Origin of the sequence: Flavobacterium sp. (assembly GCF_027484205.1) — a bacterium.
Taxonomy (GTDB): Bacteria; Bacteroidota; Bacteroidia; order Flavobacteriales; family Flavobacteriaceae; genus Flavobacterium.
Window position 1 is genome coordinate 1 of sequence record NZ_JAIXUB010000028.1, and the last position, 47,170, is coordinate 47,170.

The window sequence follows — 47,170 nt, forward strand, 5'->3', positions numbered from 1 at the left end:
CTTTTTTCCTCTACTTGTTGGGAATTATAAGTAAAGATACAATTTTGAAAGCAATTCACAACTCTGTTAAACCACGAGCCATTAAATTTATAGTTGGGAATTATAAGTAAAGATACAATTTTGAAAGCAATTCACAACTCTTTAACTGTTGTTGGTGTTACAGGTGCGGTTGGGAATTATAAGTAAAGATACAATTTTGAAAGCAATTCACAACTATAGTCAAATAATATCTATTGACAATCTCGTTGGGAATTATAAGTAAAGATACAATTTTGAAAGCAATTCACAACTTCTGCAGATAGTTTACTCATGTGGATTAGTTGGGAATTATAAGTAAAGATACAATTTTGAAAGCAATTCACAACAGTAGAATAAAACATATCAGTATTTGTTGGGTTGGGAATTATAAGTAAAGATACAATTTTGAAAGCAATTCACAACTTCAACAGGTGTCAATTCATTTATTCTGTAGTTGGGAATTATAAGTAAAGATACAATTTTGAAAGCAATTCACAACTGTTAGTTGCTCGTGAACCTAATTCAGTAAGTTGGGAATTATAAGTAAAGATACAATTTTGAAAGCAATTCACAACTTAATGCTCCAAGCTTTAAAGGAAAATCATGTTGGGAATTATAAGTAAAGATACAATTTTGAAAGCAATTCACAACAGAAATTATTGCCTGCAAATTATCCCTTAAGTTGGGAATTATAAGTAAAGATACAATTTTGAAAGCAATTCACAACTTTGTTCGTTTTCATCTATACCAATTACCGGTTGGGAATTATAAGTAAAGATACAATTTTGAAAGCAATTCACAACGAGAGATATACTGTTAAGTACCAAGATAAAGTTGGGAATTATAAGTAAAGATACAATTTTGAAAGCAATTCACAACGGTTCTCCTATTTATGTTTTCCATGCTGAGTTGGGAATTATAAGTAAAGATACAATTTTGAAAGCAATTCACAACCTTAAGTAATCTATTGGTATATTGGTCCGAGTTGGGAATTATAAGTAAAGATACAATTTTGAAAGCAATTCACAACGAACATATCTAATTGTAATTTGTATCTTCCGTTGGGAATTATAAGTAAAGATACAATTTTGAAAGCAATTCACAACTAATTGAACCTAAGCAACGTTGTATTTTAGGTTGGGAATTATAAGTAAAGATACAATTTTGAAAGCAATTCACAACCTAAACTATAAATATGTTTATTTAGTTCGTGTTGGGAATTATAAGTAAAGATACAATTTTGAAAGCAATTCACAACTAAAGTTCTGACTTTATTTTGGGTTTATATGTTGGGAATTATAAGTAAAGATACAATTTTGAAAGCAATTCACAACGTTGGTCAAACTATAAATAAAGAAAAGGCTGTTGGGAATTATAAGTAAAGATACAATTTTGAAAGCAATTCACAACTATATGTTCCAATATATGAAAGTTTATCTAGTTGGGAATTATAAGTAAAGATACAATTTTGAAAGCAATTCACAACCTTTGCATAGAAGAAACAACAATTCAGCGTGTTGGGAATTATAAGTAAAGATACAATTTTGAAAGCAATTCACAACTGCTTCTAGCTTACTTTTTTCAACAGGTGTGTTGGGAATTATAAGTAAAGATACAATTTTGAAAGCAATTCACAACGCCTTGTTCATAATCAATGTATGCAACCTGGTTGGGAATTATAAGTAAAGATACAATTTTGAAAGCAATTCACAACTCAAAATGATTTCTACATTTATTAAACAACGTTGGGAATTATAAGTAAAGATACAATTTTGAAAGCAATTCACAACATATTTTACAATGCTTAACAAAGGACGAAGGTTGGGAATTATAAGTAAAGATACAATTTTGAAAGCAATTCACAACTAACTTGTGCATAACCTAAATATTTGAGTTGTTGGGAATTATAAGTAAAGATACAATTTTGAAAGCAATTCACAACTCATAGGTTTATTAATGCTTCAGTTAATTGTTGGGAATTATAAGTAAAGATACAATTTTGAAAGCAATTCACAACAGAACGCATTAAAGCAACATCATCAAGCATGTTGGGAATTATAAGTAAAGATACAATTTTGAAAGCAATTCACAACTAGAGTTTGAAACTCTTTTTGTGCCGTTCTGTTGGGAATTATAAGTAAAGATACAATTTTGAAAGCAATTCACAACTAATACTGTTTAGTTGCTTGTGTATTCGCAGTTGGGAATTATAAGTAAAGATACAATTTTGAAAGCAATTCACAACGAATTTATTTAAAAGCCGTTCAATTTAATAGTTGGGAATTATAAGTAAAGATACAATTTTGAAAGCAATTCACAACTGGAGCTGCGCACTTACTTTTAACGTTATTGTTGGGAATTATAAGTAAAGATACAATTTTGAAAGCAATTCACAACAGGTAAATCTGTTGAAATTCCAAGTGCAGCTTTGGGGATTATAAGTAAAGATTTCTAATCACTACAATTTTATTTTAAAAAAATCATTAGATTTGTTTGGTTCGTGCTGTCATCAGCAACATACGGTAAGTAAGAAAACGTATCGGTAATTAAAAATTCTCATTAATGAAAATAATCAAAGTAGTATTTGTTCTTGCTTTCTTAACAAGCTGTAATTTTAATAAAACTTCTGAAGAAAAAGCAATGCTTGACGTTGAATCTTTAAATGCAAAAGAGCAAGAATTCAGTAATGTACAAAATAATCAAGGTGAATTAATTGGAACCATTGAATTTGGAATTCATGCTAATAAAGATGAAGTACAGGATTTTGAGGATGGTATTATTCCATGGATAAGTATTGAAAAAACAAAAGATGAAATAAATCGCCTCATTGATGCAGACAAAGTTGTTATAACCTATTCAGAGATAATATTGATAATTGATTATCCGTTGAATAAACCTGTTGAATTTATAATAAAAAGTTCTGGAAAAGGATTTACAAAAAAGCAACTTGTACTTGAAATCAGTAAAAAATATCACGAAATTTATAAAGTTGAAGAAAGTTCCGCAAAAACTAAAACAATTCCTATTGAAAAAAGAGAAGGTATAATTAATAGAAATGAAACTGATGGAACGTATGGAATTTGGGGTCACGATATTGGTGATTTAGTTTTAAGTTCGGCAGAAGTTTATAAAATGGAAGATGTAAAAATTCAAGTTTTACTTGGAATTGAATCTTGAATCAATACGAACACATCTGATCTCCAAAGCATTTAATACTATCATGACAGGCAACTAAATCTATAATGTCTGTTGATGTTTTAACTTTAATTAAAACCAAAAACTATGATTACAAATTTTGACCACATCATGTCAAATAAATCAGATGGCGAGTTAATAAAAATAGTAACGGTCGATGTACACAAGTATCAAAAGGAAGCTATTGCCAGTGCTCAAAAAGAAATTGAAAAAAGAGATATCGATAGTGCAAAATTTGAAACCATTGCCACAAAAGCTCTAATTGAGAAACGAATTGAAAATAAATTGAATCAAAGTGAAGTTAGCACTGCTTCAAGGATTGTTAACTTTATTGTAGATTTAGTTTCTTTTTGGATAATTTTCTTTGTTATTGCAATGCTGATTAACATTATTTTTACTATTGATTTAAATAATGATTTACTTATTTGGGGTATACTCCTACTCGCTTTCTTCTTGTATTACATTATAATGGAATTCAAGTTTCAAAAAACTATTGGAAAATTTATAACCAAAACCAAAGTAGTTAATTTATATGGTAAAAAACCAAGTCTAAACGATATCATAATTAGAACATGCTGCCGTTTAATTCCACTTGACAGGGTTTCGTTTCTTTTCACCAAAAACGGTTTTCATGATAAAATTTCCAATACAACGGTAATTAAAGACTAATCATCTGCTTTCATCCTTGAGCAGTTTCAATTGTTTATAAAAATTACATTTTTCATTTTATAAATCACTCAAAATGAATTGATTAATTAAAAAAATGATTAAAGTAACACTAACGTCAGTTCGAGTGGTTTTCTGGTTTAAAAACGCTAGCTTTTGAAAAAGAGAATTATATCGAGAACCTTTTACACAAAAATTAATAAATAAATAAAATTAAATAACAAAATACAGTTTATTTTCTTACATGATTAATAAATATTTATTACTATTGTAGGAAAATCAACCTTGATTAAAGTAGTAGTTACAATTAAAAGTAGAATTAATGAACATTGAAATTTCGAATAATTTTAAAAAAATGACAACAAAAGCAATTGTATCAATTGTTTTATTTTTAATAGTTTACATTTTGCTTTTACTCTTAGCAATTGGTCTAACAATAGCTAGTGTTATAGGAGGATTTTATATCATTACATTTAAACTAAATGCAATTACTATAGGTTTTGGAATAGGCTTGGCAAGTTTAGGCTTTTTTATTTTAGCTTTCTTGTTCAAATTTATTTTCAAAAAACATAAAACAGACCTAAGTCATTTAACTGAAATTACAGAAAAAACAGAACCAAAATTGTTTCACTTTATCAATGAAATTGTAAAAGAAGTAGAAACAGATTTTCCGAAAAAAATATATCTTTCCTCTGATGTAAATGCTAGTGTATTTTATGACTCAAGCTTTTGGAGTATGTTTTTTCCAATCAAAAAGAATTTACAAATTGGATTGGGTTTAGTAAATACCTGCACGGAGCAAGAATTTAAAGCAATTATGGCTCATGAGTTTGGTCATTTTTCACAAAAAAGCATGAAAGTGGGTAGCTACGTTTACAATGTAAATCAAGTCATTTTTAACATGCTTTACGACAATGAATCGTTTGATAAAATGATTCAACAATGGGCAAATATTAGTGGTTATTTTTCAATTTTTGTGATTATTGCTGTAAAAATAATTGAAGGAATTCAGTGGATTTTAAAGAAAATGTACGAATTCATAAACATCAACTATTTAGCACTTTCTAGAGAAATGGAATTTCATGCCGATGAAGTTGCTGCAAATGTTGCTGGTTATATACCATTAAAAGAATCCTTATTACGAATGGATTTAGCAAATCATTCCTTCAATTCGGTGCTTGGTTTTTATGAAAACAAATTAATCGAAAATATAAGAAGTAGCAATTTATATAAAGAGCAAAGCTATGTTTTGAAATTTTTAGCAGATAAAAGTTCTTTACCAATTAAAAACGATTTACCAGTAGTTTCTCCACTAGATTTAAGTAAGTTTAATAAATCAAAACTCGTTATCAAAGACCAATGGGCATCGCATCCAAGTACTGAAGAACGTATCGTAAATCTAGAACGATTAAATATTACCAAAAATAGCACAAAGGAGCAATTGGCTAATTTACTATTTAGTGATATAGAAAAACTTCAAGAAAACTTAACCAAAAAGTTGTTTTCGTTTGTAGATAATGCAGATCAACTAACTAGTTTACAAATTGAAGATTTTAAAACACAATACCATACCGATTTTGAAGATAACTCTTTCAACAAAATATACAATGGCTATTACGATCATAAAAATCCGAACTATTTTGACATTGTAACAGCTACAGGAGTAGTAAATCAAAATCACAATTTTGAATACTTTTTCAACAAAGAAAACATCGATATGATTTATGATTATATTGCTCTTGAAAATGATAAAAACATGTTGGTTAACATCGATAACAAAACTTTTGCAATCAAGACATTTGATTATGACGGCAAAAAATATAAAGCACAAGAAAGTAGTTTATTATTACCGAAAATCGAAAAAGAAATAGAAGAATTAAAGGTTAAAATAACCAATAATGATGTAGCAATATTTTCTCATTTTTATCAATTAGCCAAAGATAAAGAAGTAGGATCGGAATTAAAATCGAAATACAATCAATTGTTTGCTAATGATCAGCTACACGATAAAAAAGCCGAGTTATACACTAATTTAATAGAAGCAACTGAGTTTTTAAGAGTAAGTACTCCATTTGAAACAATAGTAACTAATTTAAAAACACTTAAAAAAATAGAAACCGAATTAAAAAAAGAAATAAAACTTATACTAGAAAACCCGCTTTTACAATCGGATATCTCAGCTTCTAGCAGAGAGAATTTTGAAAACTACTTAAAAGAAGATTATGTTTATTTTTCAAATAATGAATACCGAGATAAAGAACTTCATATACTATCTAATGCAATTAATGACTTTAGTTACTATACTTCACGCAATTATTTTTTTCTAAAAAAAGATTTATTGAACTTTCAAGCAGAACTTTTATCAAAATAAAAATTGCATTTCCATTTTATAAAATTACTCGAACTGAAGTTGGGTTTAATAATTTTAATATATTTGTTAGAGTTGATAATAAACATGTAAACCTTATACCGTGTAAAATCAATGTCAAAAAATAACTTTCTTAACTGCGGAAAAGTACTCACAGATAAATTTTGTGGTGGTTGTGGACAAAAAGCCTTTTTAGTTCCTTTATTTTAGAATAGATGTTTCATAAACACTAAAATAACTTCGTTACCATTTATAATTAAATGACAATCAACAACTTCAATCATATTATTTCGTCTAATGATTTTGATATTTTACATCAGGAGAAAACCTATTCAAATGATGTAATAGAAAAATCTACCGAAGTTATTCTTGAATTCAATGGAACAAGTATTAGATTAAAATTTGATTTAACAGAACACAGTCATATTGAAAAAAGTAATTTTTTATTCATTCCTGAAACTAGCATATTATTTTATAGTGGAAGTATCGAATGGTGCGCATTTGACCTGATCAATAAATGTTTAATAAGACATGAAAGAGCAACTCAACTACCTTACATAGAAAGGCGTAACGATATTATTCTGATTTTTGATGATATGTATGTTGAGTGTACCGATTTAAAAGCTGAACAAATTGACAATGTTCTTGTTGATCCACCAACTGAATCTGTGGTTTTTGAAGACAGAATAGAATTCAATAGCTCTATTTTTGGAAAACAAATATTGAAATTACAAAAATAATAGATTACACAAAGTGCAACAAAAATCTAAAGAATATCAAAAAATTGAAGGATATAATTGGTTTTTAGGAGAATTTTAAATGTATTACCGCTTCCCGCTTCCTTCTTCCATCTTCAATCTTCCTTCTTCAATCTTCCTTCTTCCCGCTTCTCTCTTCCATCTTCCCGCTTTCTTCCAAAACCTACTCCTTAAAAATCACTCCATTATCACCAATATAATACCAATCTTTTTTTGAGTTTTCATAAACACCAATGATTTCAAAATCAGGCAAAGGATAATTTTCTATGGATCTTGACCCAATAGAACCGTTATATTTAGCTTCAAAATAGACTTTGTTTTTTGGAAAATAATAGCCATTCAACTCGTCCATACTTAACTTGCATTTTATTCTATCACAATAAATTGCATCATATTTAGCTGGCACTAATACAATTCCTGTTTCATCAATGATTCCAAACTTATCCTCTTTTCTAAACTTCAATATAAAATGTTGGCTTTGTGTTTTTTCATCATAATAATCATCTAAAAATTCCAACTTTGAGTCCAAACCTTTAAACCTATTTCTAGACTTTGAATTTTCAAATCCATATTGGTAGGCATTTTTCTTTTCTTCCTTAAAAATAAAAGCATAATCAAACTTTTTATGCTTTTCAACCCAATCATATTTTGTAGTTAATTCATTTTGCGTTGAAGAATTGGAATCTATCATTTCACCTGTACCCGCTGCTGTAGAATATTGTATTAAATCATCCTCATTAAAAAGTGGTGTAAAAACATATTTCGTTTCTTGCTCATTGACTACTTTCCATTTACATGATTTCTCGTCTTTTGAAACATAATTCAATTGGTCATAAATCATCGGAATTACAATTTTACCATAGTAATCGGCTAAACCTAACTTTCCGTTTTTTTGGATGACATACGATTCATTTCTTACTCCTTTGATACTTTCATACTCAATAGGAAGATAAACGGTATTAAAATCTCTCAAACCCATTTTACCATTGGCATCAATTATCGTAAATCGATCGGAATCGTATTCAAATTTGAAATCAGTATATTGAATAGGAAACAAAAGCTTGTTGTCATCAGTCAACATTCCCACTTTATTATTTTGAAAGACCTTACAATACTTTATAGAAACACTTTTTTGTCTATTAATCACACTTTCAAACAAAGTGACACTATCATAGACAGGTGTAATTACAATTTTGCCATTACTATCACTAAAACCCCAAAGCGATGCTTTTCTGTAGGGTACCAAAACATCTTTCAATTGCGCATTTGAAACCAAACTCGTAAAAACTAATACTATAAAAACGATCTTCTTCATTACTTACTAAAATTGAAAGTGAAAGTACCTTTTTCTATGGTACGCGTTACTGTTTCTTGATTTAAATATTTATCTAAAGAATGGCGTGATTTAACAAATCCATTTTTAAAATTCCAATTGGCAAACTTGGGATAATTTTTTTCATCCAATTCATATTTAATCAAATTGAATTTGCTCGAACTTCCTTTGTAATAAAAATTAGAAATATCAGAAGAGGAAAGTAATTTAAGTTGATTTGCATCACACTCATTAATTTTAATTGTCTGTGAGGTAAGTACTGTTACCTCATTATCCACAAATTTACAATAATATACTTTCTTCAAATTATAATCATAAAATTTTGCATTGCTACCGTTTTCATTAAATTTTGAAAAAAGATGGAGCTGCAATGTTCCATCCTCACTTGAATAGGATGTAGTTGTAAAGTTCTGAGTTTTCTTGTCAAATCGTTCAACATAAACACCGTTTTGCGTGATTTTATAAAAAAAGCTTTTGTAAACTGTGGTATCAAATCCTGAGATTATACTATCGTTTATTTTAGGTAGAGCTTCTAAACAATCGCTAATGGCATCTTCTTTCTCTTTGAAAGTAACTAGAAAATCTTCCAAATCAGCAACAGTTCTACCCTTTTCTGTTGCAATTTTTAAATCTGATAATTCCAATTCCAATCCTTGCATAGATAAAGCGACAATTTTTTTATTATTAGGAATATTTCGCAACAAACCCATATCTTTTAAGAAACTCACAAATTTATCATCCACTTGAACGCCATCAGTAATCCAAATTTTGAAATCTAAAACATCATTATCAAGTGAATACCGTTCTGCTTTTTGTCCGAAAATAGTTTTCAAAGTACCATCTTTATAAAATCCTCCTTTTGGGAACGCTTCTTTGAAAGTGTAATATTTTAAATCAAATGCTTCTCTAACCACATACACATCAAATTCTTTGAAATAAGCCAACGCTTTTGCCTTTTTATTTCCATAGAGCAATCGGTTGATGACAAAATACTTTCCGTCATCTAAACTCGAAAATTTAATTTTAAACTTCTTGTCTTCTTCATTTTGCAAAACTATTTTAGGTGATACTTCCCAATCTTTATCATCTACTTTAAAAATAATATTCTGACCAAAAGAGGAAAAACTTATAAAATAAAAAAACAATAGAATTTTAAACTTCATTTTGATGGTTTTGAGGTTTCAAATATACAATATCAGTACATAACACAAAACAAAGGAAACAAAAAACCACGAGCAACTACTCATGGTTTTCCTTATTTAATTTTGCAAACACCAATGCAAAATCCTCGCAATATTTTTAGCATCGTCAACACCTCGGTGATGCGTTCCTTCAAGGGGAAAGTTCAACATATGCAATGCACCATTCATTCCTGTTGGTTTTTTTAAACCATAAACATCAGCAAATAGAACTTTAACGTTAATATGCTCATCACCCATTGGATATGGAACTCCAAAAGAATTGCATTGTTTTTTAAGCATGTTTAAATCGTACTGACCATAACTCGCCCAAGTATATAAATCGGGTTGATACTCGTCAACTAATTGCTCAATAGCTTCCTCAAATGAAACACCTTTTGAATCCAATAATTCTTGAGTTATCGTTGTCAATTCGGTACAAAACGGACTCACTTTTGATCGTTGCGGACGAATTAAAATACCTTTGTTTTTTGAAATAGTTCCTGTCAGCGTATCTAAAACTGCTAACCCTATTTCGATGATTTCGTTTTCTTGTCCTTGCGGAACTGGACCTTGCCAACATGTGGCTTCAAGGTCAATAATTATAATTTTATCTGTAGTTTTCATTTTTTTTAAATTTAAAATTAATCTTCTCTTTAGCCAAAAGGCGCTTTCCAATCTTTCTTTAAGATAATACTTTTGACTTCTTCATATGAAAGTGGTGCATAATTGTGGCAATCGACACCAACATCAAAAGACCTTGAAGTGGGATCGTCAAATAAATGACCATGTGAATGTCCATATAAATGCCAAGTTCCTCTAAATGAACTTCTCCAAACTTTCATAGCGTAATGAAATAATATGATTTTCTGCTTGCCATTTGGAGCTTCTTCATCGGCTACATTCAATTCGTAGTAGTCTTTTATCCACTGAAATCGCTTAGGATAACTCAACGCCGATTTGTCGTGATTACCTTTTACAAGAAATATGGTGCCATTCAATTGGTCTAAAATTTCTTTAGTTCGTTCTGGTCGCGCCAAAGAAATATCACCTAAATGGTACACAATATCGCTTGCACTTACCTTTACATTCCATCGCTTAATAAGCTCTTCGTCCATTTCTTCTATGGTTTGAAACGGTCGCTCGCTAAACTTAATAATATTCGTATGACCAAAGTGATGATCCGACGTAAAAAATATTTTTTGATTCATTTTTATCATTTATTTTAAAGTGTTCGCCACTTTACTAGTTAAACTTAAACCACGAACAGTTTCCTACTCGTGGTTTTTCTTATTTAACGAAAATTTCTTTCAATTGACCGATGACGTTTCCAGAACCTGAAATGGTGATTTCACCAATTTTATCAGCAATCTTTTCAACGTATTCCATCTCTTTCAATTTCCACAACATTTCGTTTTCTTCCATCAATTTGGCAGTGTTCAACATACTTCTCATGGCCGCAGTTTCTTCACGCCTCATAATGCTGTTGGCTTGGGCTTTTTTCTCAGCAACCAATACTTGATTCATGATTTCTTTCATATCACCAGGCAAGATAACATCTCTGATTCCTGCGTTGAAAACAACCAAACCTAAATTGCTGATTTTATCAGTTACTTGTTCCAAAACTTCTTTTGAAATAGTGTCTTTTCTGTTCAACAATTCATCCAAAGTAAAAGTACCTACAAAAGCTCTTAAAGCCAATTGCATGGTTACATACAACTGTTTGTCAAACTCTTTATTGGTAACCAATGCTTTTATAACATCAACTACTTGATAGTTTACAAAGAAATTAATTCGCAATGCTGCTTTATCTTTAGTCAATAATTCCTGACCTGAAATTTCCATTTGTTGTTGCCTGATGTCTACACCTTTTACTTCAACTGAAATTGCATTATTCCAAAAGTAATAAGTTCCAGCAGTTAATTCTTTCACAAAAGAACCGTTAACAAACAACAACGCTTTTTCATAGTTAAATACTTGAAATTTCCTTGTGAATGGTCTCACTTTCAAATTTTCCAATAAAGTAACTGGAATTTGTTCCGTGATATTTACTTTAGACAAATCGGCTTTCACAAATTTGTTTTCTGCATAACCTTTCCAAAAAGCATACCTTCCAGTTGCCAAAACTTCTTTAAAAATGCCATTGACAAAGTACAAAGCAATTTCATTATCAGCTACCTCAATAACTTCTAACATGGATGCTAACTGCTCATTTTGCAACAAAATGTTCAATTCTATTGGAGCTACAAATGAATTTTTCATTTCATAAATCAATACATTTTTGTTGCCAAAAACCCAAGAAATACCTTCTTGCAATACTTCATTCAACTTTCCGTTTTTGAACACTAAACCTACTTGGTACGCATTCACTTTAATTCTTTTAATCATCATTTCTATTTTTTTTTTGCCACAAAGACTCCAAGGCACAAAGCGACTCAAAAATCTTACAGCCATTATTTTTTTAATAACTTCTATTTGCCTGCATCATACAACTTTGTCACACTGAGCGCAGTCGAAGTGCCATTTTTTTAAAAAAACCTGTTTGTCCTCATCCTCAGATTCCGACGGAAAACAAAGTGTTTGTTTTTCCTTTACCTTGGTTTGCCATTCTATTTTACAAATTCAAAATTGTACGCAATCTTTATTAGTAATCAAATATTAAAGCAATATAAATTCCAATCAAACCATTTCATTTTCAGGTCATCTCTTGAGTGCATCATTTGAACACTTTTTTTCTCCTTTGCCGATAAAGACAAACCTGTTTTCTTTTTTTGTGCATTATTTTAAAGAGCTATGCTACTCTTGACAAGCTACATTTACAGTGTAGTGCTCTTGACCACTTGAGCTATCTCGTTTTTAGACGAGAGCAGGATTCGAACCTGCGTATCCAAATTACTATTGTTCTAACCATACTGAACTATCTCGTTCGCAAACGAGAGTGGGAATCGAACCCACGACCCATAGTGGTGATTATTTTTTGGAAAACAATCAAAACCTCCAAATCAAGTTGAGCAGTACAACATCATTCGCCATTGCGAAAAGAGTACTACAATAGTGCTATACAGAAACACCCAACAAGACTTGTTTGATATTATATAAATCATTGAACTTATTTCTGGAACAAAGATTTCAAAAACACTGCGCAATTATTTTGCGCAGTGAAAATAAATTATAATAAGCCCATTCTTCTTTGATGTTCTTTATCTCTAACTTCTATCGCTCCAAACGGACTTCCTTTGAAATATCCAATATTCACAAAACCGTTTTCTTCGGTAATAAGCGATTCCTTCTTGGTTACAGCTCCAGTATATTTAGAACCATAATCACCTTCTATTTGTCCCGTCGCCGGATTCAAATCACCCCATTTCGGTGTCTTTCCGTTATAAATAGGTTCTACGAAATACGTGATTCCTGTTAACCTTGACTTCATTAAAAACCTTCCCGTTTCGTCGGTATTGGTTAAAAATCTTTTTAGTATATCTTGTCTCATAATTTTAATATTTATTTTGTTTATCAATTAGACTTTCAAAGTCATAAACTCTTCTTTAATCATTTTGATGATTACATTATTCAAGCGTTTTGTAATTCCTTTTTGTTCTTCTTTTTCCAAAATGTTAAAGCTCTCTGCTTGTTCTTTCATAAAATCTGTCAAAATATCTTGAGCAAACAAACCAGTTATCTTTCCCATCATTTTTGGTGTAAACTCACCTTCTTTACTCAATACATTGTATAATCTATTGGTAGTAATATAAGTTTGAATTTCTTCCCAAACAATTTGAGCATTTTCAGTAAAAACAACTTCTTTATGAACTGTTTTATCTCTTTTAACTTTGGTTTTCTCTGACCATTTTTCGTTTTTATTTTTCAAAATTACTCGAGAACCATTACCGAAATACTTCACTTGCGCTGGTCTAATAATTACACCTTCTGTTATATTATCTTCCAATGCTGTCAAACCTAACCAATCTGGAATTTTAGAGTTGAACTCATTTGGATATTTCAAAGCTTCTTTCAAAGTACCTTCAAACAACGTTTTTGCATAAAAGAAATTCATTGTTTCAAAGAAAGTATTTGCAGTAGCTACATCTAAATAATGTGTACCATTCAACTTAATATCGAAGGCATAAAAATCATTTTCTGGACTGTAATCAATACCTTTTTGAACTTTAATAGCCTCTTTTATTGGCACAACATCTTTATGATTGTAATGACCACCAAACAATTCACCGTAAATAACCAAGGTTTCAATATCATCAAATTGTTCTTTTACTTTTTCAAACAATTGCAACACACTATCATGGTATTTTTCAGCCACTTTTTGAGCGTTGTAAAAGGTTTCATCCTCTTGAATAAAGTCAGTTCGTTTAGCAATCTTTACAAGTTTACCATCTGTAAAGAAAGAAAAGTTAGCGCCGTGAACTTTCTCTTGAACTACATAGATTTCTTTTTCAAAACCATGAATAATAATTTGCTCCAAAACTATTTTTTGGTAAGCATTTTCTATAGAATTGTATTTTTTAAATTCCATTGTCTTTTTCTTTTTTAAATTAATTACTCTTTCAAATCAATTATTAATAATTTGTGGAACAGATTCGAGTTGAACGAATACCTTCAGTTCTTCAAACTGACGTGCATACCACATACACCACTATTCCTTTTGTACAGGAAGAGTCCCGAAACTTCGGGATGAACCTTCAAAATTCAGATCCTAAATCTGACGCGTATACCATTCCGTCATTCCCGCATTTTGTCTGAGAAGCAGACCCGAAAATTCGGGAGAACTTGCAACCTATCGCTTCCAAGATTAGTAACCTCTGTTACCTTCCTTTAGGTTACTCAAAGAGGTTGCAGTTTTGAGAGACAGTCAAATCTTCCAACCAACTTTGAGTTTGGTTCCTTTCTAAAAAACCTTATTATTCTGGAAGTCCCGAAACTTCGGGAGAACCTTTAACCTATTGTTTCGCAGGCAATTGCTCTTTCCAATTGAGCTATAGAATCAAACTTATAAGCAAAAAAAAAACACCTCGTAAAAGGTGCTTCATATCATAACATTGGAATACTACTACTCCATTTGCCTGCATTTTTGCACCTGTATATTGTAAAACACAAAGTCTAAACTCGGAGTTCCATTCAGTTTATTATGTTGTATGCGATTTATCATTTTTTTTATTGTATAATTTATATTGTATTGTTGTATATCGTGCTGTTGTTTATTGTATTTTGAGAAAACTGATAACAGAACACTGATTACTAATTTTCCGCTGCAAAGATAAAGTCAAAAAAAACGAACTTCCAAATTTATTTTCATTTTATTTTATTGATTTTCAATTAGTTAAACTAAATTTTAAACATAAAAAATCCTGTCCACTATTTGAGTAGATGTCTAAGAAGTGTCAAATGACTGTCTCTCATTTGGTTACTTTTCAAGGTTTATTTTGTTATATTTTTAATTTGCATCAAACATTTTTTTATTTTTTTTGCCACAAAGACACTAAGTCACTAAGTTTCTTGTTGTTTTTGCTTTTCATTGGTCATTATTTTTCTCTTTTAAACAAAAAAAACGTCCCATTTTCATAGGACGTTATTTATCTTGGTATTTTTTTCTAAAATTAACTTTCAATTTCATAAAAACACTTACAACGTCCACCACATCCAACAGAATATTTTCCTGCTAAACGGTCTATAGTTTGATTAAAAAGTGATTTCATTGTGTGCATTTGTTTTTATTTTCGGTGGCAAATGTAGGAATAAATAGTATTTAAAAAAATCCATAATCATTAAATTAGTGCTATAGCTTATAATTAATAGAAATTTATGCCAAAAATAGATTGTGAAAAATAATATTATTTAAGATATTTACTACTTCTACAAATTATAATTAATAACATTTTCTATGCCCATGAAAAAGCATCTTAAATACATAGACGGAACTTCTGATAAGTTTTGGCAAATTGAAGCTATAAATAATCAATTCACAGTTACTTATGGAAAAAATGGCACTTCAGGAGTATCTCAAATTAAATCATTTGATACTAATGAAGATTGTTTGAAAGCAGCTGAAAAGCTTTTGGCTGAGAAAATTAAGAAAGGATATTCTGAAAATGGTGAAGTTGTTATAATAGATAAAGTAGATCCTAAAACAGGAAAAGTTTCCAATATAAAAGCAATATTGGATGAATATGATTTTATAATTACTCAAAAAAATACTGCTTTACTTCTACCTTTTTTGCAGAAAAATTCAAAAGGTAATTTAGAAATTATTCGCAAACATATAAAAAAGAACAAGCGATATTGGATGACTTTTGTTGACTTAACGCTTGAACCTGGTTATAAAAAAACAAATAACAACTGGAATTGGGGAATAAGAGGTGATGGAAAAATCAAAGAAATTATTACTCTTAGTGCAATAGCAACTTTCGATAAAACTGATATTCTTACGTTTGATGAAGTTCTAGAATATTTAGAACAAACTGAAAATAAATCAGTTTTAGAAGTTTTAAATTGGGCAAAACCCGCTTGGATTGAATTATATCTTTTAGACCGATTTAGAAAAAATGAATGGATTACTTTCGAGTACAAATCATTACGTTTTTTGGAGGACAATGGATATGTAAATTTCAATGCTGAGTTATTTGGTCTATGCTTATCTCGGTTCAACAGTTGGCGTGCTAATACTAATCCACGAGATTTTGTAGAATTCTTAGCCAATGATGAAATTGTCTACACAAGAGATCTTCCACTACTATATGAATATGAAACAAATATTCAGAACAGTACTTTTAATGAAACACCAAATGCTAGTTATAGAGAATTCAATACATGGAATTTAGCTTTCAACCGTTTATTATCAGAAAATAAATTAGATAAAAAAACATTTATTGAAAATGCTATCTTGATTCAAACCAAAGAATGGAATAATAATCTAAAACTTTTTTTTAGAAAATTAATAGAAGATATAAATGTCACATCCGATGATTTAATTCCGTTTCAACAAAACATTTTTACTTTCTTTCATAATCCGAATCCAACCATTACAAATTATGGAGCTGAACTGGTTAAGAAACTTTATGATCATCCAAAATTTAAAACAAAATCATACCTAGAATGGTTAGAAGGTTTGATGATGCGAAATGATTGTAAAGCTGCAATTAAAACTAGCTTAATGATTTTAGAAAAGTTGAGTAAAGCCAATCCAAAACTAAACAAACCAATTGCATCATTAATTGCTGATATTTATATAGTTTCAGATCTTAATATTCAAGAAAGAGCAACCAAATTACTTTTGAAAATTGGAAGCGAAAAAGATACTGTTCTTTCAGAAAAATTAGCTTCTTATGTAAGCTTTATGCAAGGAAGTATTAAATCAAGTTTAAGTAAATTCTTGAGTGAAGAAGATTTAGTAGTTGACGAATCCTTACTTGAGCACTATCATTATAAAAATGAAAAGGTTAGTGTTCTTCTTGAAAAAGTTGAAATTCCAAAAGACTGGAATGATATCCTATTTTTAATTGGACGCTTTATTTCTTCTGATGATGTTGTTGACTCAGAAATTTTAATAAATGTATTTATTTCGCAAACGCATTTATTTCCGCCAAATTATACTAGTCAACTGCAACCCTATTTAAAACAATTAGAAAAAAATTACTTTACGAGTATTTTAAAAAATTATGTAAAAAATTTATTAATAAATAAAATTCCTGACAAAGACATCATTTATAAAATAAATGATAAGGACTTTATAACACTGAATACACTTAAATTAATCAAAACAATCATACAAAAAGCACTTCAAAAAAACAATGAAGGTTCGAAACTCCCGTTACTGTCTTTCCCAACGCACAAACCTTATTGGGTTGAACCAAAAATACTTTTGGAACGAATTATTCAATATCAAATTTCTAAAGAAACTATTGATAAAGTTGATTTGAGCATTGCCATCAGCAGAATGCCACGCGAAAATGTAGAAAAGGCAATTCCGTTGTTAAATAAACTTGACACAGAAATGAAAGAACTGATGTCCTACTGCTTAGGTGTTTCTAATGAAATAAAAATCAATTCGTCATCTGTATTGTCTAAATTATTTCAAAAAGTAACTAATACAAATCAAGATTCCGAAAAAATAGCTTTGTGGGCTGTTGCTGCAAGAACCCATTATCCAAATGAAACTTTTGAAGTATTTGAAAAAACTACATTAAGTGACATTCCATTTGTTACTAAACCATTTGATGCGCCTTTACAATTTAAAGATAAATGGAATGAATGGAAAAACTACAATACCAAAGAAATAGAACGCTCTCCATCATGGACAGAACTTACTTACCAACTTCCTGTAGGGAAAACTGCTCCTCAAAATTTCATTTACAATCTTGATTTACATCCAAAAAAGGAGCGATATACTTGGCATTCTGATTATGTATTAAATTCTGAAGACAATGCCTATTACTGGAATAGTCTTATGCCTCAAAACAACCAACCACTTGCCTATTTACTTTTAGCAAAAAATTGTAAAATAGCCGATGGCACTAATCATGAATTGAAAGGCTTTCTAAATATCACTAACATTCCTGGTTTTAAATTTGATACAACATCACTACTAGTACTCGCTTGTTGCTTCTTCCAAGAGAAAAAAGATATCCGTCTTTTAGCATCCGAAGTAATTATAAATCTTGTTGAAAAACAAAATATTGATATCGTATCATTTTCTGAAAAATTAGCTTATCTCATTACTAATAAATATGGTATATTATTACGTTTAATTGATGGAATTATTGCATTAAAAGACGTTTCTGCTATGCATAATTCGGCTTTATTTTTAATTTTAGATGGGATTTTCAAACAAATAGAATTGGGTGATAAATTGCCAACAAACTTTAAAAAATTAGTTGAAAACTATTTAGATGTTATTGCTAAAACCAATCAAAAACCTTCATCTGAAAGTCTACAATTCTTTGAAAAATACAAAGAAAACAATTCGTTAAAACCACTTATTAAACAACTTCTAATTTCATAAAAAATGAACGATTTACTCTATAAATACCAAAACGTTTCTTCTATAACCAAAGCTAAAGGAATCAATAATTTGATCATGGCGCATCAAACCGAAATAGAAGAAGTTAATAATATTCCATGCTTCTTTTGGGGAAGTTTAACCGAACCATATATCACTGCAAAATGTTGGAGTACAATTGCCAAAGTAGTTCGTTCAAGTTTCGGACCAATTCCACCAAGTTTGAGAGATCCAATAGTTTCGGCTGGAGCAGAATGCATGCGTTTTGAAGGCTTTTCTTCGTGTAATGGCGTTTATGTTCGATTAGATATGAAACCCGAAGCTATTGATGGTGAGTTCATAGCTTCTGGTACTACAAATGTCGATTTTAACGAACCCATGTTGAACGCTCTAAATGCTATTCAAAAAAACGAAAAAGTAACCTTAGCCGTTGGACAACATGATGTTCAAGTCATCACAACTAAAGCGAAAGTGGTTGAAAAGAAAGTAACACTACCGCCACGATGGATTAAAGGTTTAACAAGCGTTCAATTATACCTAGCTGATATGGATAAAAAGTTTGAGCTTAATAAAATTCAAACCATTCAACTTTTTCAAAGTCTTCCAAAAGGAAATGTAAAAGGAGATTTTTACATCACTAAACGTGCAGGGAAATTCATGTTTTCAACGTTAGAAACTCCTGATAGTGTTAGAATTGGAGGTGTACATCGCTTACGTTTGTTAGAAGGTGTTTTGCCAATAGTAGATAAAATCTACCTTTATGAATCATCAGATAAAGAAACTTGTGCAGCTGTTTGCGAATTTGGAAAAATGCAATTACTAATGGCTTTTTCTCCCGATGCTTACAGAGGTTTTTCTGGAGAAGGAAAAGCACTTGAAAACATGACAGAAAATCTTCCCATCGAATGGGTTTATGGATTGAATAGCTTACTCAAATCTAACGAATCATTTGACCCAACTATGCTTTCCATAGAAAATGACATCGATTTTGGAACCATGGAAAATCTAACCGCAAGTTTGTCATCAATGGGATTATTAGGTTATGATGTTGAAGAACGAAATCATTTTTACAGACGATTGCCGTTTAAAACCGAACGTATTTTAAGTCTCAATCCTAGACTAAAAAACGCAAAAAAACTAATTGACAACGAAGACATTCAAATCATAACCAAAAGGCATAACTACATTGAAGCTAATGTAAAAGGAACTGGAGTAACTCACAAAGTAATTTTAGACGGTGAAAACCAACATTGCACTTGCGATTGGTTTACAACTTATCAAGGGAAAAGAGGTATTTGCAAACATATTTTAGGAGTGAAAATGATTTCTTAAACTAGCAGAATTCGTTTTCAAAATGCTTCTTGAAACCGCGGAATGATAAACGAAATTACGACCTTTTGAAGTTGATAAAAACGAAGATTATTTTGACAAACTTGAAACAGAATTGCCTAAAATAATACAAGTCTATCAAATGGTAAAAATTGTGGCAATTTTTTCAAAATATTTTTTTTTGCCACAGATTTTGTGACACTTTTTTTAAAATGAAAATTTTGTCACAACTTTTTATATTTTCATAAAAAATTATAGTAAAATAAATCCATAAAGTTTGTTAAAATGCTAACGGAAACAATTTGAAAATAAGGTATGGCTTAATTTACTTCGTCATTTTGCTCCTGCAAATGAAAGTTTTTAAGAATTAAAAAAGTAATACCTAACAATAGTGCACTAACCACGATCATAGTATCATAAAAGTACATAAGATCCATTAAAGTTACACAAACTAAAAATATTTTTAAATGCACATAACCAAAAAATAGGCTACAAGCTAAAATACTCAATTTTAGTAACCAGCCAATTTTTTTAATTTCTTCGGCTAATTGCAACAAGTAACCCAAAAATGTGTAGGAAAAAAACAGACTGAATATAAACACAAAATCATTCCATATCCCTTTTTGTTGCAAAGTATTTATAAGCATTGGAGCTGTAATATCGCCTTTAACCATTTGGTATGAAAGGTTAAAAAAATGGTATAAATTTTCAAATCCTTTAAAACTATTATAACGACCAAATACTATGACAAAAAATAATACTAACAAAATAGACAAATTATACAAGTGCAATGTAATACGCGATTTAGTAACTGTAGTAGCTTCGTTTTCAAATTCAAATATTTCTTCTTGTGGACCAACGTAACCTCCAATAGGCAACCAGCCTAAACTATATTCTACATTGTTACGTCTGAATTTGATTAAACTAATAAAAGGATTATACATGAAATTTATCTTTTTTATTGAGATTTTCAATTTTCTAAACACAAAGACAAACACCATATTGGCAATAAATATAATCAAGGCAAATGCTATTGCCATTTTAATTGGATTACTAACTTCAATCATAAAGCATTTTTAGTTGGTTATTGCAAAAATAACAGATTCTCTTATATTATTTTATTATTAGTTAACCAAACAGATTAAAAATTGATGATTACAACTTAAAGGATTTTTTAGAGTACTAGTATTTATGATTTTAAGGTTTATTTAGTCATTTTATCAATTAATTTTTATTTTTCTGATTTAGAAAAAATGGCTACTATTAGTATAATAACTCCCAACATAAAAAAGGCAAAAGGCATAAAACCATAATTATCTCGTGAGAATTCAAAAATTCCTCTACCTATTAATAAGATTCCCAAAGCATAGTAAAGTATTTTATTTTTCATATCGTTTTATTTTTGATTGTTTGCTGATGCTATATGATTTTTACACCTGACAGGTTTTCAAAACCTGTCAGGTGTGGTACTTATCTACTGCCCGAAATGACTTCGAAGAGGTTTAGGTTTTGAGATTTTAGGGTTTAGATGGTAATTTTTAATCATTTTCAATTAGTAGAATTTTTTAGATCTTTCATGAATTATACATTCCGATAAAAGTCTTCTTTTACTTTGCACTGTATATTTTTCTCGCAAATCTTTGGAAAATTTAAAAAATAATTATCAAAAATTGGATTTCATAAAAAAACTTCACAACTAAATCACCAACTCCTTGATACTTAGAAATCCAACGGCATTATCCTTCCTTAACTTTTCTATTATTTTATTCTCCATCATTCTATTTTCAAATTTAACAAAAAATGACTACAAAAAACACGTAAAACTACGTGATTTATAGTTCAAAAAAAGCTCTTGCATTTTCGGTGCTATGTTTTGCAATAACATCTAAACCAACACCTTTAAGCTTCGCTATTGTTCCTGCAACATAAGGTAAAAATGCAGGTTCGTTGCGTCGTTCGTGGTATTTAGTCAATTCCGTTTTAGGTACATTTTTAGGCAACATAAAAGGCGCATCGGTTTCAATCATCAATCGATCGAGTGGCACATACTGTACTACTTCTTTTAAATGTGCAAATCGGTTTACATCACTTATCGCACCAGTAAATCCCAAATAAAATCCTTTGTCTAAATAGGTTTTGGCTTCTTGCAACGAACCTGTAAAACAATGTACTACGGCTTTTGGTAATTGAGGCAAATACTCGTTGGTTACTGCTATAAAACGACTAAAAGCCGCTCTCTCATGAAGAAAAAGTGGCTTTTGAACTGCAATTGCTAGTTCTAATTGGGCTTTATAACATTGTTCTTGCTTATCACGAGGCGAAAAGTCTCGGTCAAAATCGAGTCCGCACTCACCTACTGAAACCACGTGTTTCATTTTCAAAAGAGCTTTGAGTTGCGTTATACTTTGTCCGTCAAAACTCTTGGCATCATGCGGATGAATTCCTGCTGTTGCGTATAACAAACTTGGGTATGTTGCAGCAATCTTAGCTGATTCTTGACTATTTCTTACACTCGTGCCTGTGAGTATCATTTGTACTACATCGGCATCAAGTGCATTTTGTATGATGTCGTCTGCATCATTTTGGAATTGCCTATTCGTTAGGTTGATTCCTATATCTATATATTTATTCATATTTTTTTTAATTTATTTTAAAATCCAAGCGTTTTTTCCAATTTAAACTATGCGACTTACTTGGTTGCGCAGGAGGATTTGAACCTGCATCTTTTGGATTTTTGTTGTTATATATTACTGAGCACTAAAATTTGTCCTTCAACGTCACTTCGAGTAATTTTAGGAAAACTGCGACTAGCTGTTTTGCTTAAATTGTATCGAGAAGATTCAGTTTTCAATAGTTCTCGATACAATTTTTACTCCATTACATTACGTAAAAATCACTCGAAGTGACGGTAGTAGTATTGAACACTGAGCACTAAAAACTAATCCTCACGGCTACCGTCATCCGCCATTCGGACTAATTTTGGCGTAAACTTTGCTACTACATCAACCAATTCCTGTTGTGCTGCCATCACTTGGTTAATGTCTTTGTAAGCCATTGGAGCTTCGTCTAAACCTGCGCCAATTAAGATTACACCATGATCTTTCAATACCGCTTGCATTTCGGTTTTAGAAATGTTTTTTTCGGCTTGCGTTCGGCTCATTTGTCGTCCTGCACCGTGTGATGCAGAGTTGATAGCGTTCTCTTCTCCTTTTCCTCTAACCAAAAATCCTGGTGCGGTCATACTTCCTGGAATAATTCCCATAACGCCTTTTCCTGCTGGAGTAGCACCTTTTCTGTGCACAATCACTTCTTCGTTATTCCAAATTTCTTTCCAAGCAAAGTTGTGGTGGTTTTCGACTTTGGCTAAAACTGTGGCACCTAAAGCACGTTGCATTTTGGTATGAATTACTTCATGACACGCCGAAGCATAATCGCCAGCCAAGTTCATAGCAATCCAATATTCTTGACCTAAATCGGTAGTCATATCTAAATACGCCAAATTTCTGGCAACTTCTGGCAATTTACAAACGTCTTTGGCAATTTTGGTGTAATGTCCGGCAACGGTGGCACCAAAACCTCTCGAACCCGAGTGCGTCAATAAAGCCACATACTTTCCTTTGGGAATGTTTAAAACTTCATCTGCTTCTGCAAATTCCATAATTCCAAATTCCACAAAGTGATTTCCACCACCAGACGAACCCAATTGCGACCAAGCTTTGTCTTTCAAATTCTTGATAAAAGAATGTTCGGTAAATAATGGGCTTTCCAAAACCGAGTGATCGGATTTATACTGACCTTGAAATCCATGACCTGCTCCAAACTTAGTATGCGCAATTAATTCACGTTTGAATTTATCTTCGTTCTCATAATAAAATGATTCAGGAATATCATAAACCGATAATGCCATTCTACAACCTATATCAACTCCAACACCATAAGGAATAATCGCATTTTTAGTTGCTAAAACTCCGCCAATTGGCAATCCGTAACCTTGATGCGCATCAGGCATTAAAGCTCCAGCAACCGTTACTGGCAATTGCATGGCTACTTCCATTTGCTTTCTTGCGCCTTCTTCAATATGATCCAAACCATACGCAGCAAACGCATTAGGATTTAAATTTAACAGAATGAAATCTTCTGGTTTTTCATTTGCTTTTTCGATTAATGCAACCGCCAATTTGCTAAAAATGGCATCGTCGATGTAGTTTTCTGGAGTTTCAAGTACCAATTTAAATTGTGCCAACATTTGCTCACGATTAAAACCATGTCGCTTGCTGTTAATTTTCAAAGCAATTCCGATAATTTGTCCTTGTGGCAATCCTAGTTCCATTAAGTCATTTCCGTTGATTGGTGTTTTCATTTTAATTTCCTTTTGATAAACCTGATGTATTTCCGATGAATACATCAGGTTGGTTATTTAACTGTACAAATATTCAAATACTACTGCGCAATTATTTTGCGTAGTATATTATTATTTTTAGTAACCTTGATGAGATTCGAACTCACATTCCCTCTCGGGCATTACGGCTGTAAATACGCTTCCCTACTTTCCCTTACGATTTCGGTGCTTCTGTAAACTCTACCCATTAGTCCGCGCAGGTCTAACCGGAATATCCGTAAACTCTATGGTAAGTAAATTTTGCCACAGGCTTTTCCTTTTAAGCTACAAGGTCATTTTATATTTTAAAAGAGGTAATGTTTAGGAAGGATTTGAATTTCTTTGGACGAAGGAATCCTTTCCTGACGACACTCTTTCTTTAAGAGCAATAAATTGTAAGTGACATTTAGGACTCGAACCTAATTAAATCTACCAACGAAGTAACACTTACATACGGCATCTAATTTTTTGAAAAAGTAATAATTGACAAGAGTAGCATTGGATTTTAAGTCGAAGTAGCTCTTGCACACGACATTTTTCATTATTTTAAAAGAAGTAAAAGACGATAAGAGAAACGGGGCATGTCTGTGCCAGAGTCGAACTGGATAGCCTTGCTGGATTTACAACTTCGCTATTCCTCCCCAAATGTGACGAAGTAACTCTTATCTACGACATTCTTTTTTATTTTAAAACAAGGTTAAAAGCAATAAGTGACCTATCGTGCTCTAACCATCTGAGCTACTCTCCCATTTTATTTTCTATTCGTGGAAGAGACGGGACTCGAACCCGCGACACCGTCGTTAAAATCGAAGTAATACTTATCTACGACACTTGTTTAATTATTTTTATTTCAATGAACTATTCTATTTTCTTTAAAAAACTATTTTTTTTTGTCAATCTGAGGAATTAAGAATTACATCAGTTTTTAAACGCAATATATTATCTATTCATAAATTCATTTTTTAAATAATTAATAATTGTATCCCCAAATAAAATTATATCTGCTCCCATTACAGAAATTACGGGTGACAAATATTTATCTTTAAAAACAACCAATGCTCTATGATTATGAATAGGAACAAATCCAACTATTTTAGATGTATCAAACCCTGCTTCATTAATTACAAATAATGCTTCTTCGTAATTATTATTAATTATTTCAATCAACCATTTAGATTTTTCGAATTCATAAGGATAATGATAAAAGAAACTTGAGTAGTCATATTCAGTAGTTCCATCCTCTGGATCAATTGAAATTTCTGGCTTATCAAATCCTGTAAAAGTTAAAAGCATTTCTTTATAAAGCCAAGGAAATTCAAATCCATATAAGCTTTCTGCTTCCTCAATTTCTTTTCTACTAATTCCATTACAAAGCTTAGTGTCAGGTTGTATTTGAAATCCCCAACAATCATTACAAACTTTAATTTTTCTAAACTTCTTTTCTATTTTATATTTTAATTCAACAATTTTCATGAATCTTATTTTAATAATTAAAAGAATTTCTCTTTCTCTAGACAAAGATTCAAATACTACTGCGCAATTATTTTACGCAGTAGATTTTTTTTTACAATTCTATTCTATTGATGTACTTCAAAGCACTGCTTTTATCTTCCAAAGCATGCAACACATCAAACACTTTGTCCGACCAACCTGCTATCAAATAAACATCATTCTTTTGAATATCTATCGGTGCATGACCATAACCTGCCAAATCAAACAAATACAATTTGGCATTTGGAGCAATCGCTTTATATCTATTCCACGAATTCGCAAAAGTGTGATTTGTTGTATTACTGTTCCACATTTGAACATCGGTAAACAACATAACTTTGTCTACACACTCTTTTCTATTGATCAAATCTTCCAAAACCAAATGACCATTAGTTGAATAACCCACTTCACCTTCTCGTTTGTAATATTCATTTACATTACTCAAAACACTTCTTTTTGGCATATTGATTATTTTCCATTTATCACCAAACATACCACTTACCACATTTTTACAACGACTTTGTATCAACATACCCAACATCAAACCGATATCATAAAGCAAGATTTTACTTTTTGGTGAAATGGGTTGTTGCATCGAACCCGAAACATCACAAGCTACCACTAGCGAAGTAGTTACATCAAAACCTTTAATATTTTTAGCACTCACCATAACCGCAGTTTCCAAAGCATCCAACACTATTGAAGTGTATTTTGAAGGCAACTCTTTCAACTCTCGGTAAGCAGCCAAAAATCGAAATGGCAATTGTTTAGAGTTCAATACCGCATTTTCGTTTGCCAAATAATGACACACTTTTTCGATATGGAAACCCGAAACATTAGCTTCCATTATATTACGCAAATTTCGCATCAAAGCCATATAACCAATCTTGTTACTATCAATCAATTCTTCCCATTTATTGGTAAATGCTTTTTGCTTATCAGCTTCGTTATGGAATTTCACTTGACCCAATTGCGACAACTCCGTTTCCCAAGTATAAGGCGTTTGCAAAGTATCGGCAACTATTTTGTTAAACAATTCTTGTTGTGCCTCATCTTTTGCTTTTGGATGTACCAAAAACAAAGCATCTTTCAATTTAACTGAGCCATTGCGATTGTATTTTGCAAATTGATATTCATCAAATTTGTTAAAAGAAACCGCCAAACCCTTTTGAATTTGTTTCGACAAACGATTCAATTTTTTAGTACCTTTTCGATTATTTGCCATTTGGTAGTAAGCCAACAACTCAGTTATTTCATCTGCACGTTGGATTACATGAGCTATCATTTTGCTTATCAAAGCATCACCTGAATAGATTTTAGCCAATTCGACTACCAAAACCAAAGGCACAGAGCGCATATTCATTTGATTACGAGCATAAACCGCTAACTTAGCTACAAATACAGGATTACATTTTTGTATTAATGTTTTTATTCTATCCAAGCGAGTTGTATCTTTTTCATAAAAAGAAGTGCTCAAACTTGTTGTAACCACTGCGGCATACAATTCATATTCTGGAGTTAATGGAAAGGCAGAAGCTTTTTCGTAATTAACTATTGTGTTTTTCTGTTTTTTCAAAAAATTAAATTTCATCTTATCTATTTTAAAAATTAAACAATTATTCGTTGTTTGCTTTCAACGGTACAAAGATTTTAAAACTACTGCGCAATTATTTTGCGTAATAAAAAATAAACTTTAAATTTGATTGATTTTGAACACTGAACACTGAAAACTGAAAACTAAACAAATGGCTCAAAATAAAAACGCTCTAATCCGCTACAAAACCATAGATAAATGTTTGCAAAACAAGTACCGTCAATGGACATTGGAAGATTTAATAGAAGCCGTTAGCGATGCTTTATTTGAATATGAAGGTAAAGAAAATTCGGTGAGTAAAAGAACGGTTCAGTTAGACATTCAAATGATGCGCAGTGAAAAATTGGGTTACAATGCACCGATAGAAGTTTATGATAAAAAATATTACCGTTATGAAGATGAGGATTTTACCATAACCGACATTCCTCTGACTGAAACCGATATCAATGTGTTAACCGAAACCGTTTCAATGTTGAAACAGTTCAAAGATTTCTCTTTATTCAATGACGTTTCGGATATTTTACAACGATTGGAAGACAAAATCTATGCAGAAAAATCGCACACGCAACCAGTAATACATTTGGACAAGAACGAAAATTTAAAAGGTTTGCATTTTTTAGATGAATTGTATCAAGCTATTATCAAAAAAGTAGTCCTAAAAATCACCTACAAATCGTTCACTTCTCGTGATGAAAATACATTTTTATTTCATGCTTTTATTTTAAAAGAATTCAATAATCGTTGGTTTTTAGTTGGACGAAAACGAACTAATGCACCTATAAGTAATTTGGCCCTAGACCGAATTATAAAAATAGATTATGATTTTCAAACACCTTATTTTGATGAGGAATTTGATGCTGAGAAATTCTATAAAAATGTGGTTGGCGTAACCGTAAACACAGGGTTACATCCTAAAAAAATAGAATTATGGATTGACCGAACTAATGCACCATATGTGATAACAAAACCATTACACAACTCCCAACGATTGATAAAAACCAACGAAGATGGCAGCATTATTATTCATTTATTATTAATCGAAAACTACGAACTAGAACGATTATTACTTGGATTTGGCAATGGCATCGAAATCATCAAACCGGAAGGAATGCGCAAAAGGATGAAAGGAATTCTAGAAAAAAGTTTAGAGAAATATAAATTAGGATAGTAAAATACAATATCAATATTAAACAAATACAATTCAAAAATGTTAAAATAATTTTGCTTTAAAAGCTTTTCAATATATTTGTTTGAAGACTTTTAAACATCAAATCCCTTTCATGAAAAAAATAGTTCTCTTTTTTATCATTCTAACTTTCTTATCCTGCAAAAAATCGGAAGAAACTAATGAAATTGTAAAACCAACAACAACTTCAGAAAAAACAGAAGATACTTTAACTATTGAAGAACAAGACTATGTAAAATTTCAACCCGATAGTATTTCAGATGTATCTGTAAAAGGATTTCAAATAGATAGTGGTTACAAAATTGGGAACAGCAAAGTAGTAGTTGGCATTTATGAATCAATTGATGGAAAAATGACTTATCCCGATACTGAAAAAGATTGGGGTGACAGATTGTTATTATTAAACGATAAAAACCAAATTGTATACAAGTCAAGAGGTGTTGGTGAAACTTATCTTTATGAACCTTATTTTTATAAAAACAATAGCAACAACAAAATCATTATTGTTTGCCAAAGAGCTTATGAATATTTTTTTGGTGGCGATGCCTTTTTGTTAGAAAATGATAAAATAAAATACATTGGTGATATTGATGTTGAAGGAAAATTTGACGAAACCAAATTAGTAGATATCTTAAAAATCAGAGAAACTAAAGATAAAATTACATTTACTTTCGATTCTGATTCTATACTTTTAGAACCAGGAAGCAAAGATATTTATGTAAAAAACAATAATATCAGATACGAATACAATAACAAGTCGTTTAAATTTATAAAATAAATTACACCAAAAAATCAGAAATCAAGCGTTGCTTAAAACGATCTAAAGTTTTCAAATCGACATCAATTTCATCATTTGAAATATCGAAAGGATCATCTAATCCCACGATTAGTAAATACAAATAACAAAACAAAAAAGTAATTGAAGCAGTCACAAAATAATCGGCAGCTGGTGATTTGAATTTGGTAATTAATAACAAAGCCATCACAATAAACAATATACTTTGTAATAAGGTGTAAGCAGGTTTTATAAAATTATTTCTAGAAATAGAATACGCACGAGTCAATTGCTTGCGCATGGCATTTGTATTTTCTTGAATACCTTTTATGGCTTCTTTATCTACACCACGTTCGGCAAAATAATAGGCAATTTCATTGGAATGTCGAATTAGTGGAAAAATCACATTAGAATCTTTCTCTTTAGAATAAATCCAAGAAATAATTCCGTCAGTAATGAACAATAATTCCTCTCGAAGAAAAGTGCTATTCAATTCCTCTTTACACAAATCGGAAGTTCCTGTTCGCGGCGCTTTGAATGCTAAATAAATCCAATCTTTTATTGCCTCAAGATTGGAAGCCACTTCACCAGGAATCTTCTCACTTTCTTTAAAATCTGACATCGTAGCTGCAAGCAACAATCCAAAAACAAAAAAAGCACCTGTAAAAACTATGGTTATATCTGAAAATTCAATGAGATCGTGAAAATCTTGTCCATAAATAGATAAATTTTTAAAGACAAAATTTTTAATCACAAGCACCGCAATACCTGCAATAATCGATTTTATAATAATAGCTCTTTTAGTAATGAATCGCATCTAAATATTTTTTTACAAACATAGCAAAAAGTTAGGAGTTCGATGATGGAAGTTGGAAGATGGAAGTTAGAAGATGGAAGATGGAAGATGGAAGTTAGAAGATGGAAGATGGAAGATGGAAGATGAAGTTGGAAGATGAAGTTGGAAGATGGAAGTTGGAAGTTGGAAGTTGGAAGTTGGAAGTTGGAAGTTGGAAGTTGGAAGTTGGAAGTTGGAAGTTGGAAGATGGAAGTTGGAAGATGGAAGATGGAAGACGAATGTATCGATAACCCATGAAAAACAAAACTTCTAACTTTCTCTTTCCTCACTTCGTACCTTGTATTTCGCACCTCAAACTTAAAAAAATACTATGCGTGCATAAAATTTAACATAAATACTATGCGTGCATAATAAATTTTTTATATATTTGAATCCGAAACTAAAACGATATAGTAAAAATATGAAGGATAAAACTATTGATTATGTACTAAGAGCGACATGGCAAGCAGTTTCACGAATGTATAATGAAGAAGCATCAAAATTTGATGGTTCGATGGCGATAGGATTTGCCTTACTAAGTATAGATAAAGAAGAAGGAACACCATCTACTTATATAAGTAACCGAATGGGAATGGAAGCTACATCGCTAACCCGAACCTTGAAAACATTAGAAGAAAAAGGTTTAATAATTAGAAAGAAAAATCCAGATGACGGAAGAGGTGTTTTAATTTACTTAACCGATTTAGGAAAACAAATGCGTGAACAATCAAAAACTACGGTGTTGAAGTTTAATGAAGTAGTAAAACAAAACATCACTGAAGAAAAACTAAACCATTTCATGGAAGTAGCCGATGTGATAAATGATTTGATAACGGAGAAGAAGATTTTTTAAACAAATACTATTAAATAAACAATTGTCACACTGAGCTTGTCGAAGTGCATTCGGACTAAAAAAGTCTTCGACAAGCTCAGACTGACATAATTATTAAAGAAAAAAATGAAACGAACAATTAAAAAAGTGGCGGTTGTAGGTTCAGGAATCATGGGTTCAGGAATTGCTTGTCATTTTGCTAACATCGGATTAGAAGTACTCCTTTTAGACATTGTGCCTAACGCACTAACTGAAATTGAGGAAAAGAAAGGACTAACTTTAGAAAGTAAAGTTGTTCGTAACCGTGTGGTAAATGACCATTTGGCAAATGCTTTAAAAAGCAACCCATCACCTATTTACAGTCAGAAATTTGCTAGCCGAATTACAACTGGAAATACAACTGACGACATGTCCAAAATTGCAACTTGCGATTGGATTATTGAAGTTGTAGTAGAACGTTTAGACATCAAGAAATTGGTTTTTGAACAAATCGACAAATTCCGTAAACCAGGAACTTTAGTAACTTCTAATACTTCAGGTATTCCTATAAACTTTATGAGTGAAGGCAGAAGCGATGATTTTCAAGCACATTTCTGCGGAACGCATTTCTTTAATCCTGCACGTTATTTAAAATTATTCGAAATCATTCCTGGTCCAAAAACTTCACAAGAAGTATTGGATTTCCTTTTTGAATACGGTTCAAAATTCTTAGGAAAAACTTCAGTAATTGCAAAAGATACTCCAGCTTTTATCGGAAATAGAATTGGAATCTTCGGAATCCAAAGTTTGTTCCACCAAGTGAAGGAAATGGGATTAACCATTGAAGAAGTTGATAAATTAACTGGACCAGTTATTGGTCGTCCAAAATCGGCTACTTTCAGAACGGTAGACGTAGTTGGTTTAGATACTTTAGTTCACGTAGCTAACGGAATTTATGACAATTGTCCGAATGACGAAGCACACAACTTGTTCAAACTACCAGATTTCATCAACAAAATGATGGAAAACAAATGGTTAGGAAGCAAAACTGGACAGGGATTTTATAAAAAAGAAGGCAAAGAAATCTTATCATTAGATTTAGATACTTTAGAATACAGAGCAGCTAAAAAAGCATCGTTCGCAACATTAGAACTGACAAAAACTATTGAAAAACCAATTGATAGATTCAAAGTTTTAGTAAAAGGAAAAGACAAAGCTGGTGATTTTTACAGAAAGAATTTCTCAGCAATGTTTGCGTATTGTTCTAACAGAGTTCCAGAAATAACAGAAGAGTTCTATAAAATTGATGATGCCATGAAAGCCGGTTTCGGTTGGGAAAATGGACCATTTGAAATTTGGGATGCTATTGGTGTAGAAAAAGCGATTGCTATGATGGAAGCTGAAGGATACAAACCAGCAGCTTGGGTAACGGATATGTTGATTTCAGGAAATAAATCGTTCTATTCCGTTAAAAATGGTAAAACGTGTTTCTACAACATTGCATCAAAATCACAAGAAGAAAAACCAGGACAAGATGCTTTTATCATTTTAGATAATATTAGAGAAAGCCACAAAGTCTGGGGTAATTCAGATGCTTCAGTTATCGATTTAGGTGACGGAATTTTAAACTTAGAATTCCATTCTAAAATGAATACCATTGGTGGTGGCGTTTTAACCGCAATCAACAAAGCTATAGACTTAGCTGAAAAAGATTATAAAGGATTAGTAATTGGAAATCAAGGAACAAATTTCTCTGTTGGAGCCAATATCGGAATGATTTTCATGATGGCAGTCGAGCAAGAATACGACGAATTGAATATGGCTATCAAAATGTTCCAAGACACAATGATGCGTGTGCGCTACTCTTCTATTCCAGTAATCGTTGCGCCTCACGGAATGACACTTGGTGGTGGATGCGAAATGAGTATGCACGCCGATAGAGTTGTCGCCGCTGCTGAAACGTATATTGGTTTAGTAGAATTTGGAGTTGGTGTAATTCCTGGTGGTGGTGGTTCTAAAGAAATGGCAGTTCGCGCAAGTGATTTGTTCCGTAAAAATGATGTTGAATTAAATGTTCTTCAAGAAAATTTCTTAACTATCGGAATGGCAAAAGTTGCAACATCTGCTTATGAAGCCTTCGATTTAGGAATTTTACAAAAAGGAAAAGATATTGTGGTAGTAAATAAAGACCGACAAATTGCTGTTGCCAAACAAGTAGCATTGCAAATGGCCGATCAAGGTTATACACAACCAGTAAGAAGAACCGATATTAAAGTTTTGGGTAAACAAGCACTTGGAATGTTCTTAGTTGGAACTAACCAAATGGTAGCCGGAAAATACATCTCAGAACACGATTTAAAAATTGCCAACAAGCTAGCTTATGTAATGGCTGGAGGTGATTTATCAGAACCAACATTGGTAACTGAACAATATTTATTAGATATCGAACGTGAAGCTTTCTTGTCACTTTGTACTGAAAGAAAAACGTTGGAAAGAATCCAATTCATGCTTACTAAAGGGAAACCGTTAAGAAACTAAACTATGAAAACTGCATATATTGTAAAAGGATACCGTACTGCGGTAGGAAAAGCTCCAAAAGGAGTATTTAGATTCAAAAGACCTGATGAGTTAGCTGCTGAAACTATTCAGTTCATGATGAATGAATTGCCTGATTTTGACAAAACTCGTATCGACGACGTTATGGTTGGAAATGCCATGCCCGAAGCCGAACAAGGTTTAAATGTTGGACGATTAATTTCTTTAATGGGATTAAAAGTAACAGACGTTCCTGGTGTAACAGTAAATAGATATTGTGCTTCAGGATTAGAAACTATCGGAATGGCAACAGCAAAAATCCAAAGTGGAATGGCAGATTGTATTATCGCTGGTGGTGCAGAAAGCATGAGTTTTATTCCAATGGGCGGATACAAACCAACTCCAGATTACGCTGTAGCAAAAGAAGGTCACGAAGATTACTATTGGGGAATGGGTTTAACAGCTGAAGCCGTTGCCAAACAATTCAACGTTTCTCGTGAAGATCAAGATGAGTTTGCTTACAATTCGCATCAAAAAGCATTGAAAGCGCAAGCTGAAGGTAAATTTGATAAACAAATTGTTCCAATTACTGTGGAGCAAACTTTTATCAATGAAAATGGTAAAAAAGAGACCAAATCGTATGTTGTAAACAAAGATGAAGGTCCAAGAGCTGACACAAATATTGCCGCTTTAGGTAAACTAAAACCAGTGTTCGCAGCCGATGGTTCTGTAACTGCAGGAAACTCGTCACAAATGAGTGATGGTGCAGCTTTCGTTTTGATTATGAGTGAAGAATTGGTAAAAGAATTGGGTGTTACTCCTATTGCAAGATTAGTAAATTTTGCATCAGCTGGTGTAGAACCAAGAATTATGGGAATTGGTCCAGTAAAAGCAATTCCAAAAGCACTAAAACAAGCAGGTTTGACTTTAAATGATATTGATTTAATTGAATTAAACGAAGCATTTGCATCACAAGCATTAGCAGTAACTCGCGAATTAAATTTAAATCCTGATATCATTAACGTAAACGGTGGTGCAATTTCTTTAGGCCATCCGCTGGGTTGTACAGGAGCAAAATTATCAGTTCAATTATTTGACGAAATGCGTTTAAGAAAATCTAAATACGGAATCGTAAGTATGTGTGTTGGAACTGGTCAAGGTTCTGCGGGAATATATGAATTACTATAATCAACCAACTATAAAAAAATAAAGAAATGAGCGATATAACCAGAGGAGGACAATTCCTAGTTAAAGAAACAAAGTGTGAAGACGTTTTCACACCAGAAGATTTCTCAGAAGAGCAAATCATGATGCGCGATTCTGTAAAAGAGTTTAGCGACAAAGAAATTTGGCCAAATAAAGACCGATTTGAGCATAAAGACTATGCTTTCACGGAAGAAACAATGCGTAAAGCAGGAGAAATGGGCTTTTTAAGCGTAGCTGTACCAGAAGCTTATGGCGGAATGGGAATGGGATTTGTTGATACTTGCCTTGTATGTGATTATATTTCGGGTGCAACAGGTTCGTTTTCAACTGCTTTTGGAGCACATACTGGAATTGGAACGATGCCAATTACTTTGTACGGAACAGAAGAACAAAAACAAAAATACGTACCAAAATTAGCATCTGGTGAATGGTTTGGAGCTTATTGCTTAACAGAACCAGGAGCAGGTTCGGATGCGAATTCAGGAAAAACTAAAGCAGTTCTTTCAGAAGATGGAACACACTATAAAATCACTGGACAAAAAATGTGGATTTCAAACGCAGGTTTTTGTTCTGTATTTATTGTTTTCGCACGAATTGAAGATGATAAAAACATTACAGGATTCATTGTTGAAAATGATCCGAGCAATGGAATTTCAATGGGTGAAGAAGAGCATAAATTAGGAATTCGTGCCTCTTCGACTCGTCAGGTTTTCTTTGCTGATACTAAAGTTCCAGTAGAAAACATGTTGGCTGCTCGAGGTGAAGGTTTCAAAATCGCAATGAACGCATTGAATGTTGGGCGTATCAAATTGGCAGCAGCTTGTTTAGATGCACAGCGTCGTGTGACTTCAAATGCAATTAACTATGCTAACGAAAGAGTTCAGTTTAATACACCTATTTCTTCTTTTGGAGCTATTCGTTACAAATTGGCAGAAATGGCAACTTCAGCTTATGCAGGAGAAAGTGCTACATATCGTGCGGCGAAAGATATTGAAAATAGAATCAAACTTCGTGAAGCAGAAGGTGCAAGTCATCAAGAAGCTGAATTGAAAGGTGTTGAAGAATTTGCAATTGAATGTTCTATCTTGAAAGTAGCTGTTTCGGAAGATGTTCAAAACTGTGCTGATGAAGGAATTCAAATTTATGGTGGAATGGGATTCTCTGAAGATACACCAATGGAAAGTGCTTGGAGAGATGCACGTATTGCACGTATTTATGAAGGAACAAACGAAATTAACAGAATGTTATCGGTTGGAATGTTAATCAAAAAAGCCATGAAAGGTCACGTTGATTTACTTGGACCAGCGATGAAAGTTCAAGAAGAATTAATGGGAATTCCATCATTTGATACACCAGATTATTCTGAATTATTTTCGGAAGAAAAAGAAATGGTTGGCAAATTGAAAAAAGCATTCTTGATGGTAGCAGGTGCTGCAGTTCAAAAATACGGAATGGACTTAGACGCACACCAACAACTTTTAATGGCTGCTGCTGATATGTTAATTGAAATTTACATGGCAGAAAGTACCATTTTAAGAACTGAAAAATTAGCTAAAAAAGAAGGTGAAGCTAAAGTTCAAGAGCAAATTGCAATGGCAAAATTATATTTATACAAAGCTGTAGATATTGTTGCTGCAAGAGGAAAAGAAAGCATTATTTCTTTTGCTGAAGGCGACGAACAACGCATGATGTTGATGGGATTACGTCGTTTTACAAAATATACCAACATGCCTAATATTGTAGGATTGAGAGAAACAATCACTGCTAAATTAGTAGCCGAAAATAGTTATTGTTTTTAATTTTTAGTTAAATTAATTGTTAGAAGAAACCACTCGAGAAATTGAGTGGTTTTTTTGTACAATCATAAATTAGTACTAAAATTTTATTTATTTCAAAAAAACAAGTACTTTAGTAATTCAATATTTTTTATGTCAATTAAAGCATTACTCCATACACCTGCGCTAACTCACGAAAAGTCATTGAAAACTTTGGTCGAGAATCGAACCATATTTTCACTAGATCATTGCGAATTAAACATCTTTGAAACTTATCAAAAATCAGATTTAGTTCCGCTAAAGTTCAATGATTTAGTAGTTACAAGTATGTTACGTGGGAAAAAAATAATGCATCTTTTTGACGAACCTCAATTTGAATATTTGCCTGGTGAAACTGTAATTGTTCCTTCAAATGTTGAAATGAAAATTGATTTTCCAGAAGCCTCAAAAGACAATCCAACACAGTGTATTGCTTTAGCCATCGATAATAATATCATTACTAATACATTAGATTTTTTAAATGAAAAATATCCTAAGGAAGGAAAAAACAACCTTTGGAAATTAGATCATGAAAATTATTTTTTCTACAATAATGTTGAACTTGCAGGAACAATCAATAAATTGATTAAAGAATGCATGGGAACATCCATAACTAAAGATGCTATTGCCGATTTGACATTACAAGAATTAATTATTAGAATCATTCAAACGCAAACAGCGAAACGATTTGAAGAAGAAAAACATATTGATAGTAATAGTCCAATTACTCCTTCGATAGAATACATCAAAAAAAATATTCGCGAAACTATCAATTTGAAAGATTTAAGCGATAAAGCTTGTATGAGCACTACTTCATTTTATCGCTATTTTAAAAGAGAACTTGGCATGAGTCCAATTGAATATATTTTAAATGAGAAGATAAAATTTGCAAAAAAACTACTCAGTAACCCAAATATCCATGTAAACGAAGTTTCTTATGCTACTGGATTTGAAGATTGTAATTACTTCATTAGATTATTTAAAAAATACGAAGGTGTAACACCAAAACAATATCAATTGATGAATTATAATGGATAATTTTATTTAATACTAAACTTTAAATAATCAAATTCTTCTACTTAATTTAATCATCAAAAAATTGCTGAGAATTATATAAATCAACATTTTCGAACATTATTAGTTACTCAAAAGTTAAATAAAAGTCAATAACTCCACATATTCTTTTGATAAAAGGTAATTTTGTTATTCTATAGTTGTATAGACAAATAACACTTTTTATATCGAAATTTATGAAAGTTAAAAATATTGCAATTGCATTATTGATCATTTTAATAGGTGGATTAATAGCTTACAGAATTACCAAAAATAGTAGTGAAACCGAAAACGGAAAAGGAAAAGGTGATAAAAAACCTCCTGTTTCAGTTAGTGCAATTGTGACCGAATCTAAAGATTTTTCAAACGCATTAACACTTTCTGGTTCTATTGAAGCTAATGAGCAAATTGAAATTAGAAGTGAAGTTTCAGGTATTGTTGAAAATATTGCATTCAAAGAAGGTTCAAATGTTAGTAAAGGTCAACTCCTATTCAAAGTTAATGATATTGAACTTAGAGCACAATTAGCGCAAGCCAATACAAGACAAAATTTAGCCTCAGAAAATGAAAGACGCGCCAAGTTATTACTTCAAAAAGAAGCCATAAGTCAAGAAGAATATGATATTGCAAGCGCTGATTTTAGAACGGCTCAATCCCAAACACAACTTATTCGTGCTCAAATTGCAAAAACATCTGTTCGAGCACCTTTTTCCGGTAAAATTGGTTTGCGTTCTATTTCTCCTGGAACCTATATTACTCCTGCTACTCTAGTTGCCAAATTAGTTAGTACAAATCCTTTAAAAATCACATTTTCAATTCCAGAAAAATATGCTTCAGAAATCAAAGTGAATTCTGAAATTAAATTTACTGTTAATGGTTTACCAGAAAAATATAGTGCAAAAATTTATGCTATAGAACCTGAAATCGAAACAACAACAAGAACTTTGAGTATCAGAGCGATTGCACAAAACACAAGTGGAAAACTGCTTCCTGGAACTTTTGCCAATGTTGAATTGCCTTTAAATACTATTAAAGATGCTATTGTTGTTCCAACTGAAGCAATAATTCCGGTTCAAGGCGGAAAGAAAGTTTTTATTGCTAATAATGGAAAGGCTAAAGAAATTATGGTGGAAACATTGACTAGAACCGATAAAGAAATTGTAATTACTTCTGGTTTGAATGTTGGTGATACGGTGCTTACTTCGGGTGTAATGTCTTTAAAAAACGACGATGCAATAAAAGTTAAAACCAAAAATTAAGAATTAACCAATAATTTAAATTTTAAAATGTAATTCTTAACTATAATCCTATGAGTTTATCAACGCTAAGTATAAAAAGACCTGTTTTTACAATTGTAATCAATTTAACCATTATTTTATTTGGAATAATTGGCTATAGTTATTTGGGAGTAAGAGAATTTCCATCTATCGATCCTGCTCAAATTAATGTTAGAACAAATTATACTGGTGCCAATTCTGACATTATTGAATCTCAGATAACTGAACCATTAGAAAAAGCAATCTATTCAATCGATGGAATTAGAAATATTACTTCTTCGAGCAATCAAGGTTCGAGTAATATTAATATCGAATTTAAACTAGAGAAAAATCTTGAAGAAGCTGCCAATGATGTTCGTGATAAAGTATCGCAAGCCATTCGAAGTTTACCTCAAGATATTGATGCTCCACCTGTTGTTTCAAAAGCCGATGCCGATTCTGATCCAATTGTGACGATGACCGTTCAAAGTGAAACAAAAAATGCTTTGGAACTTAGCGATTATGCCGAAAATGTAATTGCAGAACGATTGCAAACTATTCCTGGTGTTAGTAGTGTTCAAATTTGGGGACAAAAACGATATTCAATGAGAATTTGGATTGATCCTGTAAAATTGACTTCTTATGGTGTGACAGTTTCTGATGTTAGAAATGCTTTAAATAGTCAAAACGTTGAATTGCCGTCCGGAAAATTAACAGGTGCAAATACCGAATTAACGGTAAAGACTTTAGGAAATTTATCGACAGCTGAAGAATTTAATAACATCATCATAATTTCAGATAATTCTAGAGTGGTTCGTTTGAGTGATGTTGGAAAAGCTGAATTAGGTCCAGAAAACTTAGAAACTAGATTTACTGGTTCAGGAAAGCCCATGGTTGGATTGGCTGTTATTCCACAACCAGGAACTAATTATTTGGATATAGCTAATGAGTTTTACAAAAAATATGATGTTTTAAAAAAAGAATTACCTTCCGATATTGAACTGAATATTGCTTTAGATAATACTATTTTTATCAAAAAATCGGTTGTAGAAGTTGCTGAAACACTTTTAATTTCAATCATTCTCGTTATTTTAATTATCTTCTTATTCTTTAGAGATTGGTCCATTGCATTCCGACCTTTAATTGATATACCGGTTTCGTTGATTGCTACTTTTTTTATCATGTATTTATGTGGATTTTCGGTAAATGTATTAACGCTTCTTGCCATCGTATTAGCCACAGGATTAGTAGTTGACGACGGAATTGTTGTAACTGAAAACATTTTCAAAAAAGTAGAAGAAGGAATGTCGCCAATTGAAGCTGCAATTAAAGGTTCTAATGAGATTTTCTTTGCTGTAATTTCGATTTCTATAACTTTGGCAGCAGTATTCTTACCAATTATATTTCTCGAAGGTTTCGTTGGACGATTGTTTAGAGAATTTGGTGTTGTCATTGGAGCAGCGGTTTTAATTTCTGCATTTGTATCATTAACATTAACACCAATGTTGAATGCCTATTTGATGAAAGGTGGCGAGCAAAAGAAAACCCGTTTTTATGAATTTACCGAACCTTATTTTGTTAGTTTAAACAAAGGTTATGCAGAGGCTTTAACAAGTTTTATGAAGAAAAAATGGTTGAGTTTTCCAATAATAATTATTTGTATTGGACTGATTGCCTTATTTTTCACAATAATTCCAAAAGAAACAGCACCTTATGATGATAGAAGTTTGGTGGTTGTAAGTGTCACAGCTCCAGAAGGCTCTACTTATGAATATACCGACAGATTTATGCAAGAATTATCTGGATTGATTAATGATTCCATTCCAGAAAAAAAGATTGCTCTTGTCATTACTGCTCCAGGATTTTTATCTTCATCAGTAAATACAGGGCGAATCCGTTTGGCACTTAAAGATCCTGAAGATAGAGAAGCTTCACAAAAAGAAATTGCTGAACGTTTTACCAAACTGACAAAAAAATATTCGGAAGCTAAAACTAATGTTTCCGAGCAACCTACGATTTCAGTAAACAGAAGAGCTGGTTTACCAATTCAATATATTATTCAAGCACCAAATTTTGAAAAATTGCGTGAAAAAATTCCGCAATTCATGGATTTAGCGAATCAAAATGAGACCTTCTCAACGGTTGATGTGAATTTGAAATTTAACAAACCAGAAATCAATGTTACTATCGACAGGGAAAAAGCAGAGAGTTTAGGAATTTCAGTATTAGATATAGCTCAAACATTGCAATTATCACTAAGTGGACAACGTTTTGGCTACTTTATGAAAGATGGAAAACAATATCAAGTGATAGGACAATTTGAAGAAAAAGACCGAAACAAACCCTTGGATTTAACCTCGATGTTTGTAAAAAGCAAAAATGGAACTTTAATTCAAATGGATAATGTGGTAAAAGTGGAAGAGCAGAGTAATCCGCCACAATTATTTCATAACAATAGATACATGTCAGCTACCGTATCGGCTGGATTAGCTTCGGGAAAAAGTATGGGCGATGGAATTGATGCGATGAATGAAATTAAGGAAAAAGTTCTAGATGCTTCCTTCACAACTGATTTAGGTGGTGAATCAAGAGATTTTGTTGAAAGTAGTTCCAATACCTTATTTGCTTTTGGGTTAGCATTGTTATTAATTTACTTAATTCTTGCAGCACAATTTGAAAGTTTTATCGATCCATTCATCATCATTTTAACGGTACCAATGGCGGTTGCTGGAGCTTTATTTTCATTGTGGTTATTTGGTCAAACTTGGAATATTTTTAGTCAAATTGGAACCGTAATGCTAATTGGACTCGTCACCAAGAACGGAATTTTAATTGTCGAATTTGCCAATCAATTACGAGAACAAGGCAAAACAAAATTTGAAGCTATCATTGAAGCTTCAGAAGCACGTTTACGTCCAATTTTAATGACGAGTTTAGCTATTGCCTTAGGAGCATTACCTATTGCAATGTCACTTGGAGCAGCTTCTACAAGTAGAATTGGTATGGGTGTTGTTATTGTTGGTGGAACCTTATTTTCATTAATTCTGACACTTTTCGTAATTCCTGCTATATATTTAATGTGGTCAAGAGCCAAAAAACACCGTCCTGAATTTGATAATTTAGATGCTCTTGAAAAATAAAATTTAAACCTATGAAAATTCGCTTTACATATATATCAATTCTTTTTTTATTTAGTTTTCAACTTCAAGCACAAGAGATTTTGAAATTGGAAGATGCTGTCAAAATTGCTTTAGAAAACAATTACGACATTAAAATTGCTAAAAACAATTTGAAAATTGATGAAACAAATTCCACTGCAGGAAATGCCGGAATGCTTCCCATTATAAGTGCTAATGTGGTTAATAATAATAGTATTTTAAATACTACTCAAACCCAAGCAAGTGGCGAACAACGAACCTTAGATAATGCAAGAAATTTGAATTTAACTTATGGTGTTGGATTAGATTGGACTGTATTTGACGGAATGCGGATGTTTGCCCGAAGAGAACAACTAAAAGTTTTACAAAAACAAGGAGAAGCTGAATTGAAATTAGCAATTCTAACAAAAGTTAGCGACGTATATACTACATATTTTGATTTGGTTCAACAACAACAGCAAATCAAAGCTTTAGATACTGCCATTGTAATTTCAAATCAACGATTGACAACAGCTCAAAATCGCTACTCCATTGGAAAAGCAGCTAAATTAGAAGTTTTAAATGCACAAGTAGATTTGAATACCGATGTGAGTTCGCGATTGAAACAAATAGAGTTATATCAGAATTCTAAAATTAGATTGAATGAGATTTTGGCAAGAGACACCAAATCAGAATTTAAAGTAGAAGATGAAATTACAATCGATGCATCGCTAAAATATGATGATTTAAAAACTCTATCTGAAAAACAAAGCCCTCAGTTACAAGCTCAATTATTGGAGAAAAACAATGCAGAACTTCAATTAAAGCAAGTAAAAGCCGCAAGATATCCTACAGTCCGAATAAACTCTGGATACAATTTTACCCGATCTGAAGCATCCTTAGGATTTATAACACAATCTTCTGGGCGTGGATTTGTTTATGGCATAAATGCTTCTGTCCCAATATTTGATGGATTCAATCAAAATAGAAATGAAAAAGTTGCAAAGCTTCAAGTTCAAAATGTTGAAAACACTATTAGTCAGCAAAAATTAGCTTTAGAATCGCAACTTGGTATGGCTTATCAAAGTTATACAACCAATTTAGAATTGACAAAAGTTGAAGAGAAAAATGTAGAAATTGCCAAACAAAATTTGGATATTACTCTAGCAAAATTCAAAATTGGAACTATTACACCAATCGAATACAGAACAGCTCAATTGAATTACGTGAATGCTTTAGTTCGCTACAGTAATGCTCAGTTTCAAACTAAACTTTATGAAATTTCATTAAAAGAATTTTCAGGTTCACTTGGATTTTAATTGGTAAAAGTATTACTCATTCAATTTAGTTTCTTCTAAATTTTGAACTTCATCTTCTGTAAATAATCTGTAATTTACTTTAAATGTTTTTCCGTAAGGTGTTTCTAAAGAAAAACCTCCTGCTCCAATTCCGTCAATTACATCTAATGTAAAATGAGCATGTTTCCAATATTCAAACAAATCTTTGTCGAGCCAAAACTCAAATCCTTTGATAGTTCCGATACAAACATCACCATATCTTAAATAAAAACCACCTTTTTCAAAACATTGTGGTTGTGTACCTTCACAACATCCTCCAGCTTGATAGAACATCAAATCACCAAATTTCTCTGATAAAAAATCAATTAAATCCAATGCTTTTTGTGTAGCATCTAAACGTTTTATTTTTTCCATACTATTGTAAAATTGAAAGCCACGAGTTTCAAACATACTGAATTCGTGGCTTTTTGCTTAATAAACGATTTTATTAAAAGAAACCTAATTTGTTTTTGTTATAAGAAATCAACATGTTTTTTGTTTGACGATAATGATCTAACATCATCTTATGATTTTCTCTACCAATTCCAGATTGTTTATAACCTCCAAAAGGTGCTCCAGCAGGATAAGCATGATATTGGTTTACCCAAACACGACCTGCATGAATCGCTCTTGGAACTTGATATAATTCATGAGCATCACGAGTCCAAACTCCAGCACCTAAACCATACATTGTGTCGTTTGCAATTTCGATAGCTTCCTCTGTTGATTTGAAAGTCGTAACCGCTAAAACAGGTCCGAAAATTTCTTCTTGGAAAATTCTCATTTTGTTGTGACCTTTAAATAAAGTTGGCTGGATATAATAACCTCCTTCTAAATCATCACCTAAATGGTTCACATCGCCACCACATAATAATTCTGCACCTTCTTCTTTTCCTAACCTGATGTAAGAAAGAATTTTATCTTTTTGAATTTGCGATGCTTGTGCGCCCATCATCACTGTTGGGTCGAGTGGATTTCCTGTTTTAATAGCATTTACTCTTGCCAATACTTTTTCAATAAATCTATCGTAAATGGATTCATGAATTAAAAGTCGTGATGGACATGTACAAACTTCTCCTTGATTAAGGGCAAAAAGAGCAACACCTTCAAGAGCTTTATCTAAAAATTCATCGTCAGCATCCATAACTGATGGGAAGAAAATATTAGGAGATTTTCCACCTAATTCTAAAGTTACTGGAATAATATTTTCTGTAGCATATTGCATTACCATTCTACCCGTTGCAGTTGAACCAGTGAACGCAGCTTTAGAAACTTTTGGATTAGTCACTAATGTTCTTCCTAATTCTGCTCCAAAACCGTTGACAATATTCACAACTCCAGCAGGAATTAAATCACCAATCAGTTCCATTAAAACCATAATAGAGATTGGCGTACTTTCTGCCGGTTTTAAAACTACACAATTTCCTGCTGCTAATGCTGGTGCAAGTTTCCAAACCGCCATTAAAATTGGGAAATTCCATGGAATAATTTGAGCAATTACACCTAATGGTTCGTGCATTATAATAGAAACTGTATCTTTATCTAATTCTGTAATCGAACCTTCTTCTGCACGAATGACACTAGCAAAATATCTAAAATGATCAATTGCTAATGGGATATCTGCAGCCATCGTTTCTCTCACTGCCTTTCCGTTATCTAAGGTTTCGACTGCTGCAATAAATGCTAAATTTTCCTCGATTCTATCGGCAATTTTATTTAGCATGATGCTTCTTTCTGTTGCAGAAGTTTGACTGAACGATTTAAATGCTTCATAAGCAGCATCAACAGCCATTTCTGTATCCATTTTAGCAGAATGTGCTGCTTTTGCCATTAGCTTTCCATCAACTGGAGATAGAACTTCGAAATATTGTCCTGTAGATGGTGCAACCCATTTTCCGTTGATGTAATTATCATACTTTTCTTTTAATTGTGGTCTTTGAACTAAATTACTCATAAGTTTAATTTTTTGATTTATCCAAAAGTAATTTTATCCTCAATAATTTAATAGCACAATTTGTTCAAATTATAGCACAAAAATACACTATACGAAATTTTTACTGTAATTAATTAAATAATACTCAATAAATAGAAGTTATTTTTAACATACTGATAAATAATAAAATTTGAAATTTGAAAAATGGATAACCAAAACTTCATACTAAAATCATAATTTTTAAGTTATTATAATTATGAAAAAGTTGCTTTACATAGTAATTGCCTTAACCATTTTAGCATCTTGCAAAAGCAAAAAAGTTATTAATGATTCCTCTTCATCTCCTAAAAAAGATGAAGTAAAAACCGCTGAAAAACCTATAGATGTAAAATCTCGTTTCGTAAAAATGAGTTTTAAGGAAGTAAATTCGCAAAAAGTAACACGAGCATACCATCTAGGAAAACGTTTATTAGAAACATGTAATACTTCAAAATTTAAACCGTTTACTAAAGAAGAAGCAACTGAAAAAGTAATTCAAAATGCAACCGTTGAAAAGTTATCAAAAGCATGCCAAAAAATATTATTTAAAAATGGTAAGTTTATTGATATTGAATTGATAGATATCACGAATGATACAGAAACTAATGATTTAGTTTTTAGATACAAAATTGACTATGAAAAGAAATATTTTCAGCGTGAATTATACATTACAATAAACTCTGAGGGAAAAGTAGCAGGAATGAAAACTAAAGAACTTCCTAGGAAACCCTTGTAATTTTATTGTAGATTATTAAAATCAAATTTCCAATCGACATCTTTTTGATACCACAATTGTCCTCCTGATACTAACAATGGAGAATCAAAATTATTGTTATAAAGTGCTCCAGTACCTAAACCTTGAGGCATAGAATTATTTTGCAAAAATGTCCATTGCGCAATTGCATTTAAACCAATGTTACTTTCAAGAGCTGAAGTAATCCACCAACCAATTTTATATTTTTCTGCAAGTTCAATCCATTGTTTTGTGCCACGAAAACCTCCAACAAAACTTGGTTTTAAAATGATGTATTGTGGCTTAATTTTTTGCAATAAAGTTTCTTTTTGTTCAATTGAAAACACACCTATTAATTCTTCGTCTAAAGCAATTGGAATTGGAGTTGTTTTACATAACAATGACATTGTGTCAGTCTGATTTTTTGCGATAGGTTGTTCAATACTATGGATTTCATAACCAGATAATTGATTCAATTTATTTAAAGCTAAACTCTCACTAAAAGCACCATTAGCATCAACACGAATTTCAATAGTTTTTGCATCAAAATTTTGACGAATGAAGCGCAATAAATCCAATTCTTTTTGAAAATCTATAGCTCCAATTTTTAGTTTTATGCAATGAAATCCTTGTGCTAATTTTTCTTCTATTTGGTCTTTCATAAATTGCTCATCGCCCATCCAAACCAAACCATTTATTGGAATAGATTTTGTTGAATTTGTAAAATCGGAAGGAAGTAAAACAAAAGGATTTTCGCTTTCAAGAGATTTAAAAGCCATTTCAACTCCAAACTGAATCGACGGAAATTCAATCAATTCGTACCATAATTGTTCTTCTCCGAGATGAATGTTTTGACAAGTCCATTTTAGTTTTTCTTCATAATCATCTCGATCATCAATACTTAATCCTCTGAGAATTCCGCACTCGCCTATTCCTTTTTTACCATTTTCTTCAAGGACAATAAACCACGTTTCTTTCTGCGTCAAAACACCACGAGATGTTCCTGATGGTCGTTTGAAGTCGAGTAAGTATTTGTGGTAAGTTGCTTTCATTAAATTGGGTTTCGAGTTTCGAGTTTCGGGTTTCAGGTTTTAGGCTTCAGGTTTCAGGCTTCAGGTTTCAGGTTTCAGGTTTCAGGTTTCAGGTTTCAGGTTTCAGGTTTCAGGTTTCAGGTTTCAGGTTTCAGGTTTCAGGTTTCAGGTTTC

The 47,170-nt window shown here is 31.8% G+C and carries 35 protein-coding genes, 2 tRNA genes and 2 CRISPR repeat arrays; of the genes, 18 read left to right on the plus strand and 19 right to left on the minus strand.

The genetic code is table 11. The features are described from left to right. Positions 1-92 precede the first annotated feature (92 nt). Positions 93-1,960: a CRISPR direct-repeat array (repeat unit 46 nt; unit sequence GTTGGGAATTATAAGTAAAGATACAATTTTGAAAGCAATTCACAAC). A gap of 105 nt (positions 1,961-2,065) precedes the next feature. Then, positions 2,066-2,415: direct repeats of the CRISPR family, unit length 46 nt; unit sequence GTTGGGAATTATAAGTAAAGATACAATTTTGAAAGCAATTCACAAC. 165 nt (positions 2,416-2,580) lie between these two features. The 4 genes from Q0049_RS15825 to Q0049_RS15840 all read left to right on the plus strand — a co-directional run bounded on the left by Q0049_RS15825 (position 2,581) and on the right by Q0049_RS15840 (position 6,987). Further along, positions 2,581-3,195, plus strand: a complete 615-nt coding sequence (locus Q0049_RS15825; protein WP_298121961.1) for a hypothetical protein — start codon at positions 2,581-2,583, stop codon at positions 3,193-3,195. 105 nt (positions 3,196-3,300) lie between these two features. Continuing rightward, positions 3,301-3,882, plus strand: a complete 582-nt coding sequence (locus Q0049_RS15830) for an RDD family protein (RefSeq protein WP_298121964.1) — start codon at positions 3,301-3,303, stop codon at positions 3,880-3,882. 352 nt (positions 3,883-4,234) lie between these two features. Further along, a complete protein-coding gene (locus Q0049_RS15835; protein WP_298121966.1) occupies positions 4,235-6,250 on the plus strand; it encodes a M48 family metallopeptidase in 2,016 nt (671 codons plus the stop codon). Positions 6,251-6,507: 257 nt separating this feature from the next. After that, positions 6,508-6,987 carry a hypothetical protein gene (locus tag Q0049_RS15840; protein WP_298121968.1) on the plus strand — a complete coding sequence of 160 codons (480 nt, stop codon included), beginning with the start codon at positions 6,508-6,510 and terminating at the stop codon, positions 6,985-6,987. Positions 6,988-7,168: 181 nt separating this feature from the next. Here the strand turns inward: Q0049_RS15840 and Q0049_RS15845 are convergent, their stop codons facing one another. The 9 genes from Q0049_RS15845 to Q0049_RS15885 all read right to left on the minus strand — a co-directional run bounded on the left by Q0049_RS15845 (position 7,169) and on the right by Q0049_RS15885 (position 14,171). Then, positions 7,169-8,320: a WG repeat-containing protein gene (locus tag Q0049_RS15845; protein ID WP_298121971.1), complete on the minus strand. Its 1,152-nt coding sequence runs from the start codon at positions 8,318-8,320 to the stop codon at positions 7,169-7,171. Next, positions 8,320-9,501: a hypothetical protein gene (locus Q0049_RS15850; RefSeq protein WP_298121973.1), complete on the minus strand. Its 1,182-nt coding sequence runs from the start codon at positions 9,499-9,501 to the stop codon at positions 8,320-8,322. Before Q0049_RS15850 ends, Q0049_RS15845 begins: the two co-directional genes overlap by 1 nt. Positions 9,502-9,597: 96 nt before the next feature. Continuing rightward, on the minus strand, positions 9,598-10,143 hold the full coding sequence (locus Q0049_RS15855; RefSeq protein ID WP_298121974.1) for a 3'-5' exonuclease: 546 nt from the start codon (positions 10,141-10,143) through the stop codon (positions 9,598-9,600). A 29-nt stretch (positions 10,144-10,172) separates the two neighbouring features. After that, complete coding sequence (locus Q0049_RS15860) at positions 10,173-10,727, minus strand: metallophosphoesterase (RefSeq protein ID WP_298121977.1); 555 nt, start codon at positions 10,725-10,727, stop codon at positions 10,173-10,175. Between the two features lie 79 nt (positions 10,728-10,806). Then, positions 10,807-11,907: a slipin family protein gene (locus Q0049_RS15865; RefSeq protein WP_367179001.1), complete on the minus strand. Its 1,101-nt coding sequence runs from the start codon at positions 11,905-11,907 to the stop codon at positions 10,807-10,809. 470 nt (positions 11,908-12,377) lie between these two features. Further along, positions 12,378-12,443: transfer RNA gene (locus Q0049_RS15870), tRNA-OTHER, on the minus strand. A 242-nt stretch (positions 12,444-12,685) separates the two neighbouring features. Further along, complete coding sequence (locus Q0049_RS15875; RefSeq protein WP_298121980.1) at positions 12,686-13,006, minus strand: hypothetical protein; 321 nt, start codon at positions 13,004-13,006, stop codon at positions 12,686-12,688. Between the two features lie 27 nt (positions 13,007-13,033). Further along, entirely contained in the window at positions 13,034-14,044 is a 1,011-nt protein-coding gene (locus Q0049_RS15880; protein ID WP_298121983.1) for an RNA ligase, Rnl2 family, read from the minus strand. A 54-nt stretch (positions 14,045-14,098) separates the two neighbouring features. Then, positions 14,099-14,171: transfer RNA gene (locus Q0049_RS15885), tRNA-Phe, on the minus strand. A 1,244-nt stretch (positions 14,172-15,415) separates the two neighbouring features. Here Q0049_RS15885 and Q0049_RS15890 point away from each other — a divergent pair. Further along, positions 15,416-18,526 carry a DUF6493 family protein gene (locus tag Q0049_RS15890; protein ID WP_298121986.1) on the plus strand — a complete coding sequence of 1,037 codons (3,111 nt, stop codon included), beginning with the start codon at positions 15,416-15,418 and terminating at the stop codon, positions 18,524-18,526. A 3-nt stretch (positions 18,527-18,529) separates the two neighbouring features. Further along, positions 18,530-19,855, plus strand: a complete 1,326-nt coding sequence (locus tag Q0049_RS15895; RefSeq protein ID WP_298121989.1) for an SWIM zinc finger family protein — start codon at positions 18,530-18,532, stop codon at positions 19,853-19,855. A 317-nt stretch (positions 19,856-20,172) separates the two neighbouring features. On the opposite strand, the gene Q0049_RS15900 is transcribed toward Q0049_RS15895, so the two are convergent. The 6 genes from Q0049_RS15900 to Q0049_RS15925 form a co-directional block, all read right to left on the minus strand. Further along, on the minus strand, positions 20,173-20,892 hold the full coding sequence (locus tag Q0049_RS15900) for a hypothetical protein (protein ID WP_298121991.1): 720 nt from the start codon (positions 20,890-20,892) through the stop codon (positions 20,173-20,175). Between the two features lie 191 nt (positions 20,893-21,083). Beyond that, positions 21,084-21,242, minus strand: coding sequence for a hypothetical protein (locus tag Q0049_RS15905; RefSeq protein WP_298121994.1), 159 nt, complete (start codon positions 21,240-21,242; stop codon positions 21,084-21,086). A gap of 442 nt (positions 21,243-21,684) precedes the next feature. Continuing rightward, complete coding sequence (locus Q0049_RS15910; RefSeq protein ID WP_298121996.1) at positions 21,685-22,485, minus strand: TatD family hydrolase; 801 nt, start codon at positions 22,483-22,485, stop codon at positions 21,685-21,687. A 305-nt stretch (positions 22,486-22,790) separates the two neighbouring features. Continuing rightward, positions 22,791-24,212, minus strand: coding sequence for an RtcB family protein (locus Q0049_RS15915; RefSeq protein WP_298122000.1), 1,422 nt, complete (start codon positions 24,210-24,212; stop codon positions 22,791-22,793). Between the two features lie 957 nt (positions 24,213-25,169). Continuing rightward, positions 25,170-25,703, minus strand: a complete 534-nt coding sequence (locus tag Q0049_RS15920) for an SMI1/KNR4 family protein (protein WP_298122003.1) — start codon at positions 25,701-25,703, stop codon at positions 25,170-25,172. 91 nt (positions 25,704-25,794) lie between these two features. Beyond that, on the minus strand, positions 25,795-27,312 hold the full coding sequence (locus Q0049_RS15925; RefSeq protein ID WP_298122006.1) for a TROVE domain-containing protein: 1,518 nt from the start codon (positions 27,310-27,312) through the stop codon (positions 25,795-25,797). Between the two features lie 154 nt (positions 27,313-27,466). Here Q0049_RS15925 and Q0049_RS15930 point away from each other — a divergent pair, with 154 nt between their 5' ends. Continuing rightward, on the plus strand, positions 27,467-28,483 hold the full coding sequence (locus Q0049_RS15930; RefSeq protein ID WP_298122009.1) for a WYL domain-containing protein: 1,017 nt from the start codon (positions 27,467-27,469) through the stop codon (positions 28,481-28,483). 112 nt (positions 28,484-28,595) lie between these two features. After that, a complete protein-coding gene (locus tag Q0049_RS15935; RefSeq protein ID WP_298122012.1) occupies positions 28,596-29,279 on the plus strand; it encodes a hypothetical protein in 684 nt (227 codons plus the stop codon). A gap of 1 nt (position 29,280) precedes the next feature. Here Q0049_RS15935 and Q0049_RS15940 read toward each other — a convergent pair whose 3' ends face one another. Beyond that, positions 29,281-30,093: a hypothetical protein gene (locus tag Q0049_RS15940; protein ID WP_298122014.1), complete on the minus strand. Its 813-nt coding sequence runs from the start codon at positions 30,091-30,093 to the stop codon at positions 29,281-29,283. A gap of 101 nt (positions 30,094-30,194) precedes the next feature. On the opposite strand from Q0049_RS15940, the gene Q0049_RS15945 reads away from it, so the two are divergent. From Q0049_RS15945 to Q0049_RS15985, 9 genes are all read left to right on the plus strand, one after another. Further along, positions 30,195-30,362 carry a hypothetical protein gene (locus tag Q0049_RS15945; RefSeq protein ID WP_298122016.1) on the plus strand — a complete coding sequence of 56 codons (168 nt, stop codon included), beginning with the start codon at positions 30,195-30,197 and terminating at the stop codon, positions 30,360-30,362. 170 nt (positions 30,363-30,532) lie between these two features. Next, positions 30,533-30,964, plus strand: coding sequence for a MarR family transcriptional regulator (locus Q0049_RS15950; RefSeq protein WP_298122019.1), 432 nt, complete (start codon positions 30,533-30,535; stop codon positions 30,962-30,964). A 105-nt stretch (positions 30,965-31,069) separates the two neighbouring features. After that, the gene (locus tag Q0049_RS15955; protein ID WP_298122021.1) at positions 31,070-33,460 is read left to right on the plus strand and encodes a 3-hydroxyacyl-CoA dehydrogenase/enoyl-CoA hydratase family protein; all 2,391 of its coding nucleotides are present in this window, start codon (positions 31,070-31,072) and stop codon (positions 33,458-33,460) included. A gap of 3 nt (positions 33,461-33,463) precedes the next feature. Further along, complete coding sequence (locus tag Q0049_RS15960; protein WP_298122024.1) at positions 33,464-34,645, plus strand: acetyl-CoA C-acyltransferase; 1,182 nt, start codon at positions 33,464-33,466, stop codon at positions 34,643-34,645. 26 nt (positions 34,646-34,671) lie between these two features. Continuing rightward, positions 34,672-36,462: an acyl-CoA dehydrogenase family protein gene (locus Q0049_RS15965; RefSeq protein WP_298122027.1), complete on the plus strand. Its 1,791-nt coding sequence runs from the start codon at positions 34,672-34,674 to the stop codon at positions 36,460-36,462. 129 nt (positions 36,463-36,591) lie between these two features. Next, positions 36,592-37,515 (plus strand): AraC family transcriptional regulator, encoded by a 924-nt coding sequence (locus Q0049_RS15970; protein WP_298122030.1) that lies wholly within the window; start codon positions 36,592-36,594, stop codon positions 37,513-37,515. Positions 37,516-37,727: 212 nt separating this feature from the next. Continuing rightward, entirely contained in the window at positions 37,728-38,789 is a 1,062-nt protein-coding gene (locus Q0049_RS15975) for an efflux RND transporter periplasmic adaptor subunit (protein WP_298122033.1), read from the plus strand. A gap of 50 nt (positions 38,790-38,839) precedes the next feature. Continuing rightward, the gene (locus Q0049_RS15980; RefSeq protein ID WP_298122035.1) at positions 38,840-41,926 is read left to right on the plus strand and encodes an efflux RND transporter permease subunit; all 3,087 of its coding nucleotides are present in this window, start codon (positions 38,840-38,842) and stop codon (positions 41,924-41,926) included. Between the two features lie 11 nt (positions 41,927-41,937). Next, a complete protein-coding gene (locus Q0049_RS15985) occupies positions 41,938-43,242 on the plus strand; it encodes a TolC family protein (protein WP_298122038.1) in 1,305 nt (434 codons plus the stop codon). Between the two features lie 12 nt (positions 43,243-43,254). Here the strand turns inward: Q0049_RS15985 and Q0049_RS15990 are convergent, their stop codons facing one another. Together Q0049_RS15990 and Q0049_RS15995 are read right to left on the minus strand one after the other, a co-directional pair. Beyond that, complete coding sequence (locus Q0049_RS15990; protein ID WP_298122040.1) at positions 43,255-43,635, minus strand: DUF779 domain-containing protein; 381 nt, start codon at positions 43,633-43,635, stop codon at positions 43,255-43,257. Positions 43,636-43,708: 73 nt separating this feature from the next. Further along, complete coding sequence (locus Q0049_RS15995; RefSeq protein WP_298122043.1) at positions 43,709-45,214, minus strand: aldehyde dehydrogenase family protein; 1,506 nt, start codon at positions 45,212-45,214, stop codon at positions 43,709-43,711. A 235-nt stretch (positions 45,215-45,449) separates the two neighbouring features. Between Q0049_RS15995 and Q0049_RS16000 the strand changes: the two genes are divergently transcribed. Further along, positions 45,450-45,968 carry a hypothetical protein gene (locus tag Q0049_RS16000; RefSeq protein ID WP_298122046.1) on the plus strand — a complete coding sequence of 173 codons (519 nt, stop codon included), beginning with the start codon at positions 45,450-45,452 and terminating at the stop codon, positions 45,966-45,968. A 2-nt stretch (positions 45,969-45,970) separates the two neighbouring features. Here the strand turns inward: Q0049_RS16000 and Q0049_RS16005 are convergent, their stop codons facing one another. Then, complete coding sequence (locus tag Q0049_RS16005; protein WP_298122047.1) at positions 45,971-47,017, minus strand: o-succinylbenzoate synthase; 1,047 nt, start codon at positions 47,015-47,017, stop codon at positions 45,971-45,973. Between the last annotated feature and the right edge of the window lie 153 nt (positions 47,018-47,170).

Coding starts and splice junctions, on each gene's coding strand:
- Q0049_RS15940 (WP_298122014.1), bottom strand. CDS start 30,093: ATGCGATTCATTACTAAAAGAGCTATTATTATAAAATCGATTATTGCA.
- Q0049_RS15895 (WP_298121989.1), top strand. CDS start 18,530: ATGAACGATTTACTCTATAAATACCAAAACGTTTCTTCTATAACCAAA.
- Q0049_RS15970 (WP_298122030.1), top strand. CDS start 36,592: ATGTCAATTAAAGCATTACTCCATACACCTGCGCTAACTCACGAAAAG.
- Q0049_RS15905 (WP_298121994.1), bottom strand. CDS start 21,242: ATGAAAAATAAAATACTTTACTATGCTTTGGGAATCTTATTAATAGGT.
- Q0049_RS15825 (WP_298121961.1), top strand. CDS start 2,581: ATGAAAATAATCAAAGTAGTATTTGTTCTTGCTTTCTTAACAAGCTGT.
- Q0049_RS15860 (WP_298121977.1), bottom strand. CDS start 10,727: ATGAATCAAAAAATATTTTTTACGTCGGATCATCACTTTGGTCATACG.
- Q0049_RS16000 (WP_298122046.1), top strand. CDS start 45,450: ATGAAAAAGTTGCTTTACATAGTAATTGCCTTAACCATTTTAGCATCT.
- Q0049_RS15880 (WP_298121983.1), bottom strand. CDS start 14,044: ATGGAATTTAAAAAATACAATTCTATAGAAAATGCTTACCAAAAAATA.
- Q0049_RS15910 (WP_298121996.1), bottom strand. CDS start 22,485: ATGAATAAATATATAGATATAGGAATCAACCTAACGAATAGGCAATTC.
- Q0049_RS15875 (WP_298121980.1), bottom strand. CDS start 13,006: ATGAGACAAGATATACTAAAAAGATTTTTAACCAATACCGACGAAACG.
- Q0049_RS15925 (WP_298122006.1), bottom strand. CDS start 27,312: ATGAAATTTAATTTTTTGAAAAAACAGAAAAACACAATAGTTAATTAC.
- Q0049_RS15980 (WP_298122035.1), top strand. CDS start 38,840: ATGAGTTTATCAACGCTAAGTATAAAAAGACCTGTTTTTACAATTGTA.
- Q0049_RS15945 (WP_298122016.1), top strand. CDS start 30,195: ATGGAAGATGGAAGATGGAAGATGAAGTTGGAAGATGAAGTTGGAAGA.
- Q0049_RS15845 (WP_298121971.1), bottom strand. CDS start 8,320: ATGAAGAAGATCGTTTTTATAGTATTAGTTTTTACGAGTTTGGTTTCA.
- Q0049_RS15975 (WP_298122033.1), top strand. CDS start 37,728: ATGAAAGTTAAAAATATTGCAATTGCATTATTGATCATTTTAATAGGT.
- Q0049_RS15990 (WP_298122040.1), bottom strand. CDS start 43,635: ATGGAAAAAATAAAACGTTTAGATGCTACACAAAAAGCATTGGATTTA.
- Q0049_RS15840 (WP_298121968.1), top strand. CDS start 6,508: ATGACAATCAACAACTTCAATCATATTATTTCGTCTAATGATTTTGAT.
- Q0049_RS15865 (WP_367179001.1), bottom strand. CDS start 11,907: ATGATGATTAAAAGAATTAAAGTGAATGCGTACCAAGTAGGTTTAGTG.
- Q0049_RS15930 (WP_298122009.1), top strand. CDS start 27,467: ATGGCTCAAAATAAAAACGCTCTAATCCGCTACAAAACCATAGATAAA.
- Q0049_RS15985 (WP_298122038.1), top strand. CDS start 41,938: ATGAAAATTCGCTTTACATATATATCAATTCTTTTTTTATTTAGTTTT.
- Q0049_RS15935 (WP_298122012.1), top strand. CDS start 28,596: ATGAAAAAAATAGTTCTCTTTTTTATCATTCTAACTTTCTTATCCTGC.
- Q0049_RS15995 (WP_298122043.1), bottom strand. CDS start 45,214: ATGAGTAATTTAGTTCAAAGACCACAATTAAAAGAAAAGTATGATAAT.
- Q0049_RS16005 (WP_298122047.1), bottom strand. CDS start 47,017: ATGAAAGCAACTTACCACAAATACTTACTCGACTTCAAACGACCATCA.
- Q0049_RS15965 (WP_298122027.1), top strand. CDS start 34,672: ATGAGCGATATAACCAGAGGAGGACAATTCCTAGTTAAAGAAACAAAG.
- Q0049_RS15830 (WP_298121964.1), top strand. CDS start 3,301: ATGATTACAAATTTTGACCACATCATGTCAAATAAATCAGATGGCGAG.
- Q0049_RS15850 (WP_298121973.1), bottom strand. CDS start 9,501: ATGAAGTTTAAAATTCTATTGTTTTTTTATTTTATAAGTTTTTCCTCT.
- Q0049_RS15960 (WP_298122024.1), top strand. CDS start 33,464: ATGAAAACTGCATATATTGTAAAAGGATACCGTACTGCGGTAGGAAAA.
- Q0049_RS15920 (WP_298122003.1), bottom strand. CDS start 25,703: ATGAAAATTGTTGAATTAAAATATAAAATAGAAAAGAAGTTTAGAAAA.
- Q0049_RS15900 (WP_298121991.1), bottom strand. CDS start 20,892: ATGGCAATAGCATTTGCCTTGATTATATTTATTGCCAATATGGTGTTT.
- Q0049_RS15835 (WP_298121966.1), top strand. CDS start 4,235: ATGACAACAAAAGCAATTGTATCAATTGTTTTATTTTTAATAGTTTAC.
- Q0049_RS15950 (WP_298122019.1), top strand. CDS start 30,533: ATGAAGGATAAAACTATTGATTATGTACTAAGAGCGACATGGCAAGCA.
- Q0049_RS15890 (WP_298121986.1), top strand. CDS start 15,416: ATGAAAAAGCATCTTAAATACATAGACGGAACTTCTGATAAGTTTTGG.
- Q0049_RS15855 (WP_298121974.1), bottom strand. CDS start 10,143: ATGAAAACTACAGATAAAATTATAATTATTGACCTTGAAGCCACATGT.
- Q0049_RS15915 (WP_298122000.1), bottom strand. CDS start 24,212: ATGAAAACACCAATCAACGGAAATGACTTAATGGAACTAGGATTGCCA.
- Q0049_RS15955 (WP_298122021.1), top strand. CDS start 31,070: ATGAAACGAACAATTAAAAAAGTGGCGGTTGTAGGTTCAGGAATCATG.